Origin of the sequence: Streptomyces sp. NPDC097619 (assembly GCF_040302735.1) — a bacterium.
In the GTDB taxonomy this organism is placed as follows: domain Bacteria; phylum Actinomycetota; class Actinomycetes; order Streptomycetales; family Streptomycetaceae; genus Streptomyces.
Genome location: NZ_JBEOSD010000010.1, coordinates 56,446 through 99,107 on the forward strand (window position 1 = coordinate 56,446; position 42,662 = coordinate 99,107).

Consider the following 42,662-nt stretch of genomic DNA (forward strand, 5'->3'; position numbering starts at 1 on the left):
CAACGGCCAGGGCAAGGGCGGCACCTGGTGGGCGGTCGCCCCGGACGGGAAGAAGGCGGGCGCGCCCCGCACCGGATGAGCCGGCCGCCCGTGGGCCCGGCTTCCGGCGCCGTCCGGCCCGACCCCCGCTCGGACCCCTGCCCCGATCCCCGTCCCCGCCCCACCTCCCGGACCCGTGGCCGGCTCGTGCTGCCGCTCCTGTGCGCGGCCGCCGCCCTGCTCGGCGGCGGCCCCGCCCGACCCCCCACGCCCGGTTCCGGGGAACCGCCCTCCCCGGCGGCCCTCGGACGGGCCGCCGGCTGCCGTCCGGAACAGGTCACCGCGGCCGCCGAACTCTGGGAAGGCGCCTGCCGCACCCCCCGAGGGGCCCTCCGCCTGCTCCGCTTCGCGACCGCCGGCGGACAGCGGGCCTGGCTCGCGGAGGCCCGGGCGTACGGCGGTACGTACCTGGTCGGGGACCGCTGGCTGGTGGTGGCCCAGGACCCCGGAGCCCTGCCCGGGCTCCGCGACCGACTCGGCGGCACGTTCGGTACCGGGGACCGACACACCACCCCGCACCCCGCCGATCCCGCCGAATCCGCCGATCCCATCGACCCCATCGGTCTCGCCGGTACGGACGGTACGGCCGGCGCGGGCGGCCACGCCGGGGGCCATCCGGAACGCTGAACCGGCGGCCCCTCCCGACGCGGGATCCGTCGCCCCCCGTGTCGCCCGCCCGGCCCGTTTCGCCCCCCGGCCTGCTGCACCCCGCCCGGCCTGGGGCCTACAGGCCGCCCGCCACGCGCAGGATCGCGCCCGTCGTGTAGGAGGCGTCCTCGGACAGCAGCCAGGAGACCGCCCCGGTGATCTCCTCGGGGCGTCCTGCCCGGCCCATCGGGATCACCCGGGCCACCCGGGCCGGGCGTTGCGGGTCCTCGTGGAAGTCCGTCCACACCGTGCCGGGGGCCACGCAGTTCACGCGGATGCCGTCCGAGGCCACCTCCTTGGCGAGCCCCACCGTCAGCGCGTCCACACCGGCCTTGGCCGCCGCGTAGTGCACGTACTGGCCGGGAGCGCCGAGGGTGGCCGCGGCCGAGGAGACGTTCACCACGGCCCCGCCCCGACCGGCCATGTCCCGTACCGCCCGCCGCGCGCACAGCAGGTACCCGAGGAGGTTGACCTCCAGGGCGGCCCGCATCCCGGCCGGGTCGGCCTCCGCCAGCCGGCCGTTGGGGCCGCTCACCCCGGCGTTGTTCACCAGCCCCGTCACGGGCCCCAGCCCCTCCGCGGCGGCCTCGAACAGCCGGTCCACCGCGTCCTCGGACGCGGTGTCCACGGCCACCGCCAGGGCGCGTCGGCCCGCCGCCCGCACCGCCTCCGCCACGGCGCCCGCCGCGTCCGCGTTCGAGCGGTAGCCGACGACCACGTCGTGCCCGTCCGCGGCCAGCCGCCGGCACACCGCGGCCCCGATGCCGCGGCCACCCCCCGTGACGATCGTGACGTTCCGTTGTTCGCTCATGACGGTCAGCCTAGGCCCGACCTCCGCGCACCGAGCCGGTCGGGAACCTCGGAGCATGGGATCGGCCCAGTTCAGGGCTGTTTTCGGGCGCATCGGGGCCCCTCCGGGCCGACCCGGACCGTACCCCTGTCCAGGAAGCCCCGATCACGGGATATCTTGATGTCGAGCAATGTTGCAGACGTGGAGACGTGGAGCGGAGAGCACCCGGTGACTGACTCGACCATCATTTACACGCACACTGACGAGGCCCCGGCCCTGGCGACCTATTCCTTCCTGCCCGTGGTCCAGGCGTACGCCTCGACGGCCGGCGTGAAGGTGGAGACGCGTGACATCTCCCTGGCCGGGCGCATCATCGCCAGCTTCCCCGAGCGCCTGGAAGAGGGGCAGCGCATCGCCGACGCCCTCGCGGAGCTCGGCGAGCTCGCCAAGACCCCCGGCGCCAACATCATCAAGCTGCCGAACATCTCGGCGTCGATCCCGCAGCTGAAGGCCGCCGTCGCGGAGCTCCAGGCCCAGGGCTACGCCCTGCCGGACTACCCGGACGACCCGCGGACCGACGAGGACAAGGACGTTCGCGCCCGCTACGACAAGGTCAAGGGCTCGGCCGTCAACCCCGTCCTCCGCGAGGGCAACTCCGACCGCCGCGCCCCCGCCTCGGTGAAGAATTACGCCAAGGCCCACCCGCACCGCATGGGTGCCTGGTCCGCGGACTCCAAGACCACCGTCGCCACCATGGGGCAGAACGACTTCCGGTCCACCGAGAAGTCCGCCGCCATCACCGAGGACGGCGTCCTGCGCATCGAGCACGTGGCCGCCGACGGCACCACCACCGTGCTCCGCGAGTCGGTACCGGTCCTCGCCGGTGAGGTCGTCGACGCGTCCGTCATGCGCGTCGCCGCCCTCCGCGAGTTCCTGGCGGCCCAGGTCGCCGAGGCCAAGGCGCAGGGCGTGCTGTTCTCCGTGCACCTCAAGGCCACGATGATGAAGGTCTCCGACCCGATCGTCTTCGGCCACGTGGTCCGCGCCTTCTTCCCGAACACCTTCGCCAAGTACGGCGAGACCCTCGCCGCCGCGGGCCTGTCGCCCAACGACGGCCTGGGCACCGTCCTGAACGGTCTGGCCGCCCTGCCCCAGGGCGAGGAGATCAAGGCGTCCTTCGACGCCGAGCTCGCCGAGGGCCCGGCCCTCGCGATGGTCGACTCCGACAAGGGCATCACCAACCTGCACGTGCCGTCCGACGTCATCGTCGACGCCTCGATGCCGGCCATGATCCGCACCTCCGGCCACATGTGGGGCCCGGACGGCCAGGAGGCCGACACCCTCGCCGTCCTCCCGGACAGCAGCTACGCGGGCGTCTACCAGGCCGTCGTCGAGGACTGCAAGGCCCACGGCGCCTTCGACCCGGCCACCATGGGCTCCGTGCCCAACGTCGGCCTGATGGCGCAGAAGGCCGAGGAGTACGGCTCCCACGACAAGACCTTCGAGATCGCCGCGGCGGGCACCGTCCGCCTCGTCGACGCCGCGGGCACCACAGTCCTGGAGCAGGAGGTCTCGGAGGGCGACATCTTCCGCGCCTGCCAGACCAAGGACCTCCCGATCCAGGACTGGGTCAAGCTGGCCGTCACCCGCGCCCGCGCCACCGGCGCCCCGGCCGTGTTCTGGCTCGACGAGGACCGCGCCCACGACGCCGTGCTCATCGGCAAGGTGAAGCAGTACCTCGCGGAGCACGACACCGAGGGCCTGCAGATCGAGATCCTGTCCCCGGTCGAGGCCACCGCGTTCTCCCTGGAGCGCATCCGCCGCGGCGAGGACACCATCTCCGTCACCGGCAACGTCCTCCGCGACTACCTCACCGACCTCTTCCCGATCCTGGAGCTGGGCACCAGCGCCAAGATGCTGTCGGTGGTCCCGCTGATGGCGGGCGGCGGCCTGTTCGAGACGGGCGCGGGCGGCTCCGCCCCCAAGCACGTCCAGCAGCTCGTCAAGGAGAACTACCTCCGTTGGGACAGCCTCGGCGAGTTCTTCGCCCTGGCCGCCTCCTTCGAGCACCTGGCCACCACCACGGGCAACGCCCGCGCCAAGGTCCTGGCCGACACCCTCGACCGCGCCACCGGCACCTTCCTCAACGAGGACAAGTCGCCGACCCGTCGCCTCGGCGGCATCGACAACCGCGGCAGCCACTTCTACCTGGCCCTGTACTGGGCCCAGGAGCTGGCCAAGCAGACCGACGACGCCCAGCTCGCCGAGGCCTTCGCCCCGCTGGCGAAGACCCTGACCGAGCAGGAGCAGGTCATCGTCGACGAGCTGAACGCCGTCCAGGGCTCCCCGGCCGACATCGGCGGCTACTTCCAGCCCGACACCGCCAAGGCCGCCAAGATCATGCGTCCCTCGGCGACCCTCAACCAGGCCCTGGACAGCCTGGTCTGAGCACCCACCGGGGAACGGCCGCCCACCCGGGCGTGACCGCCCCCGCGCCGGCCCCCGCTCCACGCCTCCGCCCCGCCCGGCAACCGCCGCGGCGGGGCGGAGGCGCGTCCGGGGGGATGCGCGGTCCGCGACCACCCCGCCACCCCCGCCACTCGGCCGCGCCCGCCACCCCGCCGCGCCCGCTCGGCGCCCTTCCGCCCCGGCCGTCCGCTCGGGCAGGATGGCCGCCGTACCGCCGGGCGCGGCCGTCGTGCGCAGGGCCGCCGGCCCCGGGCCCCGCCTCCGGCCCCCGTCCCGACCGGGAGGACCCAGTGGCAGAGCAGGACCAGCGGACGGCACCGGAAGGACCGGCACCGGAAGGACCGACACCGGAAGGACCGGCACCGGAAGGACCGACACCCGACCGGACCGCCTTACGCCCGGTGCCCCCGGCGGAACGGGCCCCGGACGGGCCGCCGCCGGGCCCGGACCCCTCCCACACCGGGCCGGCCCCGACGATCCCGCCCGCCGACGCCCTCGCGCGGGTTGCGCGGCACGCGCGACCGCATCCGGTACCGCAAGAGCAAGAGCAGACTCACGGGGACGATGCCGGGGACCCGGAACCGGACACGGACCCGGACCCGGTGGCCGCGCGGACGGCCTTCTACCGCGACCCGTACCCCCGCTACGCCGAGGCCCGAGCCGCCCCCGGGCTGACCTGGCTCCCCGAGGCCGCCGCCTGGCTGGTCGCCCGCGACGCCGACGTACGCGAAGTGCTGCTGCGCCCCGCCGACTTCTCCTCTGCGAACTCGCTGCTGCCCGACGCGGCCCTCTCCGGCCCCGCCCTCGCGGTCCTCGCCGCGAGCGGTCCGCCCCCCGGCCCCACCGTCGTCGCCTCCGACGGGGCCGCCCACCGCCGCCACCGCGCCCCGCTCAACCGCGGGCTCGCCCCGACCCGGGTCGCCGCCGTCCTCCCGTACGCACGGGCCCGCGCCCGCGCCCTGGTCGACGGATTCGCCGGGGACGGCTCCGCGGACCTGGTCGACGCCTACGCCCGCAGACTCCCCGGCCAGGTCGTCGGCCGGCTCATCGGCCTCGACCCACAGGACGTGCCCGCCGCCGTCCACGGCGGCTACCGCGCCGAGGAGATGCTCTTCCGGCCGCTGTCCGAGGAGGACCAGGCGGCCGCCGCCGAGGACGTCATCGCCCTCCAGCGGCTCCTGGACGGCTACGTCCGCGACCGCCGCGCCCACCCCCGGGACGACCTCTGCTCGGAACTGGTCGCCTCCCTCGCCCCCGGCACCGGCGAACTCGCCCCGGAGCAGCGCCGCGAGCTCGTCGCGAGCCTCCAGAACCTCCTCATCGCCGGCTTCCTCACCACCAGCGCCCTGATCGCCACGACCCTGGCCCACCTGCTCGCCGAGCCCGCCCGTTGGCGGGCCCTCCGCGAGGACCCGGGGCTCATCCCCGCCGCCGTCGAGGAGGCGGCCCGTTTCGACGCCCCGGTCCAGGCGTTCCGCCGGCTCACCACCCGCGAGGTCACCCTCGCCGGCACCACCCTGCCCGCGGGGGCCACCGTCCTGGTCGCCTACGCCTCCGCCAACCGCGACGGCACCCGGTACCCCCGGCCCGACGCGTTCGACCTGCACCGCCCCGAGGACCGCCGCCACCTCGCCTACGGGCACGGTCCGCACGGCTGCCCCGGCTCCCGGCTCGCCCGCGAACAGCTCCACCTCACCCTCGAACTCCTCGTCGCCGCCCTCCCCGGCCTCCGCCTCGACCCGGCCCACCCGGCCCCCGAGCCCCTCCCCACCCTGATCCACCGCTCGCCCCGCAGTCTCCACGTGCTGTGGTGATCGGCAGCCGGTGACGGGGGCCGGGGCCGGTGACGGGCCCGCCCTTCAGCCCGCGGCGGACGGGGCGGGCGCGGAGGATCCGGAAGGCGCGGCGGACGGGGGCGGCCCGGCCGGAAAGACCAGCCGGAAGCACGCGCCGCCCCCCGGGGCCCGTTCCGCGGTCAGGGCGGCCCCGTGCGCCTGCGCGATCTGCCGGGCCATCGCCAGCCCCAGCCCCGAACCGGGCAGAGCCCGCGCCGCGTCCGCCCGGTAGAAGCGGTCGAACACGTACGGCAGGTCCGCCTCGGCGATGCCCGGCCCGTGGTCCCGTACGGTCAGCTCCGGAGCCCCGCCCCGATCCGTCAGCTCCACCTCCACCGGCAGCCCCGGCGGGCTGAACTTCGCGGCGTTGTCGAGGAGGTTGGACAGCAGCCGGGTCAGCCGGGCCGGTACGCCGCGCACCACCGGACCGGGACCCGGAAGCGGCCCCGATGCTGTCCCGGCCCTCGGCTCCGGTCCCGCGTACCGCAGGGTGAAGGGCACCCGCGGCCAGTGCGCCCGGGCCGCGCCCACCGCGTGCTTCACCAGCGGGACCAGCCGTACCTCCTCCACCAGCTGCTGCGGCTCCTCGTCCCGCGCCAGCTCGATCAGGTCCCCGACCAGTCCGGTCACCTCGCGCAGTTGGCGTCCCAGGGCCGCCGAGGCCCGCTCGCGCTGCGCGGGGGTCAGCCGGTCGGCGCGCGCGAGCAGTTCGGCGTTGGTGCGCAGCGCGGTCAACGGGGTCCGCAGCTCGTGAGAGGCGTCCGCGACCAACCGCTTCTGCGCGGTCACGGATGCCTCCAGCGCGTCGAGCATGCTGTTGAAGCTCCCGGCCAGCCGCGTCAGTTCGTCCTCCCGGGCGGCGTCCTCGCCCCCGGCAGCACCCCCCTTCTCCTCGATCTTCTCGTTCCCCTTCCCTCTCCTCTGCCCGTTCCTCTTCCTCTTCCTCTTCCTCTTCCTCTTCCCGGACCCGACCTCGGGCAGTTCGATGCGCAGCCCCGGGTCCCGGGTCGCCGCGATCCGTTCCGCCATGGCCGTCAGCCGGGCCACCGGCGCCAGGCCGGTCCGTGCCACCGCGTACCCCAGACCGCCCGCCAGCAACACCCCGGCCGTGCCCACCAGCAGCAGCACCCACGCCGCCTGCGCCACGCCCTCCCGGACGGTGTCCGCGCGCAACGCCACCTGGAGGGCCAGCCCCCGTCCGAAGGGCGTCGTCAGCATCCGGGCGGGGTGCCCGGCCAGGGTGAAGTCGGTGTAGTAGCCGTCGTGGGTGCCCGCGGCGACCCGCCGGGCCGCCGGATCCAGCGGCAGCAGCCGTGGCCCGCCCGCGTCCCGGGCCGGATCGGCGGGCACCAGCTCCGCGCACGCCGGGGCGGCCAGGAACCGGCACTCCCCGGCCAGTACCCCCGGTCCGGCGTCCCGGTTCTGCTGCGCGGTCAGCCGGGCCGACTGCGTCAGGTTCAGGTCCAGCTGCCGGTACAGCTCGTAGCGCACCAGGAAGAACGCCGCGGTGCACACGCCCACCACGACCAGCGTCACCGCGGCCGTGGCGGCCAGCGCCAGCCGGGTCCGCAGGGGGCGGCGCCGCCGCCAACGCCCCCCGAGCCGACGCGTGCCCCGCCCGCGCGCGCCCGGCCCGCTCCCGTCTCCGCCATGCGCGCTCGGCCCGCTCCCGTCTCCGCCGTGCGCGCTCGGCCCGCTCCCGTCTCCGCCGTGCGTGCTCGGCCCGCTCGGGCCCGCGTTGCTCGGGCCCGTGCTGCTCCCGCCTTCGCCGTTCATGCCTCGTCCAGTCGGTAGCCGACCCCGTGCACGGTGTGCACCAGCCGCGGTTCCCCGCCCGCCTCCAGCTTCCTCCGCAGATAGCCCACGTACACGGCCAGGGAGTTCGAATCCGGGCCGAAGTCCCGCCCCCAGACCAGCTCCAGGATCATCTCCCGGGGCAGCACCTGGCCCGGGTGTCGCAGCAGCAGCTCCAGCAGGGCCGACTCGGTCCGGCTGAACTCCAGGGGGCGCCCGTCCCGGCTTCCCGTCCGCGTCACCGGATCCAGTACGAGCCCGCCCAGGGCCAGCGGCCCCGCGGGCCCGGCACCCTCCGGCGCGGCGCGTCGCAGCAGCGCCCGTACCCGCGCCACCAGCTCGTCCAGCGCGAACGGCTTCACCAGGTAGTCGTCGGCCCCCGCCTCCAGCCCGTCCACCCGCTCGGACACGGAGTCCAGGGCCGTCAGCACGAGCACCGGCGTCCGGTCTCCCACCGCCCGCAGCTGCCGGCACACCGCCAGGCCGTCGAGCACCGGCATCATCACGTCGAGCACCACGGCGTCCGGCCCCCAGGAACCGACCTCGGTGAGCGCGGTCAACCCGTCCCCGACCCCCCGCACCTCGAACCCCTCCACGCTGAGCCCGTCCTCGACGGCCGCCCGCACCTCGGGCTCGTCGTCCACCACCAGAATCCGCTGCACCATCCCCAAAGCCTGCCAAACCGTACGTAAGAACCTCTTAGAACCGCTGGGAACCCGCACCGGCGAGCCCCGGCGGGAGGGGACCGACCCGGCGCGCGCCGCAGGGCCGACGGGATCGTGCCGCCGGTAGTTGCCGGAAGGCCCGTGCCGGCGGCACGGCGGTGTGAGAGTGTCGGTGTGTGCCGTGGGTCACATCACGGGGCCCGGGTGGGCGGCTCGGAGGGCAGCCGCATGCCCGGGGCGAGAGAGCCTGGGGGGCTTCATGCGGGAAATGGTCCAGGGGTCGAACATCGCGCTGGCAGCGCTGAGCGAGAACACCGGATCCGTGATCGCCGGTCTGAGCTGGGTCAGCCCGACCGGCGAGGGCGACGCCGACGTGTCGGTGCTGCTGCTGGACGGGAACGGCAAGGTCCGCGGGGACGGTGACTTCTACTTCTACAACAACGCGGTCGCCCCCGACGGCAGCGTCCGACTCCTCGGGAAGACACCGACGGACACCGGCGACGAGGACCGGATCAGTTTCGACCTGACCGCGGTCCCGCCCGGCGTCCACCGGATGCTCATCGCGGCGAGCCGCCACGGCGGGGCGGGCTTCGGGGAGCTGGAGGACCTGAAGGTGACCCTCGCGGACGCGACCGGCGAAGGGCTCCTCACCTTCGCCGTCGACGACGCCGACACCAAGAGCGCGATCATCTTCGGCGAGCTGTACCGGCGGGCGGGGGAGTGGAAGTTCCGCGCCGTGGGCCAGGGGTACGACACCGGGCTGGCCGGACTGGCCACGGACTTCGGGGTCGACATCGACGACGCCGCGGAAGCGGAGGAGCCCGAGGACGGCGTGGACGCCGCCGGTGGCACGGACGCCACGGACGTCGCCGGTGGCGAGGTGCGCGTGACCGCGGGCGGAGCCGCCCCCGCCCCCGTCACGGCTGCCGCCCCGACGGCGGACCGGCAGCCGGAGGGCACGCCCAGTGCCGCGACGGCCCCGATCGCGAGCCTGGTACCCGTGCCCCGCGGCCCCGTCGACGCGACGGCGGGCATGGCGGGAACAGGAGGTGCGCCGGGTGTGGTGGGCGTGGCGGGTGCGGAGCGCACGGCCGCCGCGCGCCCCCGCACCGCCAAGAAGAAGGTCACCCTCCCCAAGGTCGCCCGGAAGTCCCTCGCGGACAACGACTCCTGGCAACAGGCCCGGCTCTTCCCGCTGTCTGTCCTCCGGAGCGACCGGGACCGGGAGATGCGGGCCACCTCCGTCCTCCTGTCGGTCATGGCACAGGTCCCCGAGTTCGGACGCCGGCTCACCGCCGCCTTCGGCGCACCGTCCGGCCGCATGGAGACCTTCACCGAGGTCTCCCTCCCGCACGGCGACGCACCACGACGCCCGGACGGGATCATCCGCGTCGAACGGGCCGGCAAGCTCTGGACCGCCCTGGTGGAGACCAAGACCAACGGCAACGCCCTCAAGGCCGAGCAGGTCCAGGCGTACGCGGACATCGCGGCCCGCCGCGGCTACGAGGCCGTGATCACGCTGTCCAACGACGTCGCCCTGGAAGGCAGCCCCCTCGTCGCCGTCAAGGCCGACGGACGGCGCAAGCACAAGGTGGCCCTGTGGCACCTCTCCTGGGCCGAAGTCGCCTACCAGGCACAGATGCTGATCCGCTACGAGGGCGTCGGCGACAAGTCGCACGCCTGGCTGCTTCAGGAACTGCTCCACTACCTCCGCCACGAGAACTCCGGCTGCCACGGCTTCCAGAACATGGGCGCGGCCTGGGTCCCCGTACGCAACGGCATCGACGACGAAACCCTCTGCCAGGGCGACCCCCGCGCCCTCGACGTGGTCGAGAGCTGGGAACGCCTGATCCGCCAGATCTGCCTCAGCCTCGGCGGCGAGATCGGCGAGAAGGTCCTGCCCGTGCAACGCGCGAAGCGCGGCGCGGACCCGCAGGCCCGCCGCGCCCGCGCCGCCGACCAACTCTGCCTCGACGGCCGCCTCCAGGCCGAACTCCGCGTGGACGGCGCCCCCGGCATCCTGGCCGTCTGCGCCGACATGCGCACCGGAAAGCTCCGCACCTCCGTCGAGATCCCCGCCCCCACCGACGGCTACCCGCTGACCTGGGCCAAACGCCTCGTCCGCCGCCTCGCGGAAGCCCCCGCCGACCTCCACGTCGAAACCCTCGTCGACGGCGACACCGGCGGCCCCCGCGGCACCCTGGAACGGCTCCGCCCCGAACCGGCGGGCATGCTCCCCCAGAACGGCGACCGCATCACCGGCTTCCGGCTGTCCCTGTTCAAGAGCATGGGGAGCACCCGCGGCAACGCCGAGACCGGCTTCATCCGCAGCGTCGACGAGGCCGTCCACCGCTTCCACACCCACGTCGCCACCCACCTCGCCCCCACCCCACCCCGCCGCACCCCGAAGGACCCCCCGACCCCGACCACGTGAGCCCCCCCTGCCGCCCCGCGCTCCGACCGGTTTCTGCTCTCTTAGAAGGTTCTTAGGGCGGGTCGGGAGCGTGGGGGCATGACGCCATCGCTTTCCGTTGTGATCGGTGCCGGGGGTACCGGCGGACACATCTATCCGGGGCTCGCGCTCGCCGACGCCCTGCGGCGGGCCGTGCCGGGGGCCCTGGTCTCCTTCATCGGGACCGAACGCGGGCTGGAGACCCGGCTCATTCCCGAGGCGGGGTACCGGCTGCACACCGTGGACATGATCCCCTTCGATCCGTCCCTCGGGGCGGCGCGGTACCTGTTGCCCGCCGCGCTCGTGCGTTCGGCCGGGCAGGCCCGGGCCGTGTTGCGCCGGCAGGGGGCGCAGGTGGTGGTGGGGATGGGCGGGTACCCGAGCGCCCCGGCGGTGCTGGGGGCGCGGCTCGCCGGGATACCGGCGGTGATCCACGAGTCCAACGCCGTGCCCGGCCGTGCCAACCGGTTCGCCGCCCGGCTCACCCCGCACCTGGCCGTCGCCTTCGACCGCAGCCGGCCCCACCTCACCGGTGGGGAGAAGGCCCTCACCACCGGCATGCCCATCGCCGCCGCGCTCGCCGGGCTCGACCGGTCGGCCCTCCGGGACCGGGCGCGCGCCGAGTTCGGGATCCCGGACGGCGCCCGGCTGCTCGTGTTCAACGGCGGCAGTCTCGGGGCCGCCCGGCTCACCGCCGCCGCCACCGCGCTGGCGGCGGCCTGGCGGCACCGCACCGACGTGTACCTCCTCATCAAGACCGGCCCCGCCGCCCTCGACGCCGCGCGCCGCGAGCTCGCCGAGAACGGCGGCCACCGGGTGGCCCGGGCCGTCCCGTACCTGGACCGCATGGACCTCGCCTACGCCGCCGCAGACCTGATGGTGTGCCGGGCCGGCTCGGCCACCGTGGCCGAGCTCGCCAGTACCGGGCTGCCCGCCGTCCTGGTCCCGTACCCGCACGCCCCCGGTGACCACCAGACCCACAACGCCCGCGTCCTCGTCGACGCCGGGGCGGGCCTGCTGCTGCCCGACGCCGAGACCGGCGCCGACCGGCTGGCCGCGCTCGTCGGCCCCCTCCTCGACGAGCCGGCCCGGCTCGCCGCCATGTCCGGGGCCGCCGACCCCGGACCGCACGCCCACGCCGCCGAACTCCTCGCCGCCGAGGTGCTGAGGCTGGCCGGACATCCCGCCGCGGCCACGGTCACGGCGGCGGCGAACGCCCGGGCCGCCGGAACCTCCACGCCGTCCACGGCTGCCTGACCCCCGGATCCGGCCCGGCGCCGACCCTCCACACCGCACACGTCCACGTACACCGCACACGTACGCCTCACACGTCCACGTACACCGCACACCTGCGTCCACGCACGCACTCGTACCGGAGATCGCATGAACACCACTGCTCCCCGCACCCCTTCGACTCACGCCGCCCTCGACGGCTCCTGGGCCGGGCGCACCGTGCTCGTCACCGGGGCCGAAGGGTTCATCGGCTCCACCCTCGTCGACCTGCTCGTGGCGCGCGGGGCCCGGGTGCGGGCCTTCGTGCACTACAAGCCCTACGCCGAGAAGGGCCACCTCGCCCGCTACCTGGACCCCACCGGACCCGGCGCAGGCGCCGTGGAGATGTACGCGGGCGACGTGCGGGACGCCGGCCGGGTCTCCGACGCCGTCGAGGGCTGCGACACCGTCTTCCACCTCGCCGCGCTGATCGGCATCCCCTACAGCTACGCCTCGCCCGGCGCCTACGTGCAGACCAACGTGGTCGGCACCGAGAACATCGCCGAGGCGGCCCGACGGCACGGGGTGCGGCGCCTGGTCCACACCTCGACCAGCGAGGTCTACGGCACCGCGCGGACCGTGCCGATCGCGGAGGACCACCCGCTCCAGCCGCAGTCCCCCTACTCCGCCTCCAAGATCGGCGCCGACATGACGGCGCTCTCCTTCCACGCGGCCTTCGGGCTCCCCGTCACGGTGGTGCGGCCCTTCAACACCTACGGGCCCCGGCAGTCCGCGCGCGCCGTGATCCCCACGATCCTGGCCCAGTTGCACGCGGGTGCGGAGGAGGTCCGGCTCGGCTCGCTCACCCCGACCCGGGACTTCACGTACGTCACCGACACCGCGGAGGGCTTCCTCGCGGTGGCCGACTGCGACCGTGCCGTCGGCGAGACCGTGAACCTCGGCAGCGGTCGCGAGATCTCCGTCGGGGACCTCGCGGCGGCGCTGATCGCGGCCTCCGGACGGCGGGCCCGCGTGGTCACCGACCCGGACCGGTTGCGGCCCGCCGCCAGTGAGGTGGAGCGGCTGCTGTCCGACAACTCCCGGGTCCGCGAGTGGGCGGGCTGGCAGCCGAGGGTGCCGCTCGTGGAGGGGCTGCGCCGCACCTCCGACTGGGTAGCGGAGCACCTGCACCTCTTCGCCCCCGGCCGCTACCAGGTCTGACGGAGACGGAGACGGCGGACCGGGACAGGGCGGGAGACGGGGCCTCAGGCCGGTTCCGGGCCGCGGGCCGCCAGCAGCAGGGCGATGTCGTCGGGCCGGTCGGCGGCCTGGAGGGCCGCGGCGGTGAGCCGGTCCGCGAGATCGCCGAGCGGGGCCCGCCCGGCCCCGGCCAGCGTGGACCGGATCCGCTCCACGCCCAGGTCGATGTCCGTACCGGGGTGCTCGACCAGCCCGTCCGTGTACAGGGCGAGCACCCCGCCGGTGTCGAGACGGAAGCCGGTCTCGGGGTAGGAGGCGTCCGCCGTCACGCCCAGGACCACCCCGCCGGGCAGGTCCAGGACGCGCGTGTGGCCGTCCGGGTCCCTGAGGAGGGGCTGCGGATGGCCGGCCCGGACCGCCCTGGCCCGTCCCGTGCCCGGTTCCAGCAGGACGTAGCAGAGGCTGGCGAACTGTCCGGGATCGAGGTCGATGAGGAGCCGGTTGGTGCCCCGGACGACTTCCTGTGGAGGGTTGCTGCCGCCCAGCGCGAACGCCCTCACCGCGCTGCGGAGTTGACCCATGGTCGCGGCGGCGGCGACCCCGTGCCCCTGGACGTCGCCGATGACCAGGGCGAGGGTGCCGTCGCCCGGTTCGATCACGTCGTACCAGTCGCCGCCCACGTCCATGCCCTGCGTGCCGGCCAGGTACCGGCCCACCGTGCGGACGTGTTCGTTCTCGGGCAGCCGGTGCGGCAGCAGGGCGTCCTGGAGCCCGCGGGCGAGCGCCGCCTCGGAGTCGTAGCGCTGGGCCCGCTCCAGGGCCTGCGCGATCAGTCCGGCGAGCGCGGTGAGCACGGTGCGTTCCTCGGCGGCGAAGCCGCGCGGGGAGTCGAACCCGAGGATGCAGGAGCCCACCGGCCGCCCGGAGGCGATCAGCGGGAGGAAGGCCCGCGCGCCGACGTCCGAGTCCATCGGGATCCCCGGATAGGCGGCGGCCAGGTGCTGCATGGACTCGAAGAACAGCGGCCGCCCCGAGGTCAGCGCCTCCACCCCGGGCAGCCGCACGTCCAGCCCGACCCCGTCGAACCGGTCCAGGAAGCCGTGCGGGAAGCCCGTCTCCCAGGCCAGGAACAGGTGCCGTTCGTTGAGCAGGTAGATGGCCAACTGACGGCCCCCGAAGGCGGGCAGCAGTTCCTCGGTGACCACCGCCGACACCTGCCGCGCCGTGATCGCCCCGCTGAGGGCGATGGCCAGGGCCACCGGCCGGTACGGGGCCTCCGCGCGGGCCGCGGCCGGGCCGGGGGCCGCGTCCGGGTCCGGAACGGTCAGGGAACCGGGCGCGTACAGCGGCCGGTCCGCGGGCCGGAGGGTCACCGTGACCCCGCCCGCGCCCGGGTAGAGGTCGACCGCCAGCCAGTCGCGTTCCCCGCGGCGGGCCAGGAAGCGCACCTCGTCCCCGGACAGCAGGACGGCCCGGAAGTGGTCCTCGTAGGCGGGGTGCCCCAGCCAGGGCACTGCCTCCCACAGCACCTCGCCGGTCGGCCCGGTGGGCCCGGGCCGGTCCGAGCCGAGGAGCGCGGCGGCCGGGGGATTGGCGTACGTGACCCGGCCGAGGCGGTCCAGGGAGAGCAGGGCGTACGGCAGCCGGTCGGCGGGATAGGCCGGGTTCGTGCCGGTGCCCGGGTCGAGGAGGAAACCGGTGATCCGCCCGCCGGGGCGGGCGGTCACCTCCAGGAGCAGGCCCCGACCGTCCAGGCCGCGCAGCGGCACCCGGCGGGTGGCCTCCCCGCCGCCCGGCTGTGGGGAGGCCAGGTCCCGCACCGCCGCCCACAGCCCGTACCGGTCCTCCCGGGCCCAGCCCGCGGTGAGGGCGCCGACGGTGCCGGGGAAACCCGCCGGGTCGATGCCCGCGATGGCGCACAGGGCGGGATCGGCGGTGACGGCTCCGGTGCCGAGGTCCCATTCGAAGTGTCCGGTCCGTACCGGCGAGGCGGCCGGGGCCGGGAGCTGGAGGCTCACCGGGGACGCCTCCCAGTCCACCGACCGACCGGCGGCGGACAGCGCGGCCAGCGCGGTGCCGAGGCGCCGGGCCCCGCGCCGCAGGGCCCGCCGCTCGGCGGCCCCGACGGGGATCCCGGGGGTGGCCGCCCGCAGGTGGAAGAGGACCCCGAAGCGGGTGCCGTCCGCCTCGACGGGCGCGTAGCAGGAGCCGAACGGGAACGGCAGCCCCGCCATGAGCTGCGGGAAGCGCCGCATGGCCTCCTCGTCGTCGGCCAGGTGCACCGCCCGGCCGGTGCGCTGCACCTCGGCCACCGGGTAGGGGCGGTTGAGGTGCATCCGCCACCAGGGCTGGAAGAGCTGCCCGGGGAGGCCCGCCAGGACCGCGAGGCGCAGCAGGTCCGGGCTGCCGGAGCGCAGGTACACCCCGCCCGCGTAGCCGCCCGCCGCCTCGGTGCTGCTCACGGCGGCCTGGGCGAGGAGCAGGGTGAACTCGTCCGGGCCCCCGGCGGCAGCGGCGCCGGCCCCTCCGGGCTCCGGCGCCGGTCGCCCGGCCACGCCGTCCCCGGTCACACAGCCAGCATGGCCCAGCCCCGGCGCGACGCGCACCCGGGGGGATCGGACGGGACGGGGAAGGCGGGCACGGGGGATGCGGGCGCGGCGGGGTGCGGGGCGGCCCGGTGGGGCGAGTCCCCGCCGGTGGCCGGAAGGAGTCGCGCTTGACCGGCTACCGGCTACCGGCTACCGGCGCGCCCCGCCCCCGGCGAGGGCCGGGGACGGGGCACGGGCCGGGGCGGGGCCGTGGGGAGGTGGGTCCGATGGGGTGGCTCCGACCGGGCCCCGTCCGGGTACCGGAGCCGGGACCGGGGCCCGGCCGGAGCGGTCAGGACCGGTCGGTCACCGCGGGTCCGGGTGGCGGAGCAGCCGCAGCGCGTTGCCGACGACCAGCAGCGTGGACCCCTCGTGGACGAGGACCGCGGGGCCGATCCCCATCCCCAGCACCGTGGCCGGGACCAGCACGGCCACGATGCCCAGGCTCAGCCACAGGTTCTGCCGGATGACGCGGGTGGCGCGGCGGCTCAGCCCCGTGATGAACGGCAGCCGGTCCAGGTCGTCGGACATCAGGGCGATGTCGGCGGTCTCCAGGGCCACCGCCGAGCCTGCCGCGCCCATCGCCACACCCACGGTGGCACCGGCCAACGCGGGGGCGTCGTTGACCCCGTCCCCGATCATCGCGGTACGGCCGCCGGCCCGCAGGTCCTTGATCGCGCCGGCCTTGTCCTCGGGCAGCAGCCCGCCGCGGGCCTCGTCGATGCCGACCTGCGCGGCCACGGAGTCCGCCACCCGCTGGTCGTCGCCGGACAGCATCACCGTGCGGGTCACGCCGAGCTCCCGGAGCCGGGCCACCGTGGCGGCGGCCTCCGCGCGCGGGGTGTCCATCAGGCCGAGCACGCCGAGGTGGCGGTCGCCGTGGCGGACGGCCATCGTGGTGCGGCCGGCCGCCGCCAGTTCCTCCGCTTGGGCGCGCAGGGCCGCCGGGACGGGCGTCCCGGCCTCGTCGAACCCGGCGAGACTGCCGATCCGGACCTCGGTGTCCCCGATCCGGCCCGCCACGCCCTGTCCGATCACGGCCCGGACGTCCACCGCCTCGGGGATCCGCCGGTCCACGTCCCCGCCCCTGCCTCCGTCCCCGTTCGCGAGCCCGACACCGCCTGCGACGCCGCCACTCGCTCCGACTCGGCCTTCGACTCCGACGCCGCCACCGGCTCCGGTGGGGCCGTCCGTGTCGCTTCCGGCCAGGTGGGCGGGGGCGTCCCGGACCACGGCCTGGGCCAGCGGGTGGTCGCTGTACCGCTGCACGGCCAGCGCCGTCCGCAGGAGTTCGGCCCGGTCGGCGCCCTCGGCGGGGAGGACGTCCGTGAGCCGGGGGCGGCCCTCCGTGAGGGTGCCGGTCTTGTCGAAGGCGACCGTGCGCAGCCGACCGAACTCCTCCAGCGGGGCCCCGCCCTTCACGAGCACTCCGCCCCGTGCGGCGCGGCCCACGGCGCTGAGGACGGCCGCCGGGGTGGCGATCGCCAGGGCGCAGGGGCTGGCGGCGACCAGGACGGCCATGGCCCGGTAGAAGCTGTCGGAGAAGGGCTCGCCGGTGAACCAGCCGTACGCCGACAGTGCGAGGACCAATGCCAGCACGCCCGGCACGAACACCTTCTGGAAGCGGTCGGTGAAGCGCTGCGTCGGAGACTTGCGGTCCTCGGCCTCGCGGACCATGCGCACCACGCGGCTGAGGGTGTTGTCGGCGGCCCGCCGGGTGACCACCAGCTCCAGGGCGCCCGCGCCGTTCACGGTGCCCGCGAACAGCCGGCTGTCGGCCGGGACGGCGCCGGGGAGGGCCAGGGCCGCGGCGGGGTCGGGGACGGGACGCTTGTCGGCGGGGACGCTCTCCCCGGTGATGGGGGACTGGTCCACGCTGCCGGTGCCGGCGACGAGGAAGCCGTCGGCGGGGACGCGGGTGTGGGGGCGCACGGCCACGCGGTCACCGGGTACCAGCTCCTCCACCGGCACCTCGGCGGTGGCGGTACCGGTCAGCCGCAGGGCGGTGCGCGGGGCGAGGGCTCCCAGGGACTCGATGGAGCGACGGGCACGGCCGAGGGCGTACCCCTCCAGGGCGTGTCCGAGGCTGAACAGGACCAGCAGGACCGCGCCCTCCTCCCAGCGGCCGATGGCGGCGGCGCCCGCGGCGGCGACCAGCATCAGGAAGTCCACGTGGAAGACGCCCTTGCGGACGCTGCCCAGGGCCTCGCGGAGGGTGAAGAACCCGCCGAAGAGGTAGGCGGCCATGAAGAGGGGGGTCAGGCCGAGGGCGAGACCGGCGATCCAGACCGTGAGCGCCAGCAGGGCGCTGATCAGTTCGGCACGCTCACCGAGGAAGCCGTGCCGGTGCGTGTTCGTACTCATGGAATAAATATATCAGCACATTTAAATGTATGAAGATGTGGAAGTGTGGATGTCCGGAGGTGCCGACGTAGAGTGAGGGCGTGGACACAGGCGAACAGGGCGCGCAGGGCGCACACGACGGGCGCGAGGCCCGGGCAGGGGTGAACGGGCCCGGTGGGCGGGACGGAAGGACCGGAACGGACGGTCGGGCCTCCCTGGACCCGAACCTGAACTCCGACCCGAACTCCGACCCGGATCCCGGACCCCGCGGCGACGTCGGCCCGCTCCTCACCGAAGAGGCCGCCGCGGCCGTGGCCGAGGTGATGCAGGGGCTGTCCGCCCCCGCCCGCGTCCGCATCCTCGACCGGCTGCTGCGCGCCCCCTGCTCCGTCGGGGACCTCGCGGCCGACCTCGCCCTCGGTCAGCCGACCGTCTCCAACCACCTCCGGCTGCTCCGCCACCTCGGCCTCGTCGCCGGTCACCGCGCCGGGCGCAGCGTGATCTACGGACTCCGCGACGAGCACGTCGCCGAACTCCTGCGCCAAGTCCTGGCCCACGTGCACCACGACCTGCCACAGTGAGGGCGTGCGCGTACTGATCGTCACCGCGGGCTCCTGGGGCGACGTGGCCCCCTACACCGGGCTCGGCTCCCGCCTCCGGGACGCCGGACACACCGTGGACCTGGCCGGCCACGCCCGCTTCGAGGCCCCCGTCACCGCCCGGGGCCTCGGCTTCCGGGCCCTGCCCGTGGATCCCCGGGCCGAACTGGCCTCACCGGCGGGGCAGCGGCTCGCCCGCGCGGGCAGCGCGCCCCTGGAGATGCTCCGCATCCTGCGGATGGCGCGGCAGTTCATGCCCGAGCTCACCGCGGGGGTGGTGGAGGCCGTGGGACAGGGAGCCGACGTCCTCCTCTCCGCCACCGTCACCGACCCGCTCTGCGCCGCCCTCGCCGAAGCCCACCGGATCCCGCACCTCGGCGTCCACCTCCAACCCCTCGCCCCCACCGCCGCCTTCCCGCCCCTGGTCACCGGCCTCCGCTCCCTCGGCGGCACCGGGAACAGGCTCGCGGGCCGCGCCCTGTGGGCCGGGACGGAGCTCCTCTTCGGCCCCGCCGTCCGCTCCCTCCGCCGCGACCTCTCCCTGCCCCCGCGGCGGTTCGGCGGCCCCCTCGGTCTCGCCGCGGACCGACCGGTGCACCACGGGTTCAGCCCCCTGGTCGTCCCCGCCCCCGTCGACTGGCCCGCCGGACACCACGTCGGCGGCTACTGGTGGCCGGCCGACACCCCCGACTGGCGACCCGAACCCCGCCTCCTCGACTTCCTCCAGGCGGGCCCGCCCCCGGTGTTCGCCGGATTCGGCAGCTTCGTCACCGGCGACCCCGAACGCCTCAGCTCCCTCCTCGCCGCCGCCTTCCGAGCCGCCGGCGTCCGGGGCATCGTCCAGGCCGGCTGGAGCGGGCTCCACGCCGAGCACGACGACCTCCTCACCGTCGCCGACGTACCCCACTCCTGGCTGTTCCCGCGCACCGCCGCCGTGATCCACCACGCCGGAGCGGGCACCACGGCGGCCGGCCTCCGCGCCGGGGTCCCCGCCGTCCCCGTGCCCGTCCAACTCGACCAGCACTTCTGGGCCGCCCGACTCACCGCGCTCGGTGTCGCCCCCCTCGCCCTCCGGTACCAGGACCTCACCGCGGGCCGCCTCGCGGGTGCCATCCGCCGCGCCGTCACCGAGCCCGCCCACCGCGACCGCGCCCGACACCTGGCCGACGGCATCGCGACCGAGGACGGCGCGGCCCCCGTGCTCGCGGCGCTGGAGCGGTTGCAGGGGTGACCTCGAACCGTCACGCGGGCGCCCGCACGATCACGTGTGATGCGGCAATGTCACATGTGACCGTGCGGGGTCACGCGTGATTCCGCACCATCACACGTGACCGTGCGAGGTCACGCCCGACATTGCAATACCACAGGTCACCCCATACCCCCATCCGACGCACCGCCCGCGCCGCCACCCCCGCCCGCGGCCCCCCGCTCCGTCAACCGGTGCAACTTCAGGGCGAGTTGCAGCTCCAGTGCGCTCTCCGGGGAGTTCCAGTCGGGGCCGAGCAGGGACCGTACCCGGTCCAGTCGCTGCACCACCGTGTTCACGTGCACGTGCAGGGCCTCGCGGGTCCGGGTCAGGCTCGATCCGTGGGCGAAGTACGCCTCCAGGGTCCCGGCCAGGTCGGTGCCCCGTTCCGCGTCGTAGGCCAGTACGGGATCCAGGACGCCCGTCACGTACGAGGACAGGTCGGCCCGCTCGCCGAGCAGCAGCCCCACGAACCCGAGATCGGCCAGGGCCGCACCGTGACCGTGCCGGCCGAGGGCCCGCAGGGCCGACAGGCAGCGCCGGGCCTCCGCGTGGGCCCGGGGCAGCTCGGCGGGACCGGCCGCCGGCCCCGCCGCGCCCACCGTCACGCCCGCAACCGACATGCCGACCCCACCCGGGGCCCCGCCCGCCCCGGCCCGTCCCCCGCCGGCCGAGGACGCGGACACCCCCGCCGTACCGGCCAGCTCCGCCGCCAACTCCCGCGCCACCGCGCCCGGATCCTCCGCCGGGACCACCAGGACCACCTGGTCCAGGTGCAACCCCGCCAGCCCCCGGCGGGCCTGCGCCCAGCGCGCCGCCGCGGACAACAGGCGCCGCCCCGGGACCGGTTCGGCGCCCGGCTCCGGTCCCAGGACGCACACGGCCTGCCTCCGGTCCAGTCGTACCCCCAGCCGCCGGGCCCGCCGCGCCAGCCCGCCCGCGTCGGCGGTCCCGGACAGCAGCTCGCTCAGCAGCTCCCCGCGGATCCGGTCCTCGGCCTCCGCCACCGACCGGCCCAGCAGCAACAGCAGCGCCGTCACCACGCCCGCCCGCTCGAACAGCAGCCGGTCCGCGTCCGCCAGCGCCCCCGGCCGGGTCAGCACGATGCTGCCCAACGGTTCCGGGCCGGCCACCACCGCGCACACCCAGCCGCCCCCGGCCGCCACCGCCCGCCCACCGGCCCGCGAAGCGGCCACCGCCTCCGCCGGCACCCGCTGCGGACCCGCACCGGACCGGGCCAGCTCGGCCCCCTCGCTGTCGTGCAGGACGATCCCGCCGTCCAACAACCCCGCCAGGGCCCGCGCCACCTCGGCCACGCCCCCGCCGCGCAGCACCAGGTCCGTCAGCTCGTCGTGCGCCTCCTCGGCCCGCCGGATCGCCTCGCTCTGCGCCCTGATCGTCACGGAAGCCGCGTTGAGGTCGGCCAGCGCGGCCCGGGTCTCCTCCAACAGCCGGGCCCCGTCGATGGCGATGGCCGCGTGATCGGCGAGCGAGGACAACAGGGCCACCGCGTCCGTGGTGAACCCGCGCGGCGCCCGGTCCGCGGCGTACAGCACCCCGATGATGCGGGCCCCCACCCGCAGCGGCACGCCCAGGATGGCGCGGAGCCCCTCCTCCGCCACCGCGCCGTCGATGGCCGCCGTGTGTCGGAACCGGTGGTCGGCCTGGTAGTCCCGGGTGAAGTACGGGCGCGCCGTCTGCGCCACCAGTCCGCCCAATCCCTCGCCGAGCCCCAACCGCACCTGCTGGAAGGCCGCCGCCACCGAGCCGTCCGTGACCCGCATGTACGTCTGGCCGGCGGCCTCGTCGTTGAGGGACAGGTAGGTCACGTCGGTGCCGAGCAGCAGCTTCGCCCGGTGCACGATGGCGCGCAGCACCGCGTCCAGGTCCCGCAAGCCGGCCAGGTCGCTCGCCGTGTCGAACAGCGCTGTCAGTTCCGCCTCGCGCCGTCGGTGCTGCCCGATGGTCCGCCGGATCCGCAGGGCCACCTCGGTGGCCTCCGTGACGGCGGCCAACCCGGCCCCCGTCACACCCGCGGCCCGGGCCTCGGCCGCGGGCCGGGCGAAGTCCTCCGCGGGCGCGCCCTGGTCCAGCAGGTCCAGGAGCCGGCGCAGTCCGGCCAGGGCGGTGGGGTCGTTGCCGGGGCCTGTCACGGTGGGGAGCATACGGTCCCTCCGCCACGCGCCGGAACGTTCCTGCCGAGGCGGAAACGCACGGGACGACGGGCACGGGTTCGAGGGCGGACGGGCGAGCGGGGCCCCGGCGGGCCCCGCGGACCCGCCGGGCGGACGGTGCGGGAGGTCAACCGGTCAACGAGTCCTCCGAGCGGCCCTTCCCCGTGGCACCCGAACCGGTCGCGCCCGAACCGCCGCCCGCGCCGGCCCGCGTGCCCGCCCCGGCGCCGGCAGCCCGGCCGGCACCGTCCTCCACCGCGGAATCCCCGAGTACCCCGGGCTCCCCGGCCGTTCCGGCCCGGCCGCCGGACCCGCCGAGCGCGATGCCGCGGGTCTCCCGGGCGACCAGCACCGTGCCCACCGTCACCAGCGAGGCCACGCACAGGTACACCGACACCGGCAGGGCCGAGTCGTACTCCCTCAGCAGCTCCACCGCGACGATCGGGGCCAGTGCCCCGCCCACGATCGAGGCGAGCTGCGAGCCCATCGAGGCACCCGAGTACCGCACCCCGGTCTCGAACATCTCCGAGATGAAGGCGGCCTGCGGCCCGTACATGGCCCCGTGCAGCAGCAGTCCGACGGTCACGGCCAGCACGATCACGGGGAAGGAGCGGGTGTCGAGGAGCGCGAAGAAGGCGAAGGCCCACAGCGCCATGCCGGCCGCCCCGATGAGGGTGACGGGCCGGCGCCCGATCCGGTCGGACAGCGCGCCCCACAGCGGGATCGTCACGAAGTGCACGGCCGAACCGATCAGCACGGCGTTCAGGGCCTGGCTCTTGGGCAGTTCGAGCTCGTTGGTCACGTACACGAGCAGGAAGGCGGTCACGATGTAGTAGGAGATGTTCTCGCCGAGCCGGGTGCCGATCGCGGTGAGCACCTGCCGCCAACCGGTCCGGAAGACCTCCACCACCGGGGCGTGCCCGCCCTCGCCGGCCGCGGCCCGGGCGGCGGCCCGCGCCTGCGCCTCCAGGAAGACCGGGGACTCCGAGACGGAGATGCGGATCCACAGGCCGATCACCACGAGGACCCCGGACAGCAGGAACGGTATCCGCCAGCCCCAGGCGAGGAAGGTCTCCTCCGACTGCACGGCGGCCAGCAGCGCGAGCACACCGGTGGCGAGGAGGTTGCCGCCGGGGGCGCCGGCCTGCGGCCACGAGGCCCAGAACCCGCGCCTGCGGTCGTCCCCGTGCTCGGACACCAGCAGGACGGCCCCGCCCCACTCCCCGCCGAGGGCGAAGCCCTGTACCAGCCGCAGCAGCGTCAGCAGGACGGGGGCGGCCGCGCCGACGGTGGCGTGGGTGGGCAGCAGTCCCATCGCGAAGGTGGCGCCGCCCATCATGAGCAGGCTCAGTACGAGCAGCTTCTTGCGGCCGACCCGGTCCCCGAAGTGCCCGAACACCACCCCGCCGAGGGGGCGGGCGGCGAAGCCGACGGCGTAGGTCAGGAAGGCGAGCAGGGTCCCGGTCAGCGGATCGCTCGACGGGAAGAACAGCTTGTTGAAGACGAGGGCCGCGGCGGAGCCGTAGAGGAAGAAGTCGTACCACTCCACGGTGGTGCCGACGAGGCTGGCGGCGACGATCCTCTTGATGTTCCCTGGCTGTGCTGCGGGGGTGGCGAAGGCGGCCATGGGCACCACTTTCGGACGGGAGGGGGAGGTTCCTGTGCCGCCACACCATAGGAACGCCCAGGTCAAGGGCACATGGTGCGGGCCACCACATTTCCCGGGCACCGCATGTGCCCCGCCGCCATGGCCGCCGTCGCGGGTCGGGCCCCGGTCGTCCCGGAACGGGTCCGGGCCGGCACCCGTGGGGGTACCGGCCCGGGCCGGGTGGACGGCGTGCCGTCAGTCCTCGTCGCGGTGGGAGACCCGTTCGAAGAACCAGGCTCCGGCGAAGACCACGGCCGCACAGGCGAAGGGGACCGTCGCCGCGTCCCGCCCGTCGACCAGCCAGAAGACGACCCCGGCGAGAAGGCCGAGGAGGCCGAGGGCGAAGAAGGCCGTCGAGTTCTTTCGTGGTTCGTTCATGATGCTCCACATCGGGTGTCGGTGCGGGACGGTCAAGACTCGATGATCTTGCGTTGGGAATCCATCCGCGTTGACACCCATGTCCTCGGCGTGGGTCCTCCGGGGTGCGGGCACGCGAAGGAGCGGCCCTCCGTGGTGCTGGAGGGCCGCTCCGGGATGGTGCGGGGTGGTGCCGGTGTCACGTGTGGGGGAGCGATGACGGGGTGTCACCGGCGGACCGTGGTGCCGGTCGGGTCACGGGGTTATGTGGAGCAGCTTGTTCGCGGTGCCGGAGGAGGGGTTCTTGATGGCGTCGGCCGTGGCCCCGCCGGTCAGGGCGGCGGCCGTGTCGGCCGGGGTGGCCGCCGGGTTGGCGGCCAGGTAGAGCGCGGCCGCACCCGCCACGTGCGGGGCCGCCATGGAGGTGCCGGAGATGGTCTTCACGCCGGTGTCGCTGTCGTTCCAGGCGGAGGTGATGTCCGAGCCGGGGGCGTAGATGTCGACCACGGAGCCGAAGTTGGAGAAGGAGGACTGCTCGTCGTCCGCCGTGCTGGAGGCGACGGTGAGGGCCTCGGGGACCCGGGAGGGCGAGCCCTGGCCGGCGTCGGAGGACTCGTTGCCCGCCGCCACGGCGAAGGTGACCCCGGAGTCGATGGCGCGCTTGACGGCCGCGTCGAGGGCCTCGTCGGCGCCGCCGCCCAGGCTCATGTTGGCCACGGAGGGGCCGGAGTGGTTCTGCGTCACCCAGTCGATGCCCGCCACCACCTGCTCGGTGGTGCCGGAGCCGTTGTCGTCGAGCACCCGCACCGCCACGACCTTCGCCTTCTTGGCCACGCCGTGGGCGGTGCCCGCGATGGTGCCGGCCACGTGGGTGCCGTGCCCGTTGCCGTCGTCGGCGGAGTCGTCGTTGTCGATGGCGTCGAAGCCGTGGACCGCGCGGCCCCCGAAGTCCTCGTGGGAGATCCGGACCCCGGTGTCGATGACGTACGCGGTGACGCCCTCGCCGCCGCCGTCCGGGTAGGTGTACTTCTCGTCCCCGGCGGTGTCGGACTGGTCGATGCGGTCCAGGCCCCAGGAGGGCGGGTTGTCCTGCGTCTCGTTGATGGTGAAGCGCTTGTTCTGGACCACCTGGCCGACGGCCGGGTCCGCGGCGAGCCGCTTGGCCTCCTGCACGGTCAGGTCGGAGGCGGAGAAGCCGTTCACGGCGGAGCCGTAGGAGCGCTGCAGGGTGCCTCCGTACTTCTTCGCGAGATCCTGCTTGTTCGCGGATGCGTCGAGGATGACCACGAAGCTTCCGGCCACGGCGCCCGGGGCGCCGAGGCCGTGCACGGTCCCCTCGGCCGGGGTGGTGGCGCCGGCGAGAGGGCCGGCGAAGAAGGCCGCGGCCACCGCCGTGGCCGCTCCGGCGGCCAGAGCCGTGTTGCGAAGACCGTTGGATCGCTTGTGAGTTGCCATGAAGAAGGGTGCTCCTTGCTGTGACGTGTGGGGCGTCGACGTGCTGAGCAACCCTGTTCCGATTGACAGGAGCAAATCAAGGGCGGACCGGCGGTAAGGGGTTGTTCAACAAGGTTTCTTAAAAGGCCCTCCATATTCCCGCCACAACGTTCACGTCTCCCGGGCGGCTCCGTCACGGGACCGGCACGGATCGGACGACGGGGACGGACGCGTCGCGGGGCCGGGAGACCCCGCGCGGTCGGCCGCCGTCATGCTGCGGCGCAGCAGTGCCGGGTCGGTGACCTGGTAGCCGGCGGTGATCAGGACCTCCGCCCCGGCCCGCAGGTAGGCGGTGTGGGCGGCGGTGACCTGTTCCGGCGCGCGGTCGAGCACCCTCCCCGTCCACAGGGGGTCGTCCAGGTCGCACCCCTGGTCGGCGAGTTGGTTGCTGAGGCCGCCGTCCAGGACCAGGGTCCGTTCGGTCAGGGGCAGGGGTCCGGTGGCGCGGGTCATCGGCCGAGCTGCCGCATCACGTGTCCGGCGATCAGTTCCAGGTGGTCCAGGTCGTGCAGGTCCAGGACCTGGAGGTAGATCCGCTGGGATCCGACGGCCGCGTAGGAGCCGATCTTGTCCACGATCTCGGCGGGGCTGCCCGCCAGTCCGTTCGCCTTGAGTTCCTCCACCTCCCGTCCGATCGCGGCCGCCCTGCGGGCCACCTCCGTGTCGTTCTTTCCCGCGCACACCACCAGTGCGTTGGAGTACACCAGCGCGCCGGGTTCCCGGCCTTCTTCCTTCATGGCGGCCCTGACCCGGCCGAACTGCCGGTCGGTGTCGGCCACCGAAGCGAACGGGATGTTGAACTCGGCCGCGTAGCGGGCCGCGAGGCGCGGGGTGCGGACCGCGCCGTGGCCGCCGATCAGCACCGGCACCCTCGCCTGGGTGGGCTTGGGCAGCGCCGGTGAGTCGGTGAGCCGGTAGTGGCGGCCCTCGTGGCTGAACTTCTCGCCGACGGGGGTGCGCCACAGTCCGGTGATCACGGCCAGCTGTTCCTCCAGCCGTGCGAACCGTCCGTCCGGGAAGGGAATCCCGTACGCGCGGTGTTCCTCTTCGAACCAGCCTGCCCCCAGGCCGAGTTCGATCCTTCCGCCCGACATCTGGTCCACCTGCGCGACCTGGACGGCGAGGACTCCGGGGAGCCGGAAGGTGCCCGCTGTCATCAGCGTGCCGAGTCTGATGCGGCGGGTCTCCCGGGCGAGGCCCGCCAGGGTGATCCAGGCGTCGGTCGGTCCGGGCATCCCGGCCGGCTCCCCGCCGGGCTCCGGTTCCGCCCCCATACGCAGGTAGTGGTCGGAGCGGAAGAAGGCGTCGAAGCCGAGGTCTTCCGAGGCCCGGGCCACCCGGAGGAGGGTGTCGTAGTCGGCGCCCTGCTGGGGTTCCGTGAAGATGCGAAGATCCATTCCTCCATCCTGCCGCGTCGGCACCCCGCCGGGTGAATCTCGTCAACCGGGGTGTCCGGGGCCGTCCGTGCCAGTGACCGGGGGCCCGCGGAGATCGTTGCCCCGGACGGAGCCGGACCGCCCGGCCCTCGCGCCGGCGGCCGTCGCCGGTGCGTCCACCGCACCCTCCCCTGTGGGAGGGCCCGGGCCGAGGAGGCCGCCATGTCCCAGGAATCCGTGCCGGAGCACCCCGGACAGGCAGCACACGACCACGTACGCCAGGAGATCCCGGCGCCCGCCCCGAGCGGTCAGCCGAAGGGTCTGCTGCAGCAGATGGAAGAGCTGATGGCCGCGCTCAACGCCGATCTGTCCCAGCTCGACGCCGACCTCCAGTCCTCCGCGGAGCGCCCCGCCTCCGACACGCGGCCGCTGGGCGGCCACACCACGGGGGCCGAGAGCCCCGCCTACCGCGGCTTCTGACCGAGGGCCTGCCGGGCCCCACGCCCCCCGCCGCCCGCCGCTGCCGCGGCCGGGCGGGGTCGCCGCCGGGGAACCGGTGGCCGGGGTGGCGGCCGCCGCCTCGGCTGCGTCGGCCGGCAGGGCGGCCGACGGCACCAGCGGGGGCACCGGCCGCGGCGGCGTGGCCGTGACGGTGGTGGGCGGGGCCAGCTGCGGGAAGGCCGACTTCGGGGTGAGCGGGGTCTCCTCCGCGCCCAGGTCGATGACGGGCAGGCCGCGGGTCAGCGCCTCCGAGGGCTTGGGGGCCTCCAGCACCAGGGGCGGCGAGAGGGACGGGCCGCGGGGGCCGCCCTCCCGGTCCGCGACGAGGGCCAGCGCCCGCCGCCCGGCGACCGTGCCCCGCTTGTCCGCGAGGGCCCCGCGCAGCCCGATCGACGCCTCCAGCTCGGCGCGGGCCCGGTCCAACTGCCCGTTGCAGAGGGCGAGGATGCCGCGCTCGTGGTGGAAGTACGCCTCCTCCGCGACCTCTCCGGCGATCCGGGCCGCCTCCTGGCCGGCGCGCAGGATCCGCTCCCAGGCACCCCAGTGCAGTCCGGCCGCGAAGGCGGGGGCGGCGGTACGGGCCAGCAGCACGGCCGCGCTCGGCTTGCCGTCCTCCTGGCCGGGGACCAGGGTGGCCAGGGCCGCGAGGACGGCGTCCGCCTCGGCGACGGCCCGGTCCGGGCTGACCGATCCGTGCCCGGTCCACCAGGTGTAGTGCTGGGCGGCGGTGAGGGCCAGCTCGGCGGCCTCGTCCCCGTACCCGGCCTCCTCCAGCTGTCGGGCCACTCCGGCGGCCAGCCGGTAGCGGGACCCGGAGGGGCCGATCAGCCCGCAGGCCAGGAGCTCCCCCACGGCGGTGTCGGCGTGGGTGTCGCCGATGAGGGCGGGCAGGTGCGCCTGGTGCGGGAGTTCCCCGCCGAGGGCGACGGCGAAGCGGAGCGCGGCGCGGGCGGACTCGCTGAGCCGGGAGGCGAGCAGCACGGCGGGCGCGGCGGCCTGACCGATGCCGGGCAGTCCGGTCTCGGTGGGCGCGCTCCGCTCCTCGAAGACGCCGGGCTCCTCGCCGTCCTCGTCCTCTTCGGAGCGGCGCTGTTCCTCGCGTTGCCGCAGCAGGGCCGCGGCCTGGACGAAGCGCAGCGGGAGGCCGTCCCCGGCGAACCAGAGGTCACCGGCCCAGGCCGTCTCCTCCTCGGTGAGGGAACGGCCGAGGGCGTGCTCCAGCAGGGCGACGGCCCCGGCCTTGGAGAGCCCGCCGAGGGCGACCTCCTCGACCTGGGCGGATTCCGAGGGGGCCGGGGTGTCCGGGGCGGCGCCGAGCAGGTAGGCGCATTCGGGGGTGGCCCGGAGCAGCTCGTCCAGGGCCGTCCCGCCGCATTCCAGGTCGTCGATGACGACGACGGCACCGATCTCGCGGACGGCTTCGAGGAGACCGGCCTCGTCGGGGCGCTGCCGGGAGACGTCGAAGACGGTGGCGTGCAGGGAGTACAGCAGGTCGCCGGCGGTCTGGCGGTGGCCGGAGAGGCGGACCACGCCGTCGGGGGCGAGTCCGGAGCAGTCGGCGGCGACGGCGTCGAGGAGGGCGCTGCGGCCGGCGCCGGCGGGGCCGGTGACCCGGACGGAGCGGCCGGCGCCGAGGTGGCGGGTGAGGCGTTCGCGTTCCGCTTCCCGTTCCAGGAGGGGCAGGGCGCGGGCGGTGGGTCCGGCGGCGGGGGGTCGGGCGGCGGCGAGGCGGGCCTCGCGGTCCTCGGCGGTGCGGCGGCCGGCCACGGGGGCGGAGGTGCCGGGGCGGCGGGCCTCGATCTCACTGCCGTCGACGGGGTTGACGGTCAGGAGGTGGTCGCCGCAGTCGAGTCTGGTGATGCGCGCGGGCACGGGGCTGAGCCCCCCTGCGGTCAAGGCATCGCCGCCCGCCGGACCCCCGCGCCCCTGTATCCGGTCCATGAACCAAAGCCCCCCGATCGCGTCGTGCGCCGTCGTCGTACCCGGCCTTCGCACACTCCGCTGTCGCTTCTGGTCCGGCGTCCGGCCCGTTGGGTTCACCGCGAGCCGTTCGCCGAACCCTAGACCTTGGACAAGTATCCCGGAACATGCGGGGTCCCTTCCGCACCGGACCATCACGTTATGGCCTCGGTAGCGGGAGCTTCCGCCTCCGGGAGGAGGACGTCAGGAGCACATCCGGAGGACGTCGGGAGTCGGGCGGGGTCCGATCGGAGGGCGGCGGACGGCGGGCCGGGGCGCCTGCGGCGGTCTCAGACCCGGGGCAGGGAGTCTGCGGCGAGTCCGCCCTCGATGGCGAGGATCCGGTGCAGTCGGGTGGCGACGAGGAGTCGCTGCATCTGCGGGGGCACCCCGCGCAGGACCAGGCGGCGTCCGGAGCGGCCGGCCCGGCGGTGGGCGCCCATGATCACGCCGAGTCCGGTGGCGTCCCAGGAGTCGAGGGCGGTCAGATCGAGGACCAGGTCGCCGACGCCTTCGTCCAGGGCCGAGTGGAGGGCCGTACGGGCGTCCGCCGCGCTGCGCACGTCGAGGCGACCCCCGACAGTGAGTTCGGCGTGGTCGCCCCTGATGTGCATGTGTGCTCCCCGGCAGGTGCTGCGTACGTGTGGTCCGTAGGTCGGCAACTCCACTGCAACTGACTGCCGCGAGGGCAGCGAAGTTGCCGACCGTGAGCGAACCGATACCAAATTCACCCCGGGGGGTGCGGCATCCGAACGTCCGCTCGATGTCAGTGGGTGTAGAAACCCTGTCCGCTCTTGCGGCCGATGTCACCCGCGTCGACCATCCGCCGCATCAGCTCCGGCGGGGCGAACTTCTCGTCCTGGCACTCGGTGTAGATGTTGCTGGTGGCGTGGAGCAGGATGTCGACCCCCGTGAGGTCGGCGGTCGCCAGCGGGCCCATGGCGTGCCCGAAGCCCAGCTTGCACGCGATGTCGATGTCCTCGGCGGAGGCCACGCCCGATTCGTAGAGCTTCGCGGCCTCGACCACGAGGGCCGAGATCAGACGGGTGGTCACGAACCCGGCGACGTCGCGGTTGACGACGATGCAGGTCTTGCCGACGGACTCGGCGAAGGCCCGGGTGCGGGCCAGGGTCTCGTCGCTGGTCTTGTAGCCGCGGACGAGCTCGCAGAGCTGCATCATCGGGACCGGGGAGAAGAAGTGGGCGCCGACCACGCGCTCGGGGCGCTCGGTGACCGCCGCGATCTTGGTGATCGGGATGGCGGAGGTGTTGGAGGCGAGGACCGCGTCCTCACGGACCAGCTTGTCGAGGGCCCGGAAGATCTCGTGCTTGACCTCCAGCTTCTCGAAGACGGCCTCGACGACGATGTCGGCGTCGGCGACCGCGTCGAGTTCGGTGCTGGTGGTGATCCGGGCGAGCGCGGCCTCCGCGTCCTCGGCGGACAGCTTCCCCTTGGCGACGAACTTGTCGTACGAGGCCTTGATGCCGTCGGTGCCACGGATGAGGGCGGCGTCGGTGACATCGCGCAGCACGACGTCCCAGCCCGCCTGGGCGGATACCTGCGCGATACCCGAACCCATCAGTCCGGCACCGATGACGGCGAGCTTACCGGCCACTGCACACTCCTGGATCTCTGACGGAACTCGGCTCTCCGGCGGAGACTAGCGCGCGGCGGCAGCCGTGTGACCGGGAAGTAACACGCGTCACGTCTCAGATGACGGACATCACACCGGGACGGCCCACCGCGCGGCGCCCGGACCGCAGTTGGGCCGCTATCGGCCGGGCGGGGGCACGGGGCGCCGGGGTGGTCGGCACGCCCTAGGGTTGACCGCATGGTGAATCTGACGCGCATCTACACCCGTACCGGCGACAAGGGCACCACCGCCCTCGGTGACATGAGCCGCACCGCCAAGACCGATCTGCGGATCGCCGCGTACGCCGACGCCAACGAGGCCAACGCCGTGCTGGGCACGGCGCTGGCCCTGGGCGGACTGGCCCCCGAGGTGGCCGAGGTGCTGGTGCGGGTCCAGAACGACCTCTTCGACGTGGGCGCCGACCTCGCGACCCCGGTGGTGGCCGAGCCGGAGTACCCGCCGCTGCGGGTCGAGCAGTTCTACGTGGACCGCCTGGAGGCCGACTGCGACCGGTTCAACGAGGAGCTGGAGAAGCTGCGCAGCTTCATCCTGCCCGGCGGCACCCCCGGCGCGGCCCTGCTGCACCAGGCGTGCACGGTGGTGCGGCGGGCCGAGCGGTCCACGTGGGCGGCGCTGGAGGTGCACGGGGAGACCATGAACCCGCTGACCGCCACCTACCTGAACCGCCTCTCCGACCTGCTGTTCATCCTGGCCCGCACGGCCAACAAGGAGGTCGGCGACGTCCTCTGGGTACCGGGCGGGGAGCGCTGAGGCCCCTCACCCGGAGCTTCGCAAGCCTCGGGTCCCGGGGCGGCCCGCGCCCTCCTCGCGGTGCTCCCCGAGCCCGCTCGGGACAGTGGCCGGGGCAGGGGTCGGGGCCGCGCCTTCGGGCTCCGGGGTGACGGCCTCGGGCTCCGGGGCCTTCTTCGGCCACAGCGTGTACGTCAGGGCGATCACGGCGTGGATGCCGACGACGCGCAGGGTGATGTACTGCCAGGACCGCAGCGACCCGGTGTCCCCGCCGTCGCCCACGAACCAGATCGCCGCCTGGAGCAGGGCCAGCGCCACGGCCGCGCCGAGCACGGTCCGCGACCACAACCGCCACTCGTGGGCGGCTCGCGCCTTGCCGTACCCGGCACCGGCCGGCTTGGGGGCGCCCGCGAAGCGGTGCGCGGCGTGGCCGTCGAGCCAGCGCAGGGTGTGGTGACCGAAGGCCACGGTGTAGCCGATGTAGAGAGCGGCCAGGCCGTGCTTCCAGGACGGCTCGGCCCCGTTGCGGAGGTCCAGGGTGGTGACGACCAGGAGCAGCAGCTCCAGGGCGGGCTCGCAGAGCAGCACCGCGGTGCCCAGCCGGGGCATCTTCGCGAGGTAGCGCAGGGCCAGGCCCCCGGCCAGCAGCACCCAGAAGGCGACCTCGCAGACGACGATCAGCGCGACGATCACGGCAGGACTCCTCTGGTTCCCGGGCGGCGCCCGGCGGATCGGGGTACGTCACCAGCTTCGCGGCGCGGAGGGGCCCGCACGTCGTCTGCGCAGCGGAGCCGGGACTGCATCCTTCGATGTAGCGGCCGGCGGTGCCCCGGTACCCGGCGCGGAGGCTCCGGGCCCCCGGAGCCGTGTTGGATGGGACCGTGACCCTCCCCCGCCCCCACCTGCACGACTACGCCCTCGCCGGCACCGGGCTGCTGTCCGGGCTGTTGCTGTACCGGCTGGGCCTGGACTCCAACGGTCGGATGGACCTGCTCCCCCGCTGGGCGGTGCTGGTGCCGCTGGTGGTCCTCGCCTCGATGGAGCTGCTCCGGCGGACCCTGCCGCGGACGGCCCTCGTGGTCGGTTCGGCGGCGATCCTGGCGGACCAGTTCACGGTCAGCAACCTGGCCTCCGTCCTCATGTACACGGACCTGGTGTACGCGGCCGTGGTCTACGGCGGGCCCGCCCTGGCCCGGCGCCTGCCGCCCGTCATGGGGCTGGTCTCGGTGGCGGTGACGGTGGGCGCGCTGGCCTGGTGGCAGCGGCCGGAGGCCCTGCTGGTGGGCGTGCTGACCGCCGTGGTGTGCTTCGGGCCGGCGATGACGGGGGCCGCCCTGCGCGACCACCGGGAGGCCGCCGAAGCGGCCCGGCTGCGCGCCGAACAGACCGCCCTGTTGGCCGAAATGGACCGGACCCAGGCGGTGGCCGCGGAACGGGCCCGGATGGCCCGGGAGCTGCACGACATGGTGGCCGGTCACCTCTCCGCGATCGCCATCCACTCCACCGCAGCCCTGTCCATCGACTCCCCCGCCACCAGCCGGGAGGCCCTCGGCGTGATCAGGGAGAACAGCGTGCGGGGGCTGGCCGAGATGCGCCGGCTGATCGGGCTGCTGCGGGCCGTCGAGGCGGACGGGGAACCGGGGCCGGTGCCCACCCTGGGCGGGCTGCCCGCCCTACTGGAACGGGCCGGGGCGAGCGCCCCCGAGACCGGGCTGGAATTCGCCCTTCGCGACGAGCGGCCGGCGGGCCGCGCGCTGCCCGCACCGGTGGAACTGGCCGCCTACCGGATCGTGCAGGAATCGGTGACCAACGCCCTCAAGCACGCCGGACCCGGCCGGGTCACCGTCCGGCTGGAGCTGACCGGGAGCCGACTGCTGGTGCGCGTGGACAGCCCGCACGGCGGCCGGGAACGGGGCCCGCGCGCCCCCGGCTCGGGGGCCGGACTGGTGGGCATGCGGGAGCGCGCGGCCCTGCTGGGCGGGGAGTTCGAGGCCGGCCCGGCAGGACCGGGCGTGTGGCGGGTGCGGGCGGAACTGCCCGCGGAGGAGAAGGTGGTGGAGGCGTGAGCGGGCGGACGATCCGGGTGCTCGTGGCGGAGGACCAGTCGGCGGTACGGGCCGGGCTGGTGCTCATCCTGCGCAGCGCGGGGGACATCGAGGTGGCCGGGGAGGCCGCGGACGGGGAGGAGGCGGTCCGGCTGGCCCGGGAACTGCGCCCCGACGTGGTCCTGATGGACGTGCAGATGCCCCGGCTGGACGGGGTGTCGGCGACCCGGCAGGTGGTGACGGAGGGGCTGGCGGACGTGCTGGTGCTGACCACCTTCGACCTGGACGCGTACGTGTTCGGGGCGCTGCGGGCGGGCGCGGCCGGATTCCTGTTGAAGAACGCCGAGGCCGCGGAGTTGATCGGCGCGGTGCGGACGGTGGCCGCGGGCGAGGGGTTGATCGCGCCGGCGGTGACCCGGCGGCTGATCGCGGAGTTCGCGGCCCCGCGGGCGGTCCGCGAGGTGTCGGAGTCGGAGCGGGCGGCGGTGGCGGCACTGACGCCCCGGGAACGGGAGGTGCTGTCCTGCCTGGGTAGGGGTCGGTCGAACGCCGAGATCGCCGCGGACCTGGACATGGCGGAGGCCACGGCGAAGACGCACGTCAGCAGGCTGCTGGGCAAGTTGGATCTCCGCAGCCGTCTCCAAGCAGCCGTCCTGGCGCAGGAGTTGGGGCTGTAGGCAGCTTCCTGTCAAGCAACCGGAGGTGAGGTCTGGACCTCTTGACGGTTGGTCCAGACCTTTCTAGTCTCCTCACGACTGTGGTGAGCGGGCGATGACGAAGCGTGCTCACGGGCGGCGCAGGTCCCACCCCCAAGTCGTGCCGGTCCCGGCACGACGGACCTACGGAGGAGCACCCTTGAGCACAGCGGCACCCCCACGCACGCGGTTCCTTTCGCGTCTCGCGGCCACCGTGGCCGCCTTCGCCCTGCCCGTCGCGGGGCTCGTCAGCCTGGCGTCCCCCGCCCAGGCGGCGACCGCCGCGACGGCGACCTACACCAAGGTCTCCGACTGGGGCAGCGGGTTCGAAGGCAAGTGGACGATCAAGAACACCGGCACCACCTCGATATCCACCTGGGCCGTCGAGTGGGACTACCCCACCGGCACCCGCGTGACCTCCGCCTGGGACGCCACCGTCACCAGCAGCGGGAACCACTGGACCGGCAAGAACCTGGGCTGGAACGGCAGCCTCGCCCCCGGCGCCTCGGTGAGCTTCGGCTTCAACGGCTCCGGCTCCGGCGCGCCCACCGGCTGTAAGATCAATGGCGCTTCCTGCGACGGCGGCACCCAGCCCGGGGACAACGCCCCCAGCGCGCCGGGCACCCCCACCGCCTCCAACGTCGGCGAGACCTCCCTCACCCTGAACTGGGCGGCCGCCACCGACGACAAGGGCGTCAAGAACTACGACGTCTACCGCGGCTCCACCAAGATCGCGACGGTCACCGGCACCAGCTACGCCGACTCCGGCCTGACCAAGGGCACGACGTACACCTACAGCGTCACCGCCCGGGACACCATCGACCAGACCGGTCCGTCCTCCGGCACCCTGACCGTCGCCACCTCCGGCGGCACCAACCCGCCGGACCCGGACCCGGGCGCCAAGGTCAAGCTCGGCTACTTCACCAACTGGGGCGTCTACGGGCGCAACTACCACGTGAAGAACCTGGTCACCTCCGGCTCCGCCGCGAAGATCACCCACATCAACTACGCCTTCGGCAACGTCCAGGGCGGCCGCTGCACCATCGGTGACGCGTACGCGGACTACGACAAGGCGTACACCGCCGACCAGAGCGTCGACGGCAAGGCCGACACCTGGGACCAGCCGCTGCGCGGCAACTTCAACCAGCTCCGCAAGCTGAAGGCCCAGTACCCGAACATCAAGATCCTGTGGTCCTTCGGTGGTTGGACCTGGTCCGGCGGCTTCGGCCAGGCCGTCCAGAACCCGGCCGCCTTCGCGCAGTCCTGCTACGACCTGGTCGAGGACCCGCGCTGGGCCGACGTCTTCGACGGCATCGACCTGGACTGGGAGTACCCGAACGCCTGTGGCCTGACCTGCGACACCTCCGGCCCGGACACCTTCCGGACCATGATGCAGGCCATGCGCGCCAAGTTCGGTGCCAACAACCTCGTCACCGCCGCCATCACCGCCGACGGCTCCAACGGCGGCAAGCTGGACAAGGCCGACTACGCCGGCGCCGCCCAGTACATCGACTTCTACAACGTCATGACGTACGACTTCTTCGGCGCCTGGGACGCGAAGGGCCCGACCGCCCCGCACTCCCCGCTCACCTCGTACAACGGGCTGCCCATCCAGGGCTTCACCTCCGAGGCCGCGATCACCAAGCTCAAGGGCAAGGGCATCTCGGGCTCCAAGCTCAACCTCGGCATCGGCTTCTACGGCCGCGGCTGGACGGGCGTGACCCAGGACGCCCCCGGCGGCACCGCCACCGGCCCGGCCACCGGCACCTACGAGCAGGGCATCGAGGACTACAAGGTCCTCAAGAACACCTGCCCGGCCACCGGCACCGTCGCCGGCACCGCCTACGCCAAGTGCGGCAGCAACTGGTGGAGCTACGACACCCCCGCCACCGTCACCAGCAAGATGAACTGGCTCAAGGGCCAGGGCCTCAAGGGCGCCTTCTTCTGGGAGTTCAGCGGCGACACCACCAACGGTGAGCTCGCCAACGCCATCCACACCGGCCTGCAGTAACAGGGCCGTCCCGGACCGGAGCCGGGGAGAGGGGTCCGCCCCCCTCTCCCCGGCTCCTCCGCGTTCCCGGCTCCCGCCCCCACCCCCGCACCGGCACCGGCACCGGCACCGGCACCGGCACCGGCACCGGCACCGGCACCGCGGGTACCGGGGACCCGGCACTCCGCCCCCCGGGCACGCAGGAGCCCCCTCGCCCGTCGGGGCAGGGGGCTCGCGGATGGGGTGGGCGGAGCGGACGGGGCCGCTCAGGCCACGTTGACGCGCTGGCCGGGCGGTGCCGCCTCCAGCCAGGCCAGGAAGCCGGTGAGGGCGTCCTCGCTCATGGCCAGCTCCAGACGGGTCCCCTCGTGGAGACAGCCCAGGACCACGGCGTCCGACAGCAGGGCCAGCTCCTCCTCGCCCTCGGGAGCGCGGCGGGCCAGCACCTCGATCGAGGAACGCTCCAGGAGACGGCGCGGACGCAGCGAATAGCTGAAGACGCGGAACCACTCGATGCGGTCACCGCTGTACCGGGCCACCCCGTACACCCAGCCCTTGCCGGACAGGTCGGTGCCCTCGGGGGCGTCCCAGCGCAGGCTGCAGTCGAAGGTGCCGCCGGACCGCTGGATCAGTCTCCGGCGCAGCCCGAAGACGAAGAGTCCGATCACCACCAGGGCGACGATCAGGCCGCTCACAAGCAGGGCGAGGAGCATCTTTCACCGACCTCCTCGCTCATTCGAATGACGCTGTCGAAAACTGCACCTGCATCGCCTCAGCCGCGACCCGGTCTGGAAAATTCCAGAGGGCCGCGGCTGAGGGTAAAGATCATCTGGTGATCGGGGTCAGGACCCCGTCACCGCACGCAGCCGGACTTCGGCGCGACGCTCGGCGGCCGCGTTGACCTCCGACTTGGCGCGCTCCAGTGCCCGCTCCGCACGCTGGACATCAATCTCGTCGGCGAGCTCGGCGATTTCCGCGAGCAGCGAGAGCTTGTTGTCAGCGAAAGAGATGAATCCGCCGTGCACCGCGGCGACGACGGTCCCACCCTCACTGGTACGGATGGTCACCGGGCCCGATTCCAGCACACCGAGCAGCGGCTGGTGACCGGGCATGACGCCGATGTCGCCGGACGTGGTGCGCGCGACAACGAGAGTGGCCTCGCCGGACCAGACACTGCGGTCCGCGGCGACCAGCTCGACGTGCAGCTCAGCAGCCAAGATGGCTCCTCGGGTCTCCACCCGGCGGTTCGGCCGGGTGTTGGGTCAAATTCTAATGGGCGTGGGGAGGGGGACAGGACACGCCCGTCCCCCTCCGTCAGGCGACGGTGCTCCGAAGAGCGCCGTTTCAGGAGACGCCCAGCTCCTTGGCGTTGGCCTTGAGGTCCTCGAGGCCACCGCACATGAAGAACGCCTGCTCGGGGAAGTGGTCGTAGTCGCCGTCGCAGATCTGGTTGAACGCGGCGATCGACTCGTCCAGCGGAACGTCCGAACCGTCCACGCCGGTGAACTGCTTGGCGACGTGGGTGTTCTGCGACAGGAAGCGCTCGACACGACGGGCGCGGTGGACGACCAGCTTGTCCTCTTCGCCCAGCTCGTCGATACCGAGGATCGCGATGATGTCCTGGAGGTCCTTGTACTTCTGCAGGATCCCCTTGACGCGGGTCGCGGCCTCGTAGTGGTCCTTCGCGATGTACCGCGGGTCGAGGATGCGGGACGAGGAGTCCAGCGGGTCCACGGCCGGGTAGATGCCCTTCTCGGAGATCGGACGGGAGAGAACCGTCGTCGCGTCGAGGTGGGCGAAGGTGGTGGCCGGAGCCGGGTCGGTCAGGTCGTCCGCGGGGACGTAGATCGCCTGCATCGAGGTGATCGAGTGACCACGGGTCGAGGTGATGCGCTCCTGGAGGAGACCCATCTCGTCGGCCAGGTTCGGCTGGTAACCCACCGCGGAGGGCATGCGGCCGAGCAGGGTCGACACCTCGGAACCGGCCTGGGTGTACCGGAAGATGTTGTCGATGAAGAAGAGCACGTCCTGCTTCTGAACATCGCGGAAGTACTCCGCCATGGTCAGACCGGCCAGGGCGACACGGAGACGGGTGCCCGGGGGCTCGTCCATCTGGCCGAAGACGAGGGCGGTCTTGTCGATGACGCCCGAGTCGCTCATTTCCTCGATGAGGTCGTTGCCCTCACGGGTGCGCTCACCGACGCCCGCGAACACCGACACACCGTCGTGGTTGTTGGCGACGCGGTAGATCATTTCCTGGATCAGAACGGTCTTGCCGACACCGGCACCACCGAACAGACCGATCTTTCCACCCTTGACGTACGGGGTGAGGAGGTCGATGACCTTGACGCCGGTCTCGAACATCTCGGTCTTCGACTCGAGCTGGTCGAAGCTCGGGGCCTTGCGGTGGATCGCCCAGCGCTCGGTGACCTCGGCGTTGGCCTCGGGGTAGTTGAGGACCTCGCCCAGGGTGTTGAACACCTTGCCCTTGGTGAAGTCACCGACGGGGACGGTGATGCCCGTGCCCGTGTCGGTCACCGTGGCCTGGCGGACCAGACCGTCGGTGGGCTGCATGGAGATCGTGCGGACCATGCCGTCACCCAGGTGCTGGGCGACCTCGAGGGTCAGCGTCTTGAGCGCGCCGTCCTCGGCCGGGTCGGCGACCTGCACGGTCAGCGCGTTGTAGATGTCGGGCATCGCGTCGACGGGGAACTCCACGTCGACGACCGGGCCGATGACCCGGGCGACGCGGCCCGTGGCGGCGGCCGTCTCAACAGTGGTCATTACTTGTCACTCCCCGCGGTCGCGTCGGACAGGGCTGCGGAGCCACCGACGATCTCGCTGATTTCCTGGGTGATTTCGGCCTGGCGGGCCGCGTTGGCAAGCCGGGAGAGGCTCTTGATGAGCTCACCGGCATTGTCGGTGGCCGACTTCATCGCGCGGCGGCGGGCGGCGTGCTCGGAAGCAGCGGCCTGCAGCAGCGCGTTGTAGATCCGGCTCTCGACGTAGCGCGGCAGCAGGGCGTCGAGGACGTCCTCCGCCGACGGCTCGAAGTCGAACAGCGGAAGGATCTCGCCCTTCGTACCGCTCTCCTCCACAGCCTTCTCAAGGCTCAGCGGCAGCATCCGGTCGTCGACCGGGTTCTGCGTCATCATCGACACGAATTCCGTGTAGACGATGTGGAGCTCGTCGACCCCGCCCTCGGCGGTCTCCTGGGAGACCGCCGCGATCAGGGGCGCCGCGATCGCCTTCGCGTCCGCGTAGCTGGGGCTGTCGGTGAAGCCGGTCCAGCTGTCCGCGACCTTGCGCTCGCGGAAGCCGTAGTAGGCGACGCCCTTGCGGCCGACGATGTAGGTGTCGACCTGCTTGCCCTCACCGCGCAGCCGCTCGATCAGCCGCTCCGACGCCTTGATGGCGTTGGAGGAGTAGCCGCCGGCCAGACCGCGGTCGCTCGTGACGAGCAGCACTGCGGCGCGGGTCGGGGCCTCGGCCTCGGTGGTGAGCGGGTGCTTGGTGTTGGAGCCGGTCGCCACCGCGGTCACCGCACGGGTGAGCTCGGTCGCGTACGGCGTGGAGGCCGCCACCTGGCGCTGCGCCTTGACGATGCGCGAGGCGGCGATCATCTCCATCGCCTTGGTGATCTTCTTGGTCGCGGTGACGGATCGGATGCGACGCTTGTAGACCCGGAGCTGGGCTCCCATGAGTCAGGTCCCTTCCGTCGTCACTTGGAGACGTTGACGGCCGCCGGAGCGTCCTCGCCCAGGAGCTTGCCGTCCGAGGTCTCGAACTGCTTCTTGAAGCCGGCGATGGCGTCGGCCACGGACTGCAGGGTGTCGTCCGACATCTTGCCGCCCTCGGCGATCGAGGTGAGGAGGTCCTTGCGGTTCAGACGCAGGTGCTCCAGCAGCTCCGACTCGAAGCGGCGGATGTCCTCGACCGGGACGTCGTCCATCTTGCCGGTGGTGCCGGCCCAGACGGAGACGACCTGCTCCTCGACGGGCATGGGCTGGTACTGGCCCTGCTTCAGGAGCTCGACCATGCGCTTGCCGCGCTCCAGCGACGACTTCGACGCGGCGTCCAGGTCGGAACCGAAGGCGGCGAACGCCTCCAGCTCACGGAACTGGGCGAGGTCCACGCGGAGACGGCCGGAAACCTGCTTCATGGCCTTGTGCTGCGCGGAACCACCGACGCGGGAGACCGAGATACCGACGTTCAGGGCCGGACGCTGGCCGGCGTTGAACAGGTCGGACTCCAGGAAGCACTGGCCGTCGGTGATGGAGATGACGTTGGTCGGGATGAACGCCGACACGTCGTTCGCCTTGGTCTCGACGATCGGCAGACCGGTCATCGAACCGGCGCCCATCTCGTCGGAGAGCTTGGCGCAGCGCTCCAGCAGACGCGAGTGCAGGTAGAAGACGTCGCCCGGGTAGGCCTCGCGGCCCGGCGGACGGCGCAGCAGCAGCGACACGGCGCGGTAGGCGTCGGCCTGCTTCGACAGGTCGTCAAAGATGATCAGGACGTGCTTGCCCTGGTACATCCAGTGCTGACCGATGGCGGAACCGGTGTACGGCGCCAGGTACTTGAAGCCGGCCGGGTCGGACGCCGGGGCGGCGACGATGGTCGTGTACTCCAGGGCACCGGCCTCCTCCAGCGCGCCGCGGACGGACGCGATGGTGGAGCCCTTCTGGCCGATGGCGACGTAGATGCAGCGGACCTGCTTGTTCACGTCGCCCGAGCGCCAGTTGTCGCGCTGGTTGATGATCGTGTCGACGGCCAGGGCGGTCTTGCCGGTCTGGCGGTCGCCGATGATCAGCTGACGCTGGCCACGGCCGATCGGCACCATCGCGTCGACGGCCTTGTAGCCGGTCTGCATGGGCTCGTGGACCGACTTGCGGACCATGACGCCCGGGGCCTGCAGCTCAAGGGCGCGGCGGCCGTCGGTCGCGATCTCGCCGAGACCGTCGATCGGGTTGCCGAGCGGGTCGACGACGCGGCCGAGGTAGCCCTCGCCGACGCCGACGGAGAGGACCTCACCGGTGCGCTGCACCGGCTGACCCTCCTCGACGCCGCTGAACTCGCCGAGGACGATCGCACCGATCTCGCGCTCCTCGAGGTTGAGGGCGAGACCGAGGGTGCCGTCCTCGAACTTCAGCAGCTCGTTCGCCATGGCGGAGGGCAGGCCCTCCACCTTCGCGATGCCGTCACCGGCAACGCTGACCGTACCGACCTCATCGCGCGAGGCCGCGTCCGGCTTGTACGACTGGACAAAAGTCTCCAGTGCGTCCCGGATCTCCTCCGGCCGGATCGTGAGCTCCGCCATCTGGGTTCCCTGCTCTCCTTGTTGGGCCTGAAGCTTCTTAGGGGTCTGGGGGCGACCCCCAGGAATCTTCTGCAAGTTCTGCACGGCCCAACCGGGCCGCTGGAAATGCTTTTCTGCTGTGGTGGCTTGGTCAGCCGGCCATGCGGCGGGACACCTCGGCGAGGCGCTCCGCGAGGCTGCCGTCGATGACCTCGTCACCGACGCGCACCGTGATCCCGCCGAGGACCGCGGGGTCCACGTCGAGGTTCAGGTGCATCTCGCGGCCGTACAGCTTGGCCAGGACCGCGCCGAGGCGCTGCTTCTGCACGTCGCTGAGCGGAACCGCGGTGGTCACGATGGCGACCATGCGGTTGCGGCGCTCGGCGGCGAGCTTCGACAGGGCGTCGAGTCCCGATTCCAGGCTACGTCCACGCGGGTGCGTCACCAGCCGGGTGACCAGGCGCTCGGTGACCGCGTTCGCCCGGCCGCCGAGCAGGGTGCCCAGGAGGCTGCCCTTGGCGGCGGAGGTGGCGGTGCGGTCGGTCAGCGCCGAGCGGAGCCCGGTGCTGGAGGACACGATCCGGCCGAAGCGGAACAGCTCGTCCTCGACGTCGTCGAGCGAGCCGGACTGCTGCGCGGCGGTGAGGTCGGCGGTGTCCGCCAGCTCCTCCAGCGCGTCCACCAGGTCACGGGACTGCGACCAGCGGGACCGCACCATGCCGGCCACCAGGTCGAGGGTCTCCCCGCCGACCTGACCGCCGAGCAGGCGCCGGGCCAGCTCGGCCTTGGCCTCTCCGGCCTGCGCCGGGGGCGGGTCGACCCGGCGCCGCGCGCCCGCCCCGGCGGGGAGCGCGGGGGCGG

34 protein-coding genes (1 of these 34 running past the window's edge) are annotated in these 42,662 nt (G+C 73.7%); 14 read left to right on the top strand and 20 right to left on the bottom strand.

Annotated features, from left to right (window positions below; translation table 11 throughout):
• Both ABTZ17_RS04880 and ABTZ17_RS04885 read left to right on the top strand, forming a co-directional pair.
• A protein-coding gene (locus ABTZ17_RS04880) for an SCO0930 family lipoprotein (protein ID WP_352194065.1) crosses the window boundary here: on the top strand, positions 1 to 79 show its 3' portion. It extends 1,016 nt beyond the left edge of the window; 79 of the gene's 1,095 nt are visible here — the last part of the coding sequence; its start codon lies off the left edge, out of view; the stop codon is at positions 77 to 79.
• An 11-nt stretch (positions 80 to 90) separates the two neighbouring features.
• Complete coding sequence (locus tag ABTZ17_RS04885; RefSeq protein ID WP_352194066.1) at positions 91 to 666, top strand: hypothetical protein; 576 nt, start codon at positions 91 to 93, stop codon at positions 664 to 666.
• A gap of 97 nt (positions 667 to 763) precedes the next feature.
• Here ABTZ17_RS04885 and ABTZ17_RS04890 read toward each other — a convergent pair whose 3' ends face one another.
• On the bottom strand, positions 764 to 1,498 hold the full coding sequence (locus tag ABTZ17_RS04890) for an SDR family oxidoreductase (RefSeq protein WP_352194067.1): 735 nt from the start codon (positions 1,496 to 1,498) through the stop codon (positions 764 to 766).
• 207 nt (positions 1,499 to 1,705) lie between these two features.
• Here ABTZ17_RS04890 and ABTZ17_RS04895 point away from each other — a divergent pair, with 207 nt between their 5' ends.
• Positions 1,706 to 3,925 (top strand): NADP-dependent isocitrate dehydrogenase, encoded by a 2,220-nt coding sequence (locus ABTZ17_RS04895; protein WP_352194068.1) that lies wholly within the window; start codon positions 1,706 to 1,708, stop codon positions 3,923 to 3,925.
• A gap of 623 nt (positions 3,926 to 4,548) precedes the next feature.
• Positions 4,549 to 5,760: a cytochrome P450 gene (locus tag ABTZ17_RS04900; RefSeq protein ID WP_352194069.1), complete on the top strand. Its 1,212-nt coding sequence runs from the start codon at positions 4,549 to 4,551 to the stop codon at positions 5,758 to 5,760.
• A 45-nt stretch (positions 5,761 to 5,805) separates the two neighbouring features.
• Here ABTZ17_RS04900 and ABTZ17_RS04905 read toward each other — a convergent pair whose 3' ends face one another.
• Both ABTZ17_RS04905 and ABTZ17_RS04910 read right to left on the bottom strand, forming a co-directional pair.
• Complete coding sequence (locus ABTZ17_RS04905) at positions 5,806 to 7,353, bottom strand: sensor histidine kinase (protein WP_502994596.1); 1,548 nt, start codon at positions 7,351 to 7,353, stop codon at positions 5,806 to 5,808.
• Positions 7,354 to 7,553: 200 nt separating this feature from the next.
• Positions 7,554 to 8,240, bottom strand: coding sequence for a response regulator transcription factor (locus ABTZ17_RS04910; RefSeq protein ID WP_352194070.1), 687 nt, complete (start codon positions 8,238 to 8,240; stop codon positions 7,554 to 7,556).
• A 259-nt stretch (positions 8,241 to 8,499) separates the two neighbouring features.
• Between ABTZ17_RS04910 and ABTZ17_RS04915 the strand changes: the two genes are divergently transcribed.
• From ABTZ17_RS04915 to ABTZ17_RS04925, 3 genes are all read left to right on the top strand, one after another.
• Complete coding sequence (locus ABTZ17_RS04915; RefSeq protein WP_352194071.1) at positions 8,500 to 10,674, top strand: TerD family protein; 2,175 nt, start codon at positions 8,500 to 8,502, stop codon at positions 10,672 to 10,674.
• 78 nt (positions 10,675 to 10,752) lie between these two features.
• On the top strand, positions 10,753 to 11,949 hold the full coding sequence (locus ABTZ17_RS04920; RefSeq protein ID WP_352194072.1) for a UDP-N-acetylglucosamine--N-acetylmuramyl-(pentapeptide) pyrophosphoryl-undecaprenol N-acetylglucosamine transferase: 1,197 nt from the start codon (positions 10,753 to 10,755) through the stop codon (positions 11,947 to 11,949).
• Positions 11,950 to 12,075: 126 nt separating this feature from the next.
• Positions 12,076 to 13,125 (top strand): GDP-mannose 4,6-dehydratase, encoded by a 1,050-nt coding sequence (locus ABTZ17_RS04925; RefSeq protein WP_352194073.1) that lies wholly within the window; start codon positions 12,076 to 12,078, stop codon positions 13,123 to 13,125.
• Between the two features lie 44 nt (positions 13,126 to 13,169).
• On the opposite strand, the gene ABTZ17_RS04930 is transcribed toward ABTZ17_RS04925, so the two are convergent.
• Together ABTZ17_RS04930 and ABTZ17_RS04935 are read right to left on the bottom strand one after the other, a co-directional pair.
• Complete coding sequence (locus ABTZ17_RS04930) at positions 13,170 to 15,674, bottom strand: PP2C family protein-serine/threonine phosphatase (RefSeq protein ID WP_502994594.1); 2,505 nt, start codon at positions 15,672 to 15,674, stop codon at positions 13,170 to 13,172.
• Between the two features lie 324 nt (positions 15,675 to 15,998).
• A complete protein-coding gene (locus tag ABTZ17_RS04935) occupies positions 15,999 to 18,056 on the bottom strand; it encodes a heavy metal translocating P-type ATPase (protein ID WP_352194074.1) in 2,058 nt (685 codons plus the stop codon).
• An 80-nt stretch (positions 18,057 to 18,136) separates the two neighbouring features.
• On the opposite strand from ABTZ17_RS04935, the gene ABTZ17_RS04940 reads away from it, so the two are divergent.
• Both ABTZ17_RS04940 and ABTZ17_RS04945 read left to right on the top strand, forming a co-directional pair.
• Entirely contained in the window at positions 18,137 to 18,616 is a 480-nt protein-coding gene (locus tag ABTZ17_RS04940; protein ID WP_352194075.1) for an ArsR/SmtB family transcription factor, read from the top strand.
• Between the two features lie 4 nt (positions 18,617 to 18,620).
• On the top strand, positions 18,621 to 19,865 hold the full coding sequence (locus ABTZ17_RS04945; RefSeq protein WP_352194076.1) for a glycosyltransferase: 1,245 nt from the start codon (positions 18,621 to 18,623) through the stop codon (positions 19,863 to 19,865).
• Between the two features lie 137 nt (positions 19,866 to 20,002).
• On the opposite strand, the gene ABTZ17_RS04950 is transcribed toward ABTZ17_RS04945, so the two are convergent.
• The 6 genes from ABTZ17_RS04950 to ABTZ17_RS04975 all read right to left on the bottom strand — a co-directional run bounded on the left by ABTZ17_RS04950 (position 20,003) and on the right by ABTZ17_RS04975 (position 26,950).
• The gene (locus ABTZ17_RS04950) at positions 20,003 to 22,045 is read right to left on the bottom strand and encodes a helix-turn-helix domain-containing protein (protein ID WP_352194077.1); all 2,043 of its coding nucleotides are present in this window, start codon (positions 22,043 to 22,045) and stop codon (positions 20,003 to 20,005) included.
• A gap of 136 nt (positions 22,046 to 22,181) precedes the next feature.
• On the bottom strand, positions 22,182 to 23,681 hold the full coding sequence (locus ABTZ17_RS04955; protein ID WP_352194078.1) for an MFS transporter: 1,500 nt from the start codon (positions 23,679 to 23,681) through the stop codon (positions 22,182 to 22,184).
• Positions 23,682 to 23,897: 216 nt separating this feature from the next.
• Positions 23,898 to 24,080, bottom strand: coding sequence for a hypothetical protein (locus tag ABTZ17_RS04960; protein WP_352194079.1), 183 nt, complete (start codon positions 24,078 to 24,080; stop codon positions 23,898 to 23,900).
• 234 nt (positions 24,081 to 24,314) lie between these two features.
• A complete protein-coding gene (locus tag ABTZ17_RS04965) occupies positions 24,315 to 25,514 on the bottom strand; it encodes a S8 family peptidase (protein ID WP_352194080.1) in 1,200 nt (399 codons plus the stop codon).
• A gap of 150 nt (positions 25,515 to 25,664) precedes the next feature.
• Positions 25,665 to 26,006 carry a homocysteine S-methyltransferase family protein gene (locus ABTZ17_RS04970; RefSeq protein WP_502994595.1) on the bottom strand — a complete coding sequence of 114 codons (342 nt, stop codon included), beginning with the start codon at positions 26,004 to 26,006 and terminating at the stop codon, positions 25,665 to 25,667.
• Positions 26,003 to 26,950: an LLM class F420-dependent oxidoreductase gene (locus ABTZ17_RS04975; protein WP_352194081.1), complete on the bottom strand. Its 948-nt coding sequence runs from the start codon at positions 26,948 to 26,950 to the stop codon at positions 26,003 to 26,005. Before ABTZ17_RS04975 ends, ABTZ17_RS04970 begins: the two co-directional genes overlap by 4 nt.
• A 201-nt stretch (positions 26,951 to 27,151) precedes the next feature.
• On the opposite strand from ABTZ17_RS04975, the gene ABTZ17_RS04980 reads away from it, so the two are divergent.
• Positions 27,152 to 27,409 carry a hypothetical protein gene (locus ABTZ17_RS04980; protein WP_352194099.1) on the top strand — a complete coding sequence of 86 codons (258 nt, stop codon included), beginning with the start codon at positions 27,152 to 27,154 and terminating at the stop codon, positions 27,407 to 27,409.
• 2,270 nt (positions 27,410 to 29,679) lie between these two features.
• Here the strand turns inward: ABTZ17_RS04980 and ABTZ17_RS04990 are convergent.
• Complete coding sequence (locus tag ABTZ17_RS04990; RefSeq protein ID WP_352194082.1) at positions 29,680 to 30,003, bottom strand: STAS domain-containing protein; 324 nt, start codon at positions 30,001 to 30,003, stop codon at positions 29,680 to 29,682.
• A 152-nt stretch (positions 30,004 to 30,155) separates the two neighbouring features.
• Complete coding sequence (locus tag ABTZ17_RS04995; protein ID WP_352194083.1) at positions 30,156 to 31,004, bottom strand: 3-hydroxyacyl-CoA dehydrogenase family protein; 849 nt, start codon at positions 31,002 to 31,004, stop codon at positions 30,156 to 30,158.
• Between the two features lie 216 nt (positions 31,005 to 31,220).
• On the opposite strand from ABTZ17_RS04995, the gene ABTZ17_RS05000 reads away from it, so the two are divergent.
• Complete coding sequence (locus ABTZ17_RS05000; RefSeq protein ID WP_352194084.1) at positions 31,221 to 31,793, top strand: cob(I)yrinic acid a,c-diamide adenosyltransferase; 573 nt, start codon at positions 31,221 to 31,223, stop codon at positions 31,791 to 31,793.
• Positions 31,794 to 31,799: 6 nt separating this feature from the next.
• Here the strand turns inward: ABTZ17_RS05000 and ABTZ17_RS05005 are convergent, their stop codons facing one another.
• On the bottom strand, positions 31,800 to 32,465 hold the full coding sequence (locus ABTZ17_RS05005; RefSeq protein ID WP_352194085.1) for a hypothetical protein: 666 nt from the start codon (positions 32,463 to 32,465) through the stop codon (positions 31,800 to 31,802).
• Between the two features lie 188 nt (positions 32,466 to 32,653).
• Between ABTZ17_RS05005 and ABTZ17_RS05010 the strand changes: the two genes are divergently transcribed.
• The 3 genes from ABTZ17_RS05010 (at position 32,654) to ABTZ17_RS05020 (ending at position 36,523) form a co-directional block, all read left to right on the top strand.
• A complete protein-coding gene (locus tag ABTZ17_RS05010) occupies positions 32,654 to 33,838 on the top strand; it encodes a sensor histidine kinase (protein WP_352194086.1) in 1,185 nt (394 codons plus the stop codon).
• Positions 33,835 to 34,494, top strand: a complete 660-nt coding sequence (locus ABTZ17_RS05015; protein WP_352194087.1) for a response regulator — start codon at positions 33,835 to 33,837, stop codon at positions 34,492 to 34,494. The genes ABTZ17_RS05010 and ABTZ17_RS05015 overlap by 4 nt, the downstream gene beginning before the upstream one ends.
• Positions 34,495 to 34,672: 178 nt before the next feature.
• Positions 34,673 to 36,523 carry a glycosyl hydrolase family 18 protein gene (locus ABTZ17_RS05020; RefSeq protein ID WP_352194088.1) on the top strand — a complete coding sequence of 617 codons (1,851 nt, stop codon included), beginning with the start codon at positions 34,673 to 34,675 and terminating at the stop codon, positions 36,521 to 36,523.
• A 245-nt stretch (positions 36,524 to 36,768) separates the two neighbouring features.
• Here the strand turns inward: ABTZ17_RS05020 and ABTZ17_RS05025 are convergent, their stop codons facing one another.
• From ABTZ17_RS05025 to ABTZ17_RS05050, 6 genes are all read right to left on the bottom strand, one after another.
• Positions 36,769 to 37,215: a DUF2550 domain-containing protein gene (locus ABTZ17_RS05025; protein WP_352194089.1), complete on the bottom strand. Its 447-nt coding sequence runs from the start codon at positions 37,213 to 37,215 to the stop codon at positions 36,769 to 36,771.
• Between the two features lie 129 nt (positions 37,216 to 37,344).
• Positions 37,345 to 37,719, bottom strand: coding sequence for a F0F1 ATP synthase subunit epsilon (locus ABTZ17_RS05030; protein WP_352194090.1), 375 nt, complete (start codon positions 37,717 to 37,719; stop codon positions 37,345 to 37,347).
• 127 nt (positions 37,720 to 37,846) lie between these two features.
• On the bottom strand, positions 37,847 to 39,286 hold the full coding sequence (gene atpD / locus ABTZ17_RS05035; protein WP_352194091.1) for a F0F1 ATP synthase subunit beta: 1,440 nt from the start codon (positions 39,284 to 39,286) through the stop codon (positions 37,847 to 37,849).
• Positions 39,286 to 40,203 carry a F0F1 ATP synthase subunit gamma gene (locus ABTZ17_RS05040; RefSeq protein WP_352194092.1) on the bottom strand — a complete coding sequence of 306 codons (918 nt, stop codon included), beginning with the start codon at positions 40,201 to 40,203 and terminating at the stop codon, positions 39,286 to 39,288. Before ABTZ17_RS05040 ends, atpD begins: the two co-directional genes overlap by 1 nt.
• A gap of 20 nt (positions 40,204 to 40,223) precedes the next feature.
• Positions 40,224 to 41,822 (bottom strand): F0F1 ATP synthase subunit alpha, encoded by a 1,599-nt coding sequence (atpA, locus tag ABTZ17_RS05045; RefSeq protein WP_352194093.1) that lies wholly within the window; start codon positions 41,820 to 41,822, stop codon positions 40,224 to 40,226.
• A 130-nt stretch (positions 41,823 to 41,952) separates the two neighbouring features.
• Positions 41,953 to 42,662, bottom strand: a 710-nt coding sequence (locus ABTZ17_RS05050) for a F0F1 ATP synthase subunit delta (protein ID WP_352194094.1), incomplete at its 5' end; no start/stop codon positions are given.

Excerpts from the sequence above, each read along its gene's own strand:
- ABTZ17_RS04890 (WP_352194067.1), bottom strand. The coding sequence starts at position 1,498 with ATGAGCGAACAACGGAACGTCACGATCGTCACGGGGGGTGGCCGCGGC.
- ABTZ17_RS04910 (WP_352194070.1), bottom strand. The coding sequence starts at position 8,240 with ATGGTGCAGCGGATTCTGGTGGTGGACGACGAGCCCGAGGTGCGGGCG.
- ABTZ17_RS04915 (WP_352194071.1), top strand. The coding sequence starts at position 8,500 with ATGCGGGAAATGGTCCAGGGGTCGAACATCGCGCTGGCAGCGCTGAGC.
- ABTZ17_RS04920 (WP_352194072.1), top strand. The coding sequence starts at position 10,753 with ATGACGCCATCGCTTTCCGTTGTGATCGGTGCCGGGGGTACCGGCGGA.
- ABTZ17_RS04925 (WP_352194073.1), top strand. The coding sequence starts at position 12,076 with ATGAACACCACTGCTCCCCGCACCCCTTCGACTCACGCCGCCCTCGAC.
- ABTZ17_RS04935 (WP_352194074.1), bottom strand. The coding sequence starts at position 18,056 with ATGAGTACGAACACGCACCGGCACGGCTTCCTCGGTGAGCGTGCCGAA.
- ABTZ17_RS04950 (WP_352194077.1), bottom strand. The coding sequence starts at position 22,045 with ATGCTCCCCACCGTGACAGGCCCCGGCAACGACCCCACCGCCCTGGCC.
- ABTZ17_RS04955 (WP_352194078.1), bottom strand. The coding sequence starts at position 23,681 with ATGGCCGCCTTCGCCACCCCCGCAGCACAGCCAGGGAACATCAAGAGG.
- ABTZ17_RS04960 (WP_352194079.1), bottom strand. The coding sequence starts at position 24,080 with ATGAACGAACCACGAAAGAACTCGACGGCCTTCTTCGCCCTCGGCCTC.
- ABTZ17_RS04965 (WP_352194080.1), bottom strand. The coding sequence starts at position 25,514 with ATGGCAACTCACAAGCGATCCAACGGTCTTCGCAACACGGCTCTGGCC.
- ABTZ17_RS04970 (WP_502994595.1), bottom strand. The coding sequence starts at position 26,006 with ATGACCCGCGCCACCGGACCCCTGCCCCTGACCGAACGGACCCTGGTC.
- ABTZ17_RS04975 (WP_352194081.1), bottom strand. The coding sequence starts at position 26,950 with ATGGATCTTCGCATCTTCACGGAACCCCAGCAGGGCGCCGACTACGAC.
- ABTZ17_RS04980 (WP_352194099.1), top strand. The coding sequence starts at position 27,152 with ATGTCCCAGGAATCCGTGCCGGAGCACCCCGGACAGGCAGCACACGAC.
- ABTZ17_RS04990 (WP_352194082.1), bottom strand. The coding sequence starts at position 30,003 with ATGCACATCAGGGGCGACCACGCCGAACTCACTGTCGGGGGTCGCCTC.
- ABTZ17_RS05000 (WP_352194084.1), top strand. The coding sequence starts at position 31,221 with ATGGTGAATCTGACGCGCATCTACACCCGTACCGGCGACAAGGGCACC.
- ABTZ17_RS05025 (WP_352194089.1), bottom strand. The coding sequence starts at position 37,215 with ATGCTCCTCGCCCTGCTTGTGAGCGGCCTGATCGTCGCCCTGGTGGTG.
- atpD (WP_352194091.1), bottom strand. The coding sequence starts at position 39,286 with ATGACCACTGTTGAGACGGCCGCCGCCACGGGCCGCGTCGCCCGGGTC.
- ABTZ17_RS05040 (WP_352194092.1), bottom strand. The coding sequence starts at position 40,203 with ATGGGAGCCCAGCTCCGGGTCTACAAGCGTCGCATCCGATCCGTCACC.
- atpA (WP_352194093.1), bottom strand. The coding sequence starts at position 41,822 with ATGGCGGAGCTCACGATCCGGCCGGAGGAGATCCGGGACGCACTGGAG.